This is a genomic window from Gordonia sp. WA4-43 (assembly GCF_020520305.1).
Lineage (GTDB): Bacteria > Actinomycetota > Actinomycetes > Mycobacteriales > Mycobacteriaceae > Gordonia > Gordonia hongkongensis.
The window spans coordinates 1,951,430-2,009,100 of the sequence record NZ_CP084736.1 but is presented as its reverse complement, the minus strand read 5'-3'; the positions used below and the strand labels follow the sequence as shown (position 1 = coordinate 2,009,100).

The following is a 57,671-nucleotide window of genomic DNA, read 5'->3' as shown; positions in this document are numbered from 1 at the left end:
GTGACGTCGTCGGCCGGCATGAGGTGTTGCGGACAACGTTCCCTGCAATCGCGGGCGAGCCGTATCAGTTGGTCGGTGATATCGCCGAGCTCGAAGGCCGAGGGGTGTGGCAGATCGTCGCCTCGGCGGAGCAGCTGAGCGCGTCGGCGATGGCCGGCTTCGACGTGACCGTTGATTGGCCGTTGCGGGTGCGGTTGTTCAGTGAGAACGAGCGTGAGCATGTGTTGGCTGTGGTGGTGCATCATATTGCGGCTGATGGTGAGTCGATGGGGCCGTTGGTTTCTGATGTGGTGACGGCGTATGCGGCGCGGGTTGCTGGTCGGGTGCCGGTGTTTGTGCCGCTTGAGGTGCAGTTTGCTGATTTCGCGTTGTGGCAGCATGCGGTGCTTGGTTCTCCGCGGGATGCGGAGTCGGTGGTTGGTCGTCAGTTGGGTTATTGGGTTGAGCAGTTGGCGGGTGCTCCGGATGTGTTGGAGTTGCCGGCTGATCGGCCGCGGCCTGCGGTGGCCAGCCATCGTGGTCGTAGTTTTGGGTTTGAGGTTCCGGCGCAGCTTGGTGAGCGGGTTGATCGGGTGGCGCAGGCTGCTGGGGTGACGCCGTTCATGGTGGTTCATGCGGCGTTGGCGGTGTTGCTGGGTCGGTTGGGTGCTACTGGGGATGTGTCGGTGGCCACGCCTATTGCTGGTCGTGGTCAGCGGGTGCTGGATCCGTTGGTCGGCATGTTTGTCAACACGTTGGTGTTGCGTACGCGGTTTTCGTCGGCGGAGTCGTTTGCGGAACTACTTGACCAGGTTCGCCGGGTTGATCTGGATGCGTTTGCGCATGCGGATGCGCCGTTCGAGACGGTGGTCGAGGCGGTTGATCCGGTTCGTAGTGAGTCGTTTGGTCCGTTGGCGCAGGTGGTGTTGGCGGTGACGCAGGGTGCGGTGGCGGTGCCGTCGGTGCAGGTGGGTGATCTGCAGTTGGAGCCTGTTGTCTCTCAGGAGGTTCCGGCGCAGTACGACCTGCATGTGAATGTGGCGATGGCGTCGGGTTCGGTGTGGCAGTCCTCGATTGTGTATGCGACGGATTTGTTTGATGAGTCCTCGATTGCGGTGTTGGTACAGCGGTTGTTGGCGGTGTTGGATGCGGTGACTGCTGATCCGGGTGTGGCGGTCGGTGATGTGGCGTTGTTGACCGGGGCTGAGCGGGAGCGGTTGGCTGGTTTGCCGGTTCCGGTGGCTGTTGGTGGTCGGTCTTTGGTTGATCTGTTTGCTGGTTCGGTTGCTGTTCATGGTGGTTCGGTGGCGGTGTCGGCGTTGGGTCGGTCGTTGTCGTATGCCGAGTTGGATGTGCGGTCTTCGGCGGTGGCTGCTGGTTTGGTGGCTGTGGGTGTGCGGCCGGGTGATTTGGTGGGGTTGGCCACGGCGCGGTCGGTGGATGTGGTGTGCGCGATTGTGGGTGTGCTCAAGGCTGGTGCGGGGTATTTGCCGTTGGATGTGACCAATCCGGTGGACCGGCTTGAGTACATCGTTGGTGATGCGGGTGTGTCGGTGGTGGTGACTGATTCGTCGACGGCTGGTCATGGTTTGTGGTCGGTGGTCGGCGGCGGTGTGCGGGTTCTTGATGTTGATGAACTTGTCGCCGGGAATGCTGATGTGGCAGCCGATTTCGTGCCTGTTGTGGTGTCGTCTTCGGCGCGGGCGTATGTGATTTATACGTCGGGGTCGACGGGTCTGCCCAAGGGTGTGGAAGTCACTCATGGTGATGTGTCGGAGTTGATGGCGGCGTGTGCGCAGGATTTCGAGTTCCGCGGCGATGATGTGTGGACGTTGTTCCATTCGTATGCGTTCGACTTCTCGGTGTGGGAGTTGTGGGGGCCGTTGCTTTCTGGTGCGCGGGTGGTGATCGTTGATCGGGACCTGGCGCGCGATATTGATGGTTTTGTCGATGTGCTTGCTGCCGAGCGGGTGTCGGTGTTGAGTCTGACGCCGTCGGCGTTCTACCAGTTGATCGATGCTCGGCGTCGTCGTGCGCCGGAGTTGGCGTTGCGGTATGTGGTGTTCGGTGGTGAGGAGCTCTCGTTCGAGCAGGTTGCGCGTTGGTTCGAGTTCTTCCCGGCCGATGCTGCGCAGTTGGTGAACATGTATGGCATCACCGAGACGACGGTGCATGTGTCGTTTAGGCCGATTGATCGGTCGGTGGTGTCGGCGGCTGATCCTTCGTTTATCGGTCGGGCGTTGTCGTCGTTGGCGATTCACATTTTGGATGACCGGTTGCGGCCGGTGCCGGCGGGTGTGGTCGGTGAGATGTATGTGGCCGGTCACCAGTTGGCGCAGAGCTATTTGGGTCGTGCTGGGTTGTCGGCGACTCGGTTTGTGGCCAACCCGTTCGCGGGTGTTGGTGGCGGTTCGCGGTTGTATCGCACCGGTGATCTGGCGCGGTGGGTTGGCGCTGATATCGAGTATTTGGGTCGTGCTGATGGTCAGGTGCAGTTGCGTGGTTTCCGTGTCGAGTACGGGGAGGTCGAGGCGGCACTGTTGACGGTGGCCGGGGTGGCTGGTGCTGCGGCGCGGATTGTTGCTGATGCCCATCGTGGTGATGTGTTGGTCGGCTATGTGGTGGCCGATGCCGATGTGGTGCTCGATGTGCAGGTGGTGCGTGAGGCCGCGGGTGCGAAGGTGCCGCGTTATATGGTGCCCGATCTGGTGACGGTGGTGGATCGGTTGCCGTTGACGGCGAATGGCAAGCTTGATCGGAAGGCGTTGCCGGAGCCTGATTTTGAGGGCAGTGGCGGTGAGTTGGTGGCTCCGGTGGGTGCAGCCGAGGAGGCTGTGGCGGCGGTGTTTGCCGAGATCCTGGGTGTGGAGCGGGTGTCGGTGACCGAGTCGTTCTTTGATGCGGGTGGTAACTCGTTGTCGGCGATGCGGGTGATCGCGCGTGCGGGTGAGGTACTCGACGCCGATCTGAGCGTGCGGGACTTCTTTGACGCGTCCACCGTGCGCGACCTGGTGACCCTTGCTGCCGGAAAGAGCCCGGCGCTGGCGCCGATCACCGCGGTCACGCCGCGCCCGGAGCGGGTGCCGCTCTCGTTCGCGCAGCAGCGACTGTGGTTCCTGAACCGGCTGAATCCGTCGAATGCGACCTACAACATCCCGATCGTGTTGCGGCTGACCGGTCGCCTGGATGAAGCAGCGATGCGTGCGGCGATCGTCGATGTCGTCGCACGGCAGGAGATCTTGCGGACAACGTTCCCCGAGATCGATGGCGAGCCGTACCAGCTGGTGCATCCGATCTCCGAGATCGAGTCGAGTGTGCCGTGGGCGACGGTGTCATCCCAGGAGGAGATTGCCGCAGCTGCCGGTCGTGGCTTCGATCTGACCAGCGAATGGCCGCTGCGCGTTCTGTTGTGGCCGGTCGCCGAGGACGAACACGTCCTCGCCGTGATCGGGCAGCACATCGCCATGGACGGCGAGTCTCTCCGACCGCTGGTGACCGAGGTCGTCACCGCGTATGTCGAACGGTCCGCGGGTCGCGCGCCGGAGTGGGAGCCACTTGCGGTGCAGTTCGCTGATTTCGCGATCTGGCAGCACGAGGTGTTGGGGTCGCCGGAGGATTCCGATTCGGTGGTGTCGGGTCAGTTGTCGTATTGGACTGAGCGGTTGGCTGGCCTGCCGGGTCTGTTGGAGTTCCCGACGGATCGGCCTCGTCCTCTGGTGGCGTCGAATCGTGGGGCGCGGGTGACGGTGACGTTGCCGGCGCAGACGGGCATGGCGTTGCGGGCTTTGGCGTCTGAGCACCGGGCGACGGCGTTCATGGTTGTTCATGCGGCGTGGGCTGCGGTGATGGGTCGGGTGTCGAATGCGGTGGATGTGGCGATTTCGACGCCGGTGGGTGGTCGTGGGTCTGCGGTGTTGGATCCGTTGGTGGGGATGTTTGTCAACACGTTGGTGTTGCGGGCTTCGGTTGATGGTGGTCAGAGTTTTGCGGAGTTGCTTGATCAGGTGAGTGCCTCGGATGTGGAGGCGTTTGCGCATGGGGATGTGCCGTTTGAGGCGGTGGTGGATGCGGTCAAGCCGGTGCGGAGCGAGGCGTTTGCGCCGTTGGCGCAGGTGGCGTTGAACTTCGATCCCGGTGCCGGTGCGGGCGAGGGTGTTTCGGTGGCGGGCCTGGAGATCGCCCCGGTCGACCCAGGTGTTGTTGCTGCCCAGTTGGACCTGTACCTGTCGGTGCTGTCCGGCGGAGAGGGCCAAGACTGGCAGCTCGAATTGACTTATGCCGCTGATCTTTTCGACGAGCCACGAGTACGTCGCCTGCTGGATGGACTGGTCGGCGTCCTGGAGTTGGTGACCGCTGATCCGTCGATGTTGATTGGTGATTTGCCGATTCTGGATGCGGATGAGCAGAGGGTTCTCGAGGGTTTTGAGCGTGGTCCGGTGGTTGGGGTGGATCAGCGTTTGGTGAGTGAGGTGATTGCTGAGCAGGTTGGGGCCACTCCGGATGCGGTGGCGTTGGTGTGTGGTGAGCGTGAGGTGTCGTATCGGGAGTTCGGTGCGCGGGTTGGGGTGTTGGCGCGGGAGTTGATTTCGGCTGGGGTGGGGCCGGAGGTGACGGTGGCGTTGTGTATGCCGCGGTCGGTGGAGATGGTGGTGGCTGTGCATGCGGTGGTGGCTGCTGGTGGGCAGTTCATGCCGATTGCGGTGGATGCGCCGGATGAGCGGGCCGGTTACATGCTCGAAGTGACCGATTCCCGGTTGTTGTTGGTGTCGGATCGGTCGGTGGGTGCCCATGTGGCGGCGTTGGCGCAGGAGCAGGGTTTGCCGGTGATCGGGGTTGATGCTTGCGGTGAGGTGGATGTGGATACGCCGGCGGTCACTGATGTGGATCGGTTGTCGCCGTTGGGTCTTGATCATCCGATGTACACGTTGTTCACGTCGGGGTCGACGGGTCGGCCGAAGGGTGTGACGACGGCGCATCGGGGTATCAACAACCGCCTGTGGTGGGGTGTGTCGGCGATGCCGATCGATGAGGCCGATCGGGTGGTGCTCAAGAGTCCGTACACCTTTGATGTGGTGTTGGCGGAGTTGTTCGCACCGTTTCTGGTGGGTGCGCGTCTGGTGATTCTGGCGCCGGATGTGCATTTGGCGCCGGTGGCGTTGGCCGATGAGTTTGAGCGGGCCGGGGTGACGACGGCGCATTTCGTGCCGTCGATGCTGTCGGTGTTCTTGGATGTGTGTGGTCGGGAACGGGTGTCGTCGTTGAGTTCGTTGCGGATCATTTCGACCACGGGTGAGGCGTTGGCGCCGTCGATGGCGGCGACGGTGCGTGAGTGGTTGCCGCAGACGCGTTTGGTGAATCTGTATGGGCCGACGGAGGCGTCGGTGGAGATTTCCGGGCAGCAGGTTGTCGAGGTGTCGGCGGCGGATGCGACTGTGCCGATCGGTTCGGTGGTGTGGAACGGGCAGGTCGCGGTGTTGGATCGGCGGTTGAAGCGGGTGCCGGTGGGTACTGCTGGTGAGTTGTATATCGGTGGGGTGCAGGTGGGTCGCGGTTATGCCGGTCGCCCGGATCTGACGGCGGATCGTTATGTGGCTGATCCGTTCGGTGAGCCGGGGGCCCGGATGTATCGCACGGGTGATCTGGTGCGGTGGAATGCCCGCGGGGAGCTGGAGTATTTGGGTCGTACCGATTTCCAGGTGAAGTTGCGGGGTCAGCGGGTTGAGTTGGGTGAGATCGAGACGGTGATCGCGTCGGTGCCGGGGGTGCGGCATGTGGCGGCGACGGTGTTGCCGAGTGCGACTGGTGATCAGTTGGTGGCGTGGGTTGCTCCGGCGGCGTCGATCGATATGGAGGCGATCGAGGCGGCGTTGGTGCATGCGGTGCCGGTGTATATGCGGCCGACGGCGTGGGTGGTGTTGGATGAGATGCCGCTCAATCCGTCGGGGAAGGTCAACCGGGGGGTGTTGCCGGCTCCGGAATTCACGCAGGCTGAGTATGTGGCGCCGGCGTCTGAGTCCGAGGAGCTTGTCGAAGCGGTGTTTGCCGAGGTGCTCGGTACTGATCGTGTATCGGTGGCGGAGTCGTTCTTTGATCTCGGTGGTAACTCACTTTCGGCCACGCGGGTGGCTGCTCGGGTGGGCCAGGTTCTCGGTGTGGCGTTGTCGGTGCGGGATGTGTTTGATGCGCCGAGTGTGCGTGAGCTTGCTGCGGTGGCGGCCACGCATGAGGCTTCACTTCCGCCGATCGCTGCGGTTTCGCATCGGCCCGAACGTATTCCGCTGTCGTTTGCTCAGCAACGCATGTGGTTCATCAACCAGCTCGACTCCGGATCTGCGGCTTACAACATCCCGGTCGTCTTGCGTCTGACGGGCGAGTTGGAGGTCTCCGCACTGCGAGCTGCGGTGGCCGATGTTGTTGTGCGGCACGAGGTGTTGCGGACGACGTTCCTGGCGGTCGATGGTGTGCCGTTCCAACTCGTTGCCTCGGTCGACGAGGTCGAGGACGGTCTGGACTGGCAGATCGTGGATTCGCAAGCTGATGTCGAGACGGCGGTGACAGCCGGCTTCGATGTGACGTCGCAGTGGCCGCTGCGGGTGCGGCTGTGGCCGGTTGGTGCCGACGAGCACGTGCTGGCCGTGGTGGTCCATCACATTGCCGCCGACGGTGAGTCGATGACTCCGCTGGTTGTCGACATGGTGACCGCATATGCGGCGCGTGTCGCCGGGCACGCGCCCGAGTTCGAGCCGCTGCCGGTGCAAATCGCTGACTTCGCGATCTGGCAGCACGAGGTACTCGGAAGTCCGCAGGATCCGGAATCGGTGGTGGGCCGACAACTGGACTACTGGACCGAGCAACTGGCAGGCGCCCCGGATGTCCTGGAATTGCCTGGTGACCGGCCGCGGCCGGCAGTAGCTTCCCAAAGCGGTGGGCGCATCTCGTTCGAGATCCCAGGCGCCGTTGCCGGGCGGGTGGTGGAACTGGCGCGTGAGTCGAGCGCGACTCCGTTCATGGTGGTGCACGCAGCCCTCGCGGCATTGCTGGCACGCATGTCCGGGACCGACGACATCTCGATCGGGACTCCGCTGGCCGGGCGTGGTCAAGATGTGCTGGATCGGCTCGTCGGTATGTTCGTCAACACCCTGGTGTTGCGGACGAAGGTGGACAGCGGTGCCTCGTTCGGCGATCTCGTCGAGGTCGTCCGCGGCGTCGATCTCGGTGCTTTCGAGCATGGGGTCGCACCCTTTGAATCCGTTGTCGACGCGGTGAATCCGGTGCGGAGCGAGGCGTTCGCACCGTTGACACAGGTGTGGCTGAGCGTGAGCCAGGCAAGCGCCGACGCAAACCTCGGCGACGACGCAGATGTCGGCGGCTTGCGTGTGGCCCCGATCGAGGACCTGTCACCTCGGGCGAATGTGGACCTGTTCGTCGCCATCGACATCCGGGACGAGGGTGAATGGTTCGGGTCGGTGGTGTACGCGACCGACCTCTTCGAGAGTGAGACTGTTGACGCCCTGCTCGGTCGGTTCGTGCGCCTGCTCGATGCACTGACCGCCGACCCGGGGGCTCTGGTTGGCAGCATTGATCTGTTGGCAGCGCAGGAGCGTGACCAACTCGTGGCGTGGTCGGGTCCCGCGGATGTGTTGGCGCTGACCGGTTCCGGTGCATCGAACCTGGCTGATCTGACAGCGTCGTCCGGTGAGCGATTCACGGATGCTCCCGCGGTGATCTTCGACGGCCGCACGGTGAGCCACGCAGATTTCGCCGGCCGGGTCAATGCGTTTGCGCGGCAGTTGATTGCGGAAGGTGCGCGACCGGGCTCGGTCGTCGCGGTGTGTGCATCCCAGTCGTTCGAGCAGGTGCTTGCGGTGCAGGCAGTCATAGCTACCGGCGCCGCCTACGTCCCGCTCGCGACAGATACCCCGATCGAACGGGCGCGCCACATCATAGAGCTTTCCGCCGCGCAGATCGTGGTCACGACCGTGGCCGATACGGATTCGGCGGTGATCGAGGCGGCCCGCGAGGAAGAACTACTCATCGTGGTTGCCGACTTCGACGCCACGTCGATCGATAATCGACCGGTCACGAACGCTGACCGGAGGTCTCCGGTTCGTCCTGACCACACCGCCTACATCATCTTCACATCTGGATCGACAGGTCTGCCCAAGGGCGTCGCGGTGTCACACGGGTCGGTTTGGGCGCTGCTGGCCTTCGACCAGCAGAATTACCGGTTCACGCCAGACGATAGGCAACTGCAGGTTCTCAGCTATACCTTCGACCCCTCGGTCCTGGAATTCTTCCGCGGCGTCGTCAGCGGTGCCGCTCTGGTGATACCCGGCGACGAGCTCCGGACGGAGCCGAAGGCGATCAGCGCCCTGGTCGAACGGCATGGGGTGACGGTGGTCACCCTGGTTCCGTCGATGCTCGCGGTGATGCTCGACGTCGTCGGCGAGGACAACGGGGACTGGGCACGTTCGTTGCGCTATGTGCCGACCGGTGGTGAGGCTTTGTCGCCGGCGCTGGCTGATCGCCTGTACCGTGCGTGGCCGAGCATGAAGCTGTACAACCAGTATGGTCCTACCGAGACCACCATCTATTCGACGATCGCGGAACTGGACGATGGTGCACCGATTATTCCGATCGGTGTGCCTGTTGCCGGAAGCTCCGCATACGTCTTGGATGCACGGCTACAGATGGTGCCGGCAGGCGTGGTGGGTGAACTCTACGTCGGAGGAGCTCAGGTTTCGCTCGGGTACGTCGGCCGCACGGATCTGACTGCCGAACGTTTTGTCGCTGATCCATTCGGACCTGCGGGTTCGCGGTTGTACCGCACCGGCGACCTGGTTCGGTGGAATTATGACGGCCGGCTCCAGTATCTGGGGCGCACCGATTTCCAGGTGAAGCTGCGTGGTCAGCGCGTCGAGCTGGGTGAGATCGAGGCGGTGCTGGCCGGCGGGCCGGGCGTGGTCAAGGCTGCGGTGACAGTTGCCTCGGCTCCGGGTGGCGGTGAGCAGTTGGTGGCGTTCGTGTCGCCGGCCACGGTGAACGTGGATGAGCTGCGTACTCATGTAACTGCGGCACTGCCGGGTTACATGGTGCCGACGGCGTGGACGCTCGTGGAAGATCTGGCTCTCAACAGCGCGGGCAAGATCGACCGGCGAGCGCTGCCCGAACCCGATTTCGGGGGAGCGCAGGCGGAGTACGTATCTCCTGTGGGTGAGCGCGAAGCCGCTGTCGCGCAGGTGTTCGCCGAGATCCTCGGTGTGGACCGGGTATCGGTGATTGAGTCGTTCTTTGATCTCGGTGGTAACTCGCTCTCGGCGATGCGAGTGGTCGCGCGTGCCGGTGAAGTGCTCGATGCCGAGTTGTCGGTGCGTGACTTCTTCGACGCCTCCACGGTTCGCTCGCTGGTGACGCTGGCTGCGGGCAAGAGTCCGGCAGCGGCGCCGATCACCGCGGTGTCCCCGCGGCCGGAGCGCATTCCGCTGTCCTTTGCGCAGCAACGCATCTGGGTTCTGAACCGGATCGACCCAGAGTCGGCAGCCTACAACGTGCCGACCGTTCTTCGGCTCACCGGCACCCTCGACGAGGTCGCGTTGCGCGCCGCATTCGTCGACGTGGTGACCCGTCACGAGGTTCTGCGCACCACCTTCCCGGAGGCTGCGGGCGGCGCACGACAGCTCATCGCAGCCGCGGAAACCGTTGCCGAGCATATCGACTGGGGCATCGTTGACTCGCTCGAGGACATCGTCGGTGCCGTCGACTCGGGATTCGACCTGACCGTGCAAACACCGGTGCGCGTGCGGCTGTGGCGCCAAGACGAGGACACTGCGGTTCTGGCGGTGATCCTGCATCACATCGCCGCCGACGGTGAGTCGACCGGGCCGCTGCTCAACGATCTGCTCAGTGCCTACGCGGCACGAGGGGACGGTCGTACACCCGAGTTCGAGCCGATGCCTGTGCAATTCGCCGACTTCGCACTGTGGCAGCATCGGACCCTGGGATCGCCCGACGATCCCGACTCGGTGGTCGGTCGCCAGCTCGACTACTGGCGGACCGCCCTGGCCGGCCTGCCGGACGTCTTGGAACTACCCGCGGACCGGCCGCGGCCGCAGGTGGCATCCAGCCGCGGCGGAATCATCGAGTTCACCGTCCCGGCGTCGGTCGCCGGCCAGACCGTCCTGACCGCGACCGCCTTCGACATGACGCCGTTCATGGTCGTCCACGCCGCACTGTCGGTGTTGCTGGCTCGACTGTCGGGCACCGACGACATCGCCGTCGCCACACCCATTGCCGGCCGCGGTCAACGCGTCCTCGATCCGGTGGTCGGCATGTTCGTCAACTCGCTGGTGCTGCGTGCTCAGGTGAATCCGGCGATGCCCTTCGCCGAACTGCTCGAACAGGTTCGCGCCGTCGACATGGACGCATACGCCCATGCGGACGTGCCGTTCGAGACCCTGGTCGACGCACTCGCACCCGAGCGTTCACAGGCCTTCGAGCCGCTGGCCCAGGTGCTGCTCTCGTTCAACCCCGCCGCTTCTCTCGAGGGAGTGTCGGTGCAGATCGAGGGGCTGGAGATCGAGGGTGTCGAGCGGCCCGAGGTGGCAGCTCAGCGCGACCTCACCATCACCCTCAGTCAGACGGCCGGCGGTGAGGGTGACTGGACCGGCACCATCACCTACGCTGCCGATCTTTTCGACGAGCGCACCGTGGTCGGCATGGCGCAGACCTTCGTGCGGTTGCTCGACGATCTCACCGCCGAACCCGACTCGGCTGTCGGTGACCCGACCCTGCTGACCGACGAGCAGCGGGCGCAGGTGCTCGCCACATCGTTCGGCGAAGCGTGTCCGGTTTCGGTAAACACCGTGCCGGCGGCCATCGCCGCCCAGGTGCAGCGCTCCCCGAAGCGGGTCGCGGTGCGCCTCGACAATCGTGAGGTCTCCTACGCGGAGTTCGCGGCCCGGGTGAGCACCCTGGCCCGCACGCTCATCGCCTCCGGCGTCGGCCCCGACGTCGCGGTCGGTGTGTGTATCGACCGCAGCATCGAGATGATGGTCGCCATTCACTCAGTGTCGGCCGCGGGTGGTCAGTACGTGCCGATCGACACGGCTGCGCCCGGCGATCGGGTGCGGTACATGCTGGAGACCGCGGCGGTGCAGACGGTGCTGGTTGCTGCCGGCTCGCTGCCGACTGCCGTTGCCGAACTACCCGACGGCGTGAGACTGCATGCCGTGGATGCCTCGGGCGAGGTAGATCTGACCGTGGCCGCTGTGACCGACGCCGAGCGTCGTGCGCCGCTGTCGGACGATCACGCCGCCTACACGCTGTTCACCTCGGGATCGACGGGACGTCCCAAGGGCGTGACGGTCTCTCATCGTGCTGTACTCAACCGGTTGGCCTGGGGCTTTGCCACCTTCGGCTGGTCCCGCGGCGACCGGATCGTTCAAAAGACCCCGTACACCTTCGATGTCTCGGTGCCGGAGATCTTCGGTCCGCTGATGTCCGGTGCCACCGTTGTGCTGGCCCGCCCGGGCGGACACGCCGATCCGGAGTATCTGATCGGTCTGTTGGAGGAGTCGGCGGCAACCTCGGTGCACTTCGTGCCCTCGATGCTGTCGGTCTTCCTCGACGTCGTCGACCCGACGCGCATCGCTGCGCTCGACAGCCTCAAGTGGGTGTTCGCCTCCGGTGAGGCGCTCCCGCCGGCGCTCGTCGCCAAGGCGCGATCGGTGCTTCCCGACGAGGTGGGAATCCACAACCTGTTCGGTCCGACCGAGGCTGCCGTGGAGGTTTCCTGGGCCGACGTGTCTGCGGCCCCCGATGTGGTGAGCATCGGTGCGCCGGTGTGGAATACCTCCACCCTCGTCCTCGATGCCCGGTTGCGTCCGGTGCCGGTGGGGGTGCCCGGCGAGCTGTACCTCGGCGGTGTCCAGGTGGCCCGCGGGTACGCGTCGCAACCGGCCCTGACCGCCGAACGATTTGTGGCCGATCCCTATGGTGAACCGGGTTCGCGCCTGTACCGCACCGGCGACCGGGTGCGCTGGAACGCGGCCGGTGAGGTGGAATACCTGGGCCGCACCGACTTCCAGGTCAAACTGCGAGGTCAGCGCATCGAGCTCGGTGAAATCGAGGCCGTCCTTGCCGGTGCGCCCGGCGTGGTCAAGGCCGCAGTGTCGGTGTCCAAGGCGCCGACCGGAGCCGATCATCTGGTGGCATTCTTGTCGCCGGGGTCGGTGGATCTCGACGCGGTCGCAACACATGTGGCTGCGGCGCTGCCGGGGTACATGGTGCCCACGGTCTGGACGGTCGTCGACGACCTCGCGCTCAACAGTGCGGGCAAGATCGATCGTCGTGCTCTGCCCGATCCCGATTTCGGCTCCCTCGGAACGCACTACGAAGCGCCGGTGGGTGAGCTCGAAGAGCAGCTCGCCGTCACCGTGGCAGCCCTGCTGGGCCTGCCGAAGGTCTCGGTGACCGAGTCTTTCTTCGCTCTCGGCGGCGACTCGATCATGTCCATCCAGCTCGCCTCGGCGATGCGCGCGGCCGGTCATGCGTTGAGTCCCAGGCAGATCTTCGAGCACCGCACGGTGCGTGCGATTGCCGCCGCCCTGGGTGATGCGCATACTGCGCTGCCCGAGCTCGCCGAGCTCCCCGGCGGTGCGGTCGGTCAGGTCGAGCTCTCCCCGGTGGTGTCCTGGATGCTCGAATACTCGGACACTGCAAGCGATTTCGCGGACTATTCGCAGTCGATGGTGCTCGCGGCGCCAGCTGCCCTGACGGCCGGCGATCTCGCCGAAGTTCTGGACGTGGTGGTGACGGCACATCCGATGCTGCGCGCCACCCTGTCGGCCGAGGGCACCGGTGAGTACAGGATGTATGCCGGCGGTGAGTTCGATGCCGCCGCGGCGATCTCGGTCCACGAGTCCTCGGCAATGGTTGGCACAGCCGAATTCGACGGCGACCTCGCCGCCGCCCACGCGGTGGCTGCGGGCCGTCTCGATCCGGCCAGGGGTGCGCTCGTGCAGACCGCGCTGGTCACCGATGCCAACGGTGTCGGCCGGATCGTGGTGGTGATCCACCACCTCGGCGTCGATGCGGTGTCCTGGCAGATCCTCGTCGAGGACCTGATCACCGTGTGGGCCCAGCGGTCCGCCGGACATCGGCTGCATGTGCGTGCGACGACCGCCTCGCAGCGTGCGTGGAACCACGAGCTGGTCGAACGGGTAGGGGACTTCCGCGACGAAGTCGCGTTTTGGTCGGCACGAGTTCGGCCCCAGCCAACCGATCTCGGTGCGCAACTCGACCGGGACCGCGACCGCATGCGCACCGCACGCAGTCGCGGCAACCTCGTGGATCCGGTGGTGACCGAACAGATTCTCACCACCGTGCCGGAAGCTTTCGGCGGCAACGTGAACGACGTGCTTCTCGCCGGTCTGGCCCGGGCGGTGCGCTCCTGGCAGCAGGACCGCGGCATCGACGACGACGCACCGGTCTCGGTGCTCCTCGAAGGACACGGACGCTACGAAGAGGTTCTCGAGCAGGGGCCGACGCCGGTTCGCGCCGATCTGTCCCGTTCGGTAGGGTGGTTCACGACGATCACGCCGATGAATCTCGACCCGGCCGACGATGCTGTGCACGCGGTCAAGGCCGCGAAGGAAGAGCGTCTCGCGCAGCCGACCTCGGGCCTCGGTTTCGGATGGCTGCGTTATCGGGGAGACACCGAACTCTCGGACCGACCGTTGCCGTCGATCGTGTTCAACTACTTCGGTGCGGGCGGGGCCGGGGAGTCCGAGACCGGCGCGGCGTCGCTGCCGTTCGGACCGGCCGGTGGACCGGGCCTCGGGGCGTCGCCCAACGGTGGCATGGCGATACAGGCACTGCTGACCGCGACCGTCAGCGGAGTGCTGATCGACGGTCGTCGTCAACTGTCGACGTCGGTCACGTTCGGCGAGAACGTATTCGACGATGCTGCTATCGACGACCTGCTGATGCGGTGGGCACGAGAGCTGACGGTGATCGCGGGAATCGGCACAGAGGTGGGCCTCTCGCCGTCCGACGTGCCCGGCGTCGACCTGCGTCAGGTCGATCTCGACCGGCTTGCGCAGCAGTATCCGGGCGCGGCGATCTGGCCGTTGTCACCGCTACAGGGCGGGTTGTACTTCCAGTCGCAGCTGGCCGCCGGTCTCGACGACGCGGTGGATGTCTACATCACGCAGGTGCAGGTTGCCCTCGGCGCCGACGTCGACGTCGAACGCCTGCACGAGGCGGGTCAGCGGTTGCTGAGCCATCACGAGGTGCTGCGTTCGGGTTTTGTGGCGACCGAGAACGGTGCGATCGTGACGGTGGTGCCGGCGACGGTTTGCCTGCCGTGGTCGGTGATCGATCTCGGCGATGTCGATGACGAGACCGCTGCGGCGCGGCTGGCCGAGATCGCGCAGGGGGAGCGGTTGACGCCGTTCGATCTCGCGGTGCCGCCGCTGCTGCGGTTCGTGTTGGTGCGTCAGGCCGCCTCTGCGACGCTGGTGGTGACCAATCACCACATCATCTTGGATGGTTGGTCGGGTCCGCTGATGCTGGCCGATCTGATGGCCATCTACGCCACGGGTGAGCCGTACACTCCGCGCGCCGATTTCGCGGCGTATCTTCGTCGGATTGCCGGTGTCGACAGGGAGGCGGGGCTGGCGGTCTGGGGTGAGGTGCTCTCGCCCGTGTCGGAGCCGAGTCTGGTGGCAGCGGCTCATGGTGGGGCGATCGAGGTGCTCTCGCGTGACGAGTCGCTGCTTCTCGATGCCGAGCTGACCGCCGAATTGCAAGCGGTTGCACGCTCGCTGGGTGTCACGGTTGCGACGGTGAGTCAGTTCGTGTGGGCTGTGCTGATCTCCCGGCTGACCGGTAACCGGGTCGTGGCCTTTGGCGAGACGGTGTCGGGTCGACCGGCTGATCTCGACGGCGTCGAGGCGATGGTGGGTCTGTTCATCAACACTCTGCCGGTGGTTGTCGATGTTGATCCGGACGCGACGGTGGGTCAGGTCCTGCGCGGGTTGCAGGCCGACAAGGTGAGGGTGCTCGATCATCAGCACCTCACATTGCCGGAAATCCTTTCGGGCACCGGGAATCCGATGTTGTTCGACACGTTGACCGTGCACGAGTCCTACCCGGTGGACGCCGATTCGTTTGCACAGGCCGACACCGCAGCGCTCGGCCTGGACGTCCGCGGCGTCGACGGCGACGACTTCACCCACTATCCGCTCAACCTGGGTACCTCACTGGCCGGTGACCGGCTGAGCGTGAAGATCAAGTACCTGCCAGAGGTCTTCGACCAGGCGCAGGTGCAGGTGTTCTTGTCGGTGATCCTGCAGGTCCTGCAGCAGGTTGCGGCATCCGCCGACCGCCGTATCGGCGAACTCGAGCTCTTCGACGACGCGACCGCCGCCGACGTCCGGCGCTGGTCGGTACCACCGGTGCCCGTGCCGGGCCCGGCGACTGCGGCCGATCTGCTGATCGATCGGGCCTCGGAGACACCCCACTCGACGGCACTGATCCTGGGTGAGCGAGAGGTCAGCTACCGCGAACTCGGCGCGCGCACGGCACTGCTGGCCCGCGAACTCATCGCGGCCGGCGTGGGCCCGGACGTGGCCGTGGCGCTCGCGATGCCCAGGTCGGTGGAGATGCTGGTCGCGATCCACGCTGTGCTCGCCGCCGGCGGACAGTACGTACCGATCGAGGTGGCGGTACCCGGCGAACGCGCCGAGTACATGCTGAGAATGTCCGGAGCGGTGGCGCTGCTGGTGTCGGCGGACTCGTCGGCGACGGCCGTCGCCGACACGGCCCGTGCGCAGGATCTGCCGGTGATCCTGGTGTCGGCGGACCGGCCGCTCGACACCGATGCCGTGCCCGCTCTCGACCCGGCGGAACGACTCTCGCCGGTGCACGGCGAGAATGCTGCCTACACGATCTTCACCTCAGGATCGACGGGCCGGCCCAAGGGCGTCACGGTGCCGCACCGGGCGCTGATGGCCGAGGTGATGGCTGACGTGGCGTATTACTCGTTCCACGCGGACGACGTCTTCTTGCAGGTGCTGGAGTACACCTTCGATCCGTCGGTGCTCGAATTCATCCGCCCGCCGATGTGCGGCGGCTCGCTGGTGCTGCTGGAACCGGGCACTCACCGCGATCCCTTCGTCATCCGGGACACGGTCGCCCGCCGCGGCGTCACCTCGGCGATCATCGTGCCGTCGATGCTCGCGGTCATGGCTGAGGTGCTCGCCGAGGAAGACCCCGCATGGAGTGACTCCATCCGGCATCTGCACACCGGCGGCGAGGCGCTGCCGCCGGCGGTGGCCGAGGCGGTCACCAGGCTCTGGCCGGGTCTGACCCTGCACAACCAGTACGGCCCCACCGAGACCACGATCTTCGCCACCGTCCAGACCTACGACCCGGAGGGCCGCGGTGTGACCATCGGCCGTCCGATCGACGGCGCCGAAGGGTACGTGCTCGACTCCCGGTTGCGGTTGCTGCCGCCCGGAATGCCCGGCGAGCTGTACGTCGGCGGTCTCCAGGTTGCCCGCGGCTACTCCCGCCAGTCGGCACTGACGGCCGAGCGCTTCGTCGCCGATCCATACGGACCGGCGGGGTCACGGTTGTACCGCACAGGAGACCTGGTCCGGTGGACCACTCGCGGTGAGATCGAGTACCTGGGCCGCACCGACTTCCAGGTCAAGCTCCGCGGCCAGCGCCTCGAACTCGGGGAAGTGGAGGCGGTGCTGACCCGAGCGCCCAGTGTGGTGCACGCCGCCGCGCGCGTGGTGTCCTCACCGGCCGGGGTCGAGCACCTGGCCGCCTACCTCGCGCCGGCCCCGATCGACGTGGAGGCGGTCAAGATCGTCGCCGCCGAATCGCTACCGGGCTTCATGGTGCCCACCGTGTGGACCGTGCTCGACGACATAGCGCTGAACACGGCCGGCAAGATCGACCGGCAGGCGCTGCCGGCGCCGGACTTCACCGGCAGCGAAGCCGACTACGTGGCACCGGAAGGAGACCGCGAGGTCACCATGGCGGCGCTGTTCGCCGAGTTGCTCGGCGTGGAGCGGGTCTCGGCCACCGAGAGCTTCTTCGACCTGGGCGGCAACTCGCTGTCGGCGATGCGGCTGGCTGCGCGTGCCGCTGCGGCGATGGAAACCGACATCGGCGTGCGGGACGTGTTCCTGGCGCCGTCGGTACGGTCCCTGGTCGAGCTCGTCGGTGATCGGGGTGCCGGACTCGAGCGCGTCACCGCGGCTCGACCGCGGCCCGACCGGCTTCCGCTCTCGTTCGCGCAGCAGCGCATGTGGTTCATCAACCAGTTCGACGCGGTCTCACCTGCCTACAACATTCCGGCGGTGCTGCGTCTGCACGGCCGGCTCGACGTGGACGCGTTGCGCGCAGCCGTCGTGGACGTGGTCATCCGGCACGAGGTGCTGCGCACCGTCTTCCCGGCGGTCGACGGTGAGGCCGTCGCCGTGATCGCCCCGGCCGACGCCGTGGAGACACGTCTGGACTGGCGCCTCGTGGACAGTGACGACGCCGTGATCGACGCGGTGCAGACCGGTTTCGACGTGACGACGGACTGGCCGCTGCGCGTGCGGCTGTGGCCGGTCGCTGACGACGAATACGTGCTGGCCGTCGTCACGCATCACATCGCGTCCGACGGCGAATCCTTGCGGCCGTTGGTCACCGATCTCGTCCAGGCGTATTCGGCGCGCGCCGCCGGGGCCGCACCGGAGTTCGCACCGCTGGCGGTGCAGTTCGCCGACTACGCGCTGTGGCAGCATCGTGTCCTCGGTGCCGCCGACGATGCGTCGTCGGTCCTCGGTGGTCAGCTCCGCTACTGGGCCGAGCGCCTGGCCGGACTGCCCGAGGTGTCGGCGTTGCCGACCGACCGTCCACGTCCGCCGGTGGCCTCGCAGCGTGGGGCCCGGACCTCGTTCACAGTGCCGTCCGCACTGGTCGACGCGGTGCACCAGCTGGCAGCCGCACACTCGGTGACCCCGTTCATGGTCTTCCACGCGGCGCTGGCCGCAGTCCTCGCCCGGCTCTCGGGCAGCGACGACATCGCGGTCGGAACCTCCGTCGCAGGCCGGGGACAGGCCGAACTCGACCCGCTGGTGGGCATGTTCGTCAACACCTTGGTGTTGCGCACCAGGGTGGACGGGGACGAGTCCTTCGTCGACCTGCTCGGCGAGGTCCGTGCCACCGACCTGGACGCTTTCGCCAACGCCGACCTCCCGTTCGAGGTCCTCGTGGACACCGTCAACCCGGTGCGCTCGGAGGCTTTCGCACCGCTGACGCAGGTGCTGGTCTTCTTCAACGAGCGCACCGCCGGCGCCGCGCTGACTCCGGTGCTCGGGGATCTGAGCGTGGAACCGTTGCCGGCGCCGACCGGAACCGCTCGGGTGGACCTGACCTTCGAGGTTTCCGTCGGGTCACACGACGAACCGTGGGAGGTCTCCGTCGAGTACGCGACGGATCTGTTCGACGGGAGTTCGGTGGACACCCTCGGCGCCCGACTGGTCACCATCCTGCACGCCGTCACCGTCCAGCCGAGCCTGCCGGTCGGTGACATCGACCTGCGGTTGGCGACTGACGTCGCCGCGGATGACGACGAGACGGGCCCGCTGGTGGCGATCGCCGAGCGCACCGTTGCTGACGCGGTTGCCGCCCAGGTGGCCCGCACACCGCGGGCTGTGGCGCTGCGCTACGAGGGCCGTGAGGTGACGTACGGGGAGTTCGGTGCTCGGGTGAACACCCTGGCACGACAGCTGATCGCCGCCGGGGTGGGCCCCGAGGTGGCGGTCGCGGTCTGGATCGACCGATCGGTCGAGATGATGGTCGGCATCCATGCAGTCGTCGCGGCGGGCGGGCAGTACGTGCCCATCGACACGACGGCACCGACCGACCGTGTGGAGTACATGATCGACACCGCCGATGTGCGGGTTGTGCTCGTCGCCGCGGGCGAGGTGCCGGCCGGGATCGGCGGGGTGCCGGTCGTGGAGGTGGATGCTTCGGCGGACATCGGGGAGCATGCCGCACCGGTGACCGACGCGGAGCGACTCGCGCCGCTACGCGTCGAACATGCCATCTACACCTTGTTCACCTCGGGTTCGACCGGCCGCCCCAAGGGTGTCACGCTGACCCACGAGGCCGTCGTCAATCGCCTGGACTGGGGTCTGGACGAGTTGCCGATCGATCACACCGACGCGGTACTGCAGAAGACCCCGTACACCTTCGACTGTTCGGTGCCCGAGCTGTTCGCGCCGCTGATGGTGGGTGCCCAGCTGGTGGTGCTCAAGGCCGGTGGCCATGTGGATCCGCTGTATGTCGCCGACGTCATCGAGTCCTCGCGAGCCACGATGGTGCATTTCGTGCCGTCGATGCTGTCGGTGTTCTGCGAGCTCGTGGGCCGGGAGCGGATCGCGGCGATGTCGTCGGTGCGGATCATCTCGACGACCGGTGAGGCGCTGCCGCCGGCGGTGGCCACCGACCTGCGGCGAGCCCTGCCCGGCATCTTGTTCTACAACCTCTATGGACCCACCGAGGCCGCCGTGGAGATCACCTACGAGCGGATCGAGGAGGTCGATCCGGCTGCCGCCTCGGTCGCGATCGGGTTGCCGGTGTGGAACAGCTCGGCCCTGGTGCTCGACCGTCGTTTGCACCGGGTCCCCGACGGGGTGGCCGGCGAACTCTACCTGGGTGGCGTGCAGCTGGCTCGCGGTTACGCGGCGCGCGCCGACCTGACCGCCGAACGCTTCGTCGCCGATCCGTACGGGCCGGCCGGAGCACGGCTCTACCGGACCGGAGATCTGGTACGTCGCCTCGGTGGCCGTCTGGAGTATCTCGGCCGCACCGACTTCCAGGTGAAGCTGCGCGGTCAGCGCATCGAACTCGGTGAGATCGAATCGGTGCTCGCCGCCGCGCCCGGTGTGGTGCACGCGGCCGCCACCGTCGTCGAGGGCCCTGGCGGGTCACAGCACCTGGTCGGCTATCTGGCCGGTGGGCGTACCGCCCTTGATCTGGACGCCGTGATGGCGGCCGCGGGTCAGGCGTTGCCGGGTTACATGGTGCCCACGGTGTGGACGGTGCTCGACGACATCGCCCTCAACTCGGCGGGCAAACTCGACCGCAAGGCCCTACCGGCGCCGGATTTCTCTTCGGTCACCGCCGAGTACGTGGCACCTCAGACCCCGCCCGAGGAGGCCCTGGCCGAGGTCTTCGCCGACATCCTCGGCGTCGAGCAGGTCGGTGTCACCGAGTCGTTCTTCGATCTGGGCGGCAATTCGCTCTCGGCGATGCGGCTCGCCGCACGCGCCGGCGAGGCCCTGGGAGTGGACGTGACGGTGCGGGACGTCTTCGACGCCCCGACCATCCGAGGGCTGGCGGCCGTGGCGGCGAACCGAGAGGCGTTGCTCCCGCCGATCGTCGCCGCCCGACCGCGGCCTGCGACCATCCCCCTCTCGTTCGCGCAACAGCGGATGTGGTTCATCAACCGCTTCGATGCGACCTCGGCCGCCTACAACCTGCCGGCGGTCCTGCGCCTGTCCGGCGGGCTGGATGTGAACGCCTTGCGCGCGGCGTTCGTCGACCTGGTCCGACGTCACGAGATCCTGCGGACGACGTTCCCTCTCGTCGACGGCGAGCCGGTACAGATCGTCGCCGACGCGGATCGGGTCGAGGACGACCTCGATTGGGCCGAGGTCGACTCGCAGCAAGCCATCGAAGCCGCGGTCTCCGGCGGCTTCGTCCTCGCCGAGGAATGGCCGCTCCGGGTCCGGCTGTGGCCCGTCGCGACCGGCGAAGCGGTGCTCGCTGTGGTGGTCCATCACATCGCCGCCGACGGGGAGTCGCTCGATGTGCTGCTGACGGACCTGGTCACCGCGTACGCCGCCCGATCTGCCGGTGCCGCTCCGCGCTACCGGCCGCTGCCGCTGCAGTTCGCCGACTACGCGATCTGGCAGCACCGGGCGCTCGGCGCTCCGGACGACCCGCAGTCGGTGGTCGGGGCTCAACTGGCTTACTGGCGCGAACACCTCGCCGGACTGCCGGATGTTCTGGAGCTGCCCAGCGACCGGCCGCGACCGGCCGTCGCCTCGGAGGCGGGCGCACAGGTGCGTTTCGAGATCGACGCCGACCTGGCCGAGCGGATCGCCCAGCGGGCCGCGAGTTCGGGTACCACTCCGTTCATGGTGGTCCACGCCGCCCTCGCGGTGCTGCTGTACCGGCTGGCCGGCACCGACGATGTGGCGATCGGCACCCCGGTGGCCGGCCGCGGGCAGGAGGCGATCGATCCGCTGATCGGCATGTTCGTCAACACTCTGGTGCTGCGCACGGCGGTGCGGGCAGACGAGACCTTCGACGACCTGCTCGCGCGGGTACGCGAGGTGGATCTGACCGCCTTCACGCACAGCTCAACGCCTTTCGAGGCGGTCGTCGATGCGGTGAATCCGGTTCGCTCGCAGGCATTTGCGCCGCTGGTGCAGGTCTGGCTCTCGGTTCGTCAGCACGGTGGGGCGACCGGTCGCGACGCAGTGCCGGTGGTCGGTGATCTGCGGGTCGAGTTGCTCGGCGAGGAACATCAGCCGATCGAGGTGGACCTGGTGGTCGATCTGACGGTCGCCGCTCCGGGGGAGTCCTGGCAGGGCACGGTCCGCTATGCCGTCGACCTGTTCGAGGCATCGACGGTCGAGACGATGATGGACCGACTGCAGGTGCTGCTCGCCGCCTCGGTCGACGAGCCGCGCGCTCTCGTCGGTGACGTGTCCTGGCTACCGGAGGTCGAGAGATGCCGGATCGAGGACTGGTCGCACGGCCTGGCGTTGACGGAGGCGCCGAACGAACAGACCCTGGCCGATCTGGTCCGCAGGCGGGTGGCTGCGGCGCCGGAGGCGACAGCCGTGCTCACCTCACACGGCGAACTGAGTTACGCCGGATTCGATCGGGCGATCGCTGCGGTGTCAGATCAATTGGTCGCGCTCGGTGTCGGCACCGACGTCCCGGTCGCGATCGCGCTGCCGCGTTCGGCGGCTCTGGTGACAGCGGTGCACGCCACGGTCGTCGCCGGCGGCCAATTCGTCCCGGTGGATCCGCAGGCCCCCCTCGACCGGCTCAGCTATGTGCTCACCACAGCCGGGGTTCAGGTGATGGTGGTGGACGGCTCGCGGCCGGAACTGCGGGCGCTGGCCGCGGAACTGGGAGTGGAAGTGCGCGAGCTTTCGGAGGACGAGGTGTTCGCCGCGGCACGATCCACCGGCCCGGGTCTGGCGGTTTCCTCGGCGGCCGGACCGGGATGTGCCGATGCTGCCGCTTACACGCTGTTCACCTCGGGCTCCACCGGGCAGCCGAAGGGTGTCACCGTCTCCCATCGATCGGTTGTGACACAGCTGCGGCATGACGCGGTGGTGCACGGATACACCTCGCGAGACGTGTACGCGCAGGTGGTCTCGTCCACCTTCGATCCGTCGGTACTCGAGTTCTACCGGCCGATCGTGTCCGGCGGAGTGCTCCTCATGCTCGATGAGAACGTCTACCGCGACCCGCGGGCGCTGGCCGACGAACTCGGTCGGCGTGGGGTGACCTCGGCGATCATCGTGCCGTCCATGCTTTCGACGATGCTCGACGTGCTCAGCGACGCGGAGCTCGCCGAGATGGCCTCCATGCGGGCGCTCGACGTCGGCGGCGAAGCGTTCCCCGCGCCGCTGGTCGACCGCATTCTGCGACTGTGGCCGGATTCGGCGCCGCACAACTTGTACGGACCGACCGAGTCGGCGATCGTCGCGAGCTACAAGCCGGTCGAAGCCGGTAAGCCGGTGACCATCGGCCGACCGGTGTCTCATCTGACCACCTGGGTGCTCGACGCGCGTCTGCGGCCGGTGCCGCCGGGTGTTCCCGGTGAGCTGTACCTCGGTGGGGTTCAGCTGGCCCGGGGCTATGTGTCCCGGCCGGATCTGACTGCCGAGCGCTTCGTCGCCGATCCGTTCAGCTCGGGTGGCCGTCTCTACCGCACCGGCGATCTGGTGCGGTGGACCACCGACGGTGAGATCGACTATCTGGGCCGCACCGACTTCCAGGTCAAGCTGCGTGGTCAGCGCATCGAACTCGGCGAGATCGAGGCGGCCATCACTCGGGCCCCTGGTGTGGTCAGCTCGGCGGTGACCCTGGCGACGGGTCCAGGAGGCGCGCAGTACCTGGCCGCCTATCTGACGCCGGACTCGGTGGACGTGCCGGCCGTACAGGCGGCGGTGGCCGGGGAACTGGCCTCCTACATGGTGCCGTCGGTCTGGATGACGTTGTCGGAGATGCCACTGAACACTGCTCGCAAGATCGACCGGGCCGCGCTGCCGGCACCGGACCCGCTGGCGACCGGTGTCGAGTATTCCGCTCCTGAGGGTGTGCGCGAGACCGTGATCGCCCGCGCCTTCGCCGATGTTCTCGGGGTGGCCGAGGTGTCGGCGACGGCGTCGTTCTTCGCGCTGGGCGGCAACTCGCTGTCCGCGGTGCGGATCGTCGAGCGGCTGCGTCGCGAGCTGGGGACCGAACTGGATCTGGCGGCGCTGTTCGCGGATCCGACGGTCCGCGGGCTCGCCGAACACCTCACCGCCGAGACGGAGGCAGCCAACGGGGTGCTGCTGACCCTGCGGGCGCAGGGGACCCGGCCGCCCTTGTTCTGCGTGCACCCGGCCGGCGGTCTTGCCTGGTTCTACGGGGGCTTCGCCCCATACCTGCCGGATCGACCGATCTACGGTCTGCAGGATCCGCACGTCACCGTCGGCGAAGAGGTTCGCAGGGATGTCGGTGAACTGGCCGAGCGTTATCTCGAAGAGATCCGTCGGGTGCAGCCGGACGGTCCGTACCACCTCCTGGGCTGGTCGGTGGGCGGCATCATCGCGCAGGCGATGGCCACCCGGTTGCAGGCCTCGGGTGCGCAGGTGGCCTATCTGGGCATCATGGATGCCGCACCGGTGCCACCGGACGACGTCGGGGCGCAGGCTCCGTCGTCGGAGGCCGGCGACCACATCGAGGTCGACGGGGCGGATGCCGACGGAGCCGATGTCGACGAGGCGGGCGGCGACGTCGTCGCCGATCTGCTCGGCGGCTGGCGTGAACTGTTCGACCTGGGTGATGATCTGCAGGCGTCGACGCCGGAGGAAGTGGTCGCGGTGGTCCGCGAGCAGATCGCCGGCATGGGTCTGTTCACCGCCGACCAGGTGGAGCGGATCATGGAGAGCTTCGCCTCGGCCGAGGATGTGGTGATCGGTCACCGGCCGGATCGCTTCGACGGCGACGTGCAGGTCTTCGTGGCTACCGCCGACAAGGACGAGCCGGAGCTGGTCGCCGAGGCGTGGGCGCCGTACGTGACCGGCACGGTGTCGACGACTCGAGTGGACACGCACCATCTAGGCATGGCGAATCCGGAGGCGCTGGCCGTGATCGGCCCGGTGCTGTTCGATACGCTCGACGAAGGATTCGCCGGGCGGTCACACGACTGATCGAGACTCGGTGGCCGAGCATGTTCGCCGAGGTGTCAATTCAACATCGGGGACGAGAATCGTCGCCGCTAGGAAAGGAACGTTAGAGATGACCAATCCGTTCGACGATGAAAACGGCCGCTTCTTCGTGCTGGTGAACGACGAGAACCAGCACTCGCTGTGGCCGACGTTCGCCGACATCCCGGCCGGCTGGAACAAGGTCTTCGGTGAGGACAGCCGCGAGGCGTGCCTCAAGTACGTCGAGGAGAACTGGACCGACCTGCGCCCCAAGAGCCTGATCGAGGCCATGGAAGCCGACAAGAACTCCGCTTCCTGAGTTCGACCCCGCCGAGCGAGACGACGGTGGGACTGTTGCACATGGGTAACAGAACACCAGCTGCCACGCTCGACACCTTCGCACCTGCGGCCTCAGCTGTAACATGGCAGACGGGAATCCGGCGCGGATTCGGGTGTGGGGTCGGCCACATAAAAGTAGACTCGGAAGGGTCACAGTTGTGTGGAGTGAGGCACACTGGACGAAAGGATCGCAGCGCACAGTGGCCGGGGAGGCCGTGTCGTCGCGTTCGACGCCATCTTCGGCGGGGGAGGAAGGCACACCATGGAACGCTTACTGGATGACATCGAGAACCGAGGGGCGATAACGCCCCACCTGACCGCGGTTCGCCTGGGTGAGGAGGCCCTCACCTACGGCGTTCTCGCCGATCGGGTCGGGGACTACGAGACGGTCCTGGCCGACTACGGGATGTCGCATGCATCGGCGTTTTACGCCGCCCTCATGCACTGCATTCCGTCGTTGGCGGACATCGAACCGATCGATGTGCGCATGCAGGTCATCGGCGAGATCCACGCCTGGCTCGATCGCCACCGCGACGAGGCCGCGCCGGCGCGGCGTCTACGCGCAGTCAGCTGACCTGCCCGTACACGGACAGACCCGTCGAGCGGCGGATCGGTCTACGGAGCTGACTCGGAGTCTCAGAGTCCCGCGAGTAGCAACACCACAAGCAGGATCGGCCCACCGACGAGCACGCTCCCGGTACCGGTGATGATGCCCGCGACTGCTCGTCCGGTTCCGTAACGGGTGGTCGGAGCGCGGTTGATCTGTCGGAGCGCGACGGCGCCTGAGACGACCGCGATCATGCCGAGGAGTGCTCCGAGTCCGAAAACGAGGATGCCCGGCACCGACAGAAGTCCGGTGGTCAGCGCCAGCGAAGCGGCCGGCGCGACAGTCCGTCCGGTGGGTATGGGCATGGCATACGCGCGCGGAGGAAGCGCGAAGGGCTGTGGCGCCGAGGCGGGATACACCGCACTCGAGACGAATCGATCAGGGTTCTGCAGGTCCCAGAAATCGCCCACCGGGGGCAGGGCGGCGTGCTCGGAGGCGATGACGCGCATCCGCGTCTCGACTCGCGTCGCAGGCCGGACGGGTGCCGGCTCGACGGTCTGGCTCGGCTCGTCGAGATCGTTGACCGCCGGCCAGCGCACGTGACGATCGGTCACCGCGGGTGTGATCTCGTGGGTGGGATTGTCGACGCGCACGGCACCTCCTGGCTGTCGGCCTCCGCCATCGGGCCGCACGTGCGCGAGTCTACCGGCGACCGCCGACCACGCCCTGAGATGACGTCACCGGAGACCGCTCAGGGCGGTCACCCGCAATCTGCAGATGACCGCCCTGTGAGTTTGTATCTCGGCGACGCTTCTCGAAGTCGCGGCGTCGGGACCTCAGTTGCCCTGACTCTGGCCCTGACTCATGCTGACCAACTGGGTGACGGCGTCACCGCTGAGCTTCCATCCGTCGGTGTCGACGAAGGAGAGAGTGATGTCGACCGGTTGGGGAGCATTCGGGCTCTTGACGGCCACGGTCGCGGTGGCCTTCTTGTCGCCGTCCTCCTTGACGTCGGTGACCGTGAACGCGTCCGGTCCGTAACCGGCGGCAGATGCCCCCTTGGCGAAGGCGATGATCGCCGGCTTGGTGGCGGGGTTGGTGACGTCGACCACCGAGTCGATCTCGTTCTCGGGGGTGTCGGGGTCGATCGCCTTGCGGAGGATCGACTGCGCCTCGTCCTTACCGAGCCCGGTGACCTCGTCGACGGCGTCCGTCGCGGCGGACTCGACTTCGCTGACGCCACTCTCGACCGCGGTCGAGACCTTGCTGGTGACCTCGTCGACGGTGTCGGAGGACTCCGAGCAGCCGGTGGCGACGAGTAGTGCGGCGCCCGTGAGAGCGATGGCAGCGGCGGATTTCCGGATCTTCATGCGTTTCTCCTCATCCCAACTGCCACGGTTCGGCTCCGTGGCGGATGTAAGCCACCCTAACTCACCCTGTTACGGAATTAATCGGACCGCGGTCCGGTTAGCAAGGTGAGACCACGACAAGGGAGGCGCGACATGCAACTGGGAATCTTCAGCGTCAGCGACATCACCACCGATCCGACGACCGGTAAGACGCCGACCGAACACGAGCGGATCAAGGCGATCGTCGAGATCGCCAAGAAGGCCGAGGACATCGGCCTCGACGTGTTCGCCATCGGTGAGCACCACAACGAGCCGTTCTTCTCGTCGTCACCGACGACCACCCTGGCCTACATCGCGGCGCAGACACAGCGCCTGCAGCTGAGCACCGCGACCACGCTGATCACCACCAACGACCCGGTGAAGATCGCCGAGGACTTCGCCATGTTGCAGCATCTGGCCGACGGGCGCGTCGACCTGATGCTCGGACGTGGCAACACCGGCCCGGTCTATCCGTGGTTCGGTCAGGACATCCGCCAGGGCATCCCGCTGGCCATCGAGAACTACCACCTGCTGCACCGCCTGTGGACCGAGCACGTCGTGGACTGGGAGGGCCGGTTCCGGACGCCGCTCACCTCGTTCACCTCCACGCCGCGTCCGCTCGACGACGTCGCGCCGTTCGTGTGGCACGGGTCCATCCGCAGCCCCGAGATCGCCGAGCAGGCCGCCTACTACGGGGACGGCTTCTTCGCGAACAACATCTTCTGGCCCAACGAGCACTTCCAGCGGCTGATCAACTTCTACCGCGAACGCTACGAGCACTACGGACACGGCAAGGCCCGCCAGGCCATCGTCGGACTCGGCGGACAGTTCTTCATCCGGCGCAACTCGCAGGACGCGGTTCGTGAATTCCGCCCCTACTTCGACAACGCGCCGGTCTACGGGCACGGCCCGTCGCTGGAGGAGTTCACCTCGCAGACGCCGCTCACCGTGGGCAGCCCGGCCGAATTCGTCGACAAGACGCTGAGGTTCCGCGAGACCTACGGCGACTACCAGCGTCAGCTGTTCCTCGTCGACCATGCGGGTCTGCCGCTCAAGACCGTGCTGGAGCAGCTCGACCTGCTGGGCGAGGTGCTACCGGACCTGCGCGCCGGGTTTGCGGAGGGACGTCCCGACGACGTTCCCGACGCGCCGACGCACGCCTCGCTCGTCGCCGCCCGCCAGGAAGCCGATCAGGATGTGGAGGTGTCCTCGTGACCGCCCTGCGGATCGTCGCGGTGAATGCCGGTCTCTCTGAACCGTCGTCGACGCGACTGCTCGTCGACCGGATGGTCGCCGCCGTCACCGAAGGACTCGGGGCGGGCCGCTCGGACGTCGAGATCGTCGACCTGCGTGACCTCGCCGCCGACCTGGGACAGGCGATGACGGTCGGCTTCGCCTCGGGCCGGGCACGCGCGGCACTCGACGCGGTCGAGGGGGCCGATGCCCTGATCGTGGCGACCCCGGTCTTCAACGCGTCGTACAGCGGCCTGTTCAAGATGTTTTTCGATCTCGTCGACATCGACGCCATGTCGGGCAAACCGGTGCTGATCGGGGCGACCGGCGGCAGCCCGCGCCACTCGATGGTGCTCGACCACGCGCTGCGACCGTTGTTCGCCTACCTACGTGCCGTCGTCCTGCCGACCGGCGTCTACGCCGCGTCGGCGGACTGGGCGGGCGCCGGTGGGGACACCGCGTCGTTGAACGACCGGATCGGCCGTGCCGCAGCCGAACTCGTCTCGCTCCTCGGACCGAGGGGTGGCACAGGGCCGGGGAATGCCGCCGACGGGGAACCGCCGCGCGCGGCCGTGGCCGACGGCAGGCAGCAGGCGGTCGAGGCCGCGGGGATCGCGAACTTCGCGAGGTTGCTCGGAACGGCGTGATGCGCCCTCACCCGGGGGCGGCGCGCCCCGGGGTGTTGGCCCGGGCGCGCAGCCGTGAGTGCGGCAGCGGCGGCGCGGGCAGGTGCTGCGTCGAACCGACGTAACCCTGCACCTGCCCGAAGCGTTCGCTGCGCGCCTCCCACTGGTCCCGGTAGCCGACGATGTCGTCGTGTGTGCGCCCGATGAAGTTCCACCACATGACGATGTCCTCCGCCAGCGGTGCGCCGCCGAGGAAGATCACCCGGGCGTCGGTCTCGGCGACGTTGGTGAGCGTGATCCGCCCTGCGCCCAACCCGATGTAGCCCAGCTCGGTGCGGGCCAGCGGTGCGGCGTCGGCGCCGGCGACCTCGACGCTTCCGGTGTCGACGAGAATGCCGTGCTCGTGTTCGGGGTCGACGTCGATGTCGACGGCCGCGCCGGGTGCGAAGTCGAGCTGGGCGCCGGTCAACGGCGTGAACGTGTGCACCGGCGAGCGGGTGCCGAACAGTTCGCCGAGAAAGACCCTGGCGGTGACCCCGCCGAGGTCGAAAGCATCGGGCCGGTGGTGTGCGAAGTCGCGTGCGGTGTCGGCATTCTCGGCCGGCAACGCGACCCACAGCTGTACCCCGTGCAGGGTGGTGGTGTCAGGTGTCGAGACCTCGGTGTGCGCGATGCCGTGCCCGGCGGTCATGAGGTTGATCTCGCCGGGGCGGACCATCGCGTGGTTGCCCATCGTGTCCCGGTGCTCGACCTCGCCGGTGAACAGCCAGCTGACCGTCTGGAGTCCGGTGTGCGGGTGTGGAGGCACGTCCATCCCGCCGCTGCTCGCGACGTCATCGGGGCCGTAGTGGTCGATGAAACACCAGGCTCCGATCAGCGAACGTGACCGCTGCGGGAGGGTCCGGTGCACCGTCATCGCGCGCGGGCCGCCGAGCGGTACGTCGCGCGCGGTCAGGACGTCCATGTGGAGGAGGCCCGAGCCCGCGGCGACGCCGGCGTAGGCATGGCACTCGACCTCGACCGGGTCCGTCTCGAGATTGCTCATGGAACCATTGTCCGCGACCGCGGCCCGGACGTCCGCGAGCCCGAGAGATCCCCGGTCGGACCAGCGTGGGGTCCTCGAAACGCATCGTGATCCGATCGACCGAGCTCGACATCAGGGCGTGCCGCCCCAGCTGCAGGGATCGGAGTTCGTCGGCGATGGGGTGATCGCCGAGGGTCAGGTGCGCGCCGCCGATGCGGGTGCGGGTCCCGGTGGTCGAGGTGAGCCGCCACGGTGTCATCCGCGTGATCCCGTCGAGCTGCGAATAGGCGTGCAGCACGGTGTCGGCGGTCGAGTCCGGGACCTTGAGTCCCGGCTTCACACTCAGGTCGGCGACGAGTGCGCCGTCGGACACGAGGCGACCGCGTCTGGTGGCGGAGGAGTGGTCGACCTCGAACTCGGCGAGTGTCTTCGGGAACCCCCAGATGCCGCGCCCGGCGGCCAGGGTGAAGTCGCCGTCGACGGGGAGTCGGTGCACCAGCGCACGCGCGTCCCCTCTCAGCAGGGAGCGCATTGCCCGGATCGGTGAGGCGGGTGGGGTGGTCGGGTCCTCGACGAGGAAGCACACGCCGAACTCGTTGTACGGTCCGAGGTCGCCGTCGACGTAGTCGACGAACACGAGCATGCACATGGTGCGACCCGGTCGAATGCGCAACGGGCGAAGCGTCCCGGGCTGTGCCGATTCGGCGTCGATGGCCCGTGTCACGGCCCGGGTGTCGGCGGTGAAACCGGCGACGAAGCACCGTGCGTGCCGGATCTCGACCGGCATGGTCACCGGGGTGCCGAGTACATCGTGCGTCGAAGGTGCGCTCACCTGTTCTGCTCCTGCGTGTCGGGTCGGGTCTGGTCGGGGGGGCTGGTCGGTTTGTCGCCGGCTGGCGCCGGCACGATCACCCTTTTAGAACATGTTCTAGTCTTGCATGCCTTCGCTCCCGGCGGCACCCATCCGGGTGGTGTCCCCAAGAATGTGGACACGCCAGCTGTCAGATCGGGACCAGTTGGTGCAGTTTCGCACTCCGACGGGTGATATGTCCGACTCGGCACGTAGCTTTGGTCGAGGTTTCAGTAACGTGAAGCTGAGTAAAGGCTGAGAGTCTCGCATGTGCCTCGTGGGGGTGTTGGTGAACGACGAGCAGACGACCTTGATCGACGAGGATTCGTCGGAGGGTCATGCAGCGATCCGGGTTGGAATGGTCGACGACCATCGGTCCCCGATCTGGGGAATCGAACGAGTGTTGGACCCGGTTTCGGACATCTCGTTGGTCTGCTCGGCGACGACGGTTGCCGGCGTGCTCAGTGTCATGCAGCTCGACGTGGTCCTGCTGGACCTCCGTCTCGACGACGGCACCACGCCCCGCGAGAACGTCAACGCATTGTCGGCGGCCGGAGTGGCCACCGTCGTGTACACCTCTGGAGAGCATCCGGCGCTGTTGAGATCGGCGGCGCGCGCCGGAGCGCTCGGCGTGGTGCTCAAGTCGGCGGACGAGTCGGTCATCATCGACGCCATCCGGGCGGCCGCCGACGGCCGGGCGGTCCTCACCACAGAATGGGCTGCCGCTATAGACGGCGACCCCGAACTGGCGACTGTCGACCTGTCGCCTCAGTTGCAGAAAGTGTTGGCGCTGTACGCGTCCGGCGAGACGTCGGCCCGAGTCGGGGCTGCTCTCGGGGTCTCCGCGGAGACGGTCAACGAGTACCTCAAGCGGATTCGCCAGAAGTATGCGGACGCCGGGCGGCCGACGCGCACCAAGGTGGATCTCTTCAAGCGTGCCGTCGAAGACGGATGGCTCCCGGTGCCGCAGCGGTACCGGCACGAGGGACGGTCAACACCCGACGGGGCCTGGGGGCGAACGAGACATGGCTGACGGCATGGCCGCGGGAGTCGAGTCCCCATTTCTGGGTCTACCGACAGTTACTACGCCGTCTTAACGTTGAAACAGATTGATTTGGGGCGTCGGGGACACACGAGATAGCGCCGGTCTGAACAGGGGATGGGAACAATGACGGTCACTTCAGATATCTTCCGAGCCGGGACGGCGGCCGCACCGCGGCACGGAGTCGTGCCACGGCAACGTTCTAAGCCGGTTGATTACTTGGTTCCCGTCGAACGCTCAGCGGCGGTGACACGTCCGAGTCTGTCGGACCGGGAGGTCGAGGTTCTGCTCGCCTGGCTAGCCGCCGAGTCCAAAGAAGATGCCGCCGCACGACTCTTCATCTCGGCGTCCACGGTGAGCACGCACCTTGCGCGCATCCGGGCGAAGTACACCGCGGTCGGGCGAAGTGCGCCGACGAAAACCCACCTTTTTGCGCGAGCACTCCAGGACGGTTACACCGGTCTCGACCAGTGGTGAGGCCTGGCCCTCGAATAGTGAGCGCTCAGCGCAGGTCGCGTTCGATACGCGGCCAGGTCCGGTACAGGTCGTCCTGCCAGTAACCCCATGAGTGGGTGCCGGTCGGGCGGAAGTTCACCTCGACCGGGAGGTCGAGCGCACGCATACGCTCGACCATCTGCCGCGTGCAGATGTCGATGGCGACCTCGATCCCGCCGCCCACGATCGCCTGGTTCGCCAGCGTGAAACCGTCGCCCGCGATACTCGGGTCGGTCAGCTGCTCGTGGACACCCGGTGCTCCCGTCCCGGTCGTCATGTAGACCTTGCTGCCGCGCAGCTTCGCCGCGTTCAGGTACGGATCGTTGGCTCGCCAGCCGGGACCGTCGAGCGGGCCCCACATGTTGGTCATGTCCGCTTGACCGCGGTCCTCGACGACCAATCGGATGTACTGCTGGCCGGCCGGGTCGCTGGTCCGAGCGCACCCGCTGAAGGCGGCGACGGATCGGTACAACCCGGGGGCGGCGATGGCGAGATTGAGCACCGAGGTCCCCGCCATCGAGATCCCCGCGATCGCGTTGACGCCGGTGGTGTCGAACTCGTCGTCGATCAGGGGCGGCAGTTCCTTCGTGAGGAAGGTCTGCCATTTGTTGCGGCCGAGAGCGGGATCGTCGCGCTGCCAGTCGGTGTAGTACGAGTAGGCGCCACCGATCGGGGTGACGACATAAGCGTGCCGGTCGGCGAAGTACCGCTTGTAGGTGGTCCGTGCGTCCCAGGTCGCGGAGTCCTCCCCGCCACCGGCGCCGTTGAGTAGGTACAGGGTGGGTGCCGGCCGGGTCCGATCCCGTGGCGTGAGCACCGTGACCGGGACCGTGCGGTTCATCGAGGCGGAGTGGACGAGCAGCGTCACCTGCTGCGGGTCATCGGTGTAGGAGTCGACGACGCGGGAACCGTCGGGGGACGACGGGGTGGCGGCCGCCGGCGCCCCGGGAGCGGTCGCGAGGCCGGCGATGACCGCACCCACCGTCAGCAACCCGGCGAGGACTCGCCACCCGCCGAGATGTCGCTGCCGCTGTTCCCGACGACCGATTCCGTTCACATCGCACCTACTCGTTCTCGAGATCCCGTCGGATCGGACGCGCCGACGTGCCGGCCCCACAGTCTATGGATCGCCCGCACACAGAAGAACGATACGAGCGGAGATCGCCAGGGCTGTCACCCGAAGGATCGAATTCTCGCCGCCCTAGAGGGCGACCTGGGCGAGGATCGGTGTCGTCGGCTGCGGCGAACCGCCGGCCGGTTCGATGGTGACCGCGAGCACGCTCGACCCGCGCACGTCGTCCACCACCACCGGGGCGGTGTCGTCTCCGGGGATCAGCCCGGCCGGCACCGGCTGCGGTGCACCGCCCACCAGCCACAACTGATACGTGCTGTCGGCCGGGATGGGCGTGCGCAGGTCCCGCAGGAGCGCGACCGCCTGGTCGGCCGATTCGGACGTCACCACCGCGATGGTGCCCCGGTCGTCGGCCAATGGCTCGACGCTCACGGACGCGTCTGCGGCGGTGAGTACCCCGAGCACCTCACGCTGGGAGTCGCTGAGCGCCGTCGACGAGGTGGACGACTCGGGGGCGGTGGTGCGACCGATGAGCACGCCTGCCCCCAGCGCCACGGCCACGGTCACCGCCGCGGCCGCCAGGATCGCCGTTGCGCGTGCCGGGCGCCGCGCGGTTCCACCCGATCGATGCTGTCCGTGGCGCGAGTCGCGGGGCCGCAATTCGACCGGCGGCGGCGGCGCGAGGTCGCTCTCGCCGGATCGGCCCGTTCCCGCGGGTGCGACCGGCGGGACGGGATCGACCGCGGCGGCCGGGTTCTGCGGGCCCGGATCGATGCCTGAGGGTACGTAGGCCTCCGGGGTCAGCGCCGCACCCTCGAAGACGTGCTGCAGCACCCGGTCCCGGAGTTCGGGCGGTGCGTCGAGCGCATACGTCGTCGCGAAACCCGCCATGGCCGCCTGGATGTCGGCGATCTGGGCGTCGTGTTCGGCCCGCTCGTGGGGTGGAAGTGCGGCGAGTTCTGACTCGACGCGTCTGGTCTCGTCGGGGGTCAGCGCGCCGACGGCGAACAATTCGACGTGGTCGTCGAGCCAGGTGGCCCCGCGGTCCCCGGTCGTATCGGATGTGGTCATTGTGGGATCAGGCGTCCTCGTGCGTCCTCAGGCAGGTTCTCAACCGACGCAGGCCATCTCGAATCCGAGATTTGATGGTGGGCAAGGGGGTATCGGTGTGCCGGGCGACCTCGGGATAGGTCAGGCCCCCGAAATACGACATCTCGATGCAGCTCCGTTGCAGTTCCGTGAGCGTGCCGAGACATGTTCGTAGCGTACGCGCCTCGTCGGTCTGCACAACGACCTCGAGCGGTATGTTGCGCGGGGTCTCCACCGACACCGCGCCGTACTGCGACATCCGCTGTTGCTGCAGTTCTTCGGATCGCACGCGGTCGACGGCCCGCCGGTGGGCGATGGTCATCATCCAGGTGATGACCGAACCGCGCCCGGGCTGGTACTCGCCGGCCTTCTGCCAGTACTGCAGGTACGCCTCCTGGACGATCTCCTCCGCGTACTGACGGTCCCGCACGACGCGAAACGCGAGTCCGTAGATCCGTGAACTCGTGCGGTCGTACAGCGTGGAGAACGCGGTCCGATCGCCTGTCGCGGCTGCGGCCAGCAACTCCCGCAGCATCTGTGCTTCGCCCCCGCGTCCGTGGTGCGCGTCGGCGGCCGCGCTGCCATCGTCCGGTGTCACGGTTCCACGGTAACGAAGACGTAGGGATTTCTCGGGTGATCGTCGATCCCGGGGCTACCGATCGCGAATCCATGGATCACTGACCTGCAGATCACCGGTTGGCGGCGCGGCGGTACAGGATGAGCGAGGCGGGTATGCACACCGCCAGTATGACCAGTGCCGATCCCACCGAGTATCCGACCGCGTGGTCGGCGACCCATCCGGTGGCCTCGGGGAAGGTCGGCGGTGCCTCGTTGCCGAAGAGCTGCCGGGACGCGGTCGCCACTGCCGTCACCGGATTCCACTCGGCGATCGCGCGCAGCGGACCCGGCAGGCTCTGGGCGGAGATGAACGCGCTCGACAGGAACGTGACCGGGAACATCCACAAGAACCCGATGCTCTGTGCGGCTTCGACATTCGGCGCGGCGAGACCGGTCACCGCACCCACCCACGCCATGGCGAGCGCGAACAGTCCGATGATGCCGAAGGCGAGGGCGGCGTCGCCGGCACTGCCCTGGACCCGCCAGCCGATCGCGAGCCCGCACGCGACCATCACCGCGAGGCCGACGACGCCCAGGAGCATGTCCGAGGTGACACGGCCGCTGATGACGCCCAACCGGGACATCGGTAGCGACCGCAGCCGGTCGACGATGCCGTCGGAGGTGTCGTTGGCCAGGCCGACCGTGGTGAAGGCGGCGTTGAAGACGACGGTCTGCGTGAAGATGCCGGCCATCAGGAATTCCCGGTAGGAACCCCCGCCGAAGGTCGCGCCGAAGACGTAGGCGAACAGGAACACGAACATCAGCGGCTGGATGGTGGCACTGATCAGCAGGGTGGGAATTCGCTTGACGGTGAGCAGGTTCCGCTCGACCAGCACTGCGGTGTCAGTGAGCATGGAGTCGATCCGTTCGGGTCGTCGGGGCGTGGGAGAGATCGGGATCGGCGTCGGCCACCGTCGGGATGACGGTGGTCTCGGCATCGGCCGTGGCCGATGTCTCGCCGCCGTGGTCACTGCCGCCATCGTTGTCCGGCGTGTCCCGCTCCGTGAGGGCCAGGAACACATCGTCGAGGGTCGGCGTCGCGACGGTGGCGTCGACGACGACGATTCCGACGGCGTCGAGCGCCCGGACGGCGGCGACCGCGCTGCGGCTCCCGTCGCTGACCGGCAGGGACCACCGTGAGTTGTCGGTGTGTGCCGGGTCGGGGCGATCCGACTCGTCGAGTCGTTCGGGCATGCCGAGTCCGACCTCGGCGAGGGTCGTGGCGACCAGCTCGTCGTGAGCGGTCCCGTCCGAACGCACCTCGATGGTGAGGATCGACGCACCGGTGGAGGCCTTGAGGTCGGCGGCACTGCCCTGGGCCCGGATCGTCCCGTGGTCGATGACGGTGATCTCGTCGGCCAGGGCGTCGGCCTCTTCCAGGTACTGCGTCGTGAGCAGGACCGTCGCGCCGTTCGCGACCTGTTCGGTGATGACCTCCCACATCTGGCGTCGCCCACGGGGATCCAGCCCGGTCGTCGGTTCGTCGAGGATGACCAGGGACGGTCGGTTGATCAGGGCGCCGGCGAGATCGAGCCGCCGGCGCATGCCGCCGGAGTAGGTACGCATCGGGCGGTCGGCGGCGTCCTGCAGGGCGAGGTCGGCGATGAGTTCGCGCGCCCGTGCCGAGGCCTCGCCCCGGGAGAGGCCGTACAGCTGACCGACCATCCGCAGGTTCTCGAAGCCGGTCAGGTTCCCATCGACGGCGGCGTACTGCCCGGACACGCCGATGATCTTGCGGGCTGCGCCGGGATCGGCGAGCGCGTCGACACCGTCGACCACGACGCTGCCCTCGTCGGGCTTCATCAGCGTCGCCACCGCGCGGACGGTGGTGGTCTTGCCGGCTCCGTTGGGGCCGAGCAGCGCGTGCACGGTGCCGGCGGGCACGGTCAGGTCCAGGCCGTTGAGGGCATGGACGCGGCGACCCCGGCCGAACAGCCCGGTGCGGAACGTCTTTCGCAGGCCGCGCAACTCGAGGGCGTTGCGGGCGGGGGAGACGCCATCGGTGGATGTCGCGCCGGGAGTCGTGACCGGACCGGACGGCGACGCCGTGGTCCCCGGAGTGGTTTCGGCCGACGTGGTGTCAGCCATACTGTGCCGCCCCATGTGTGACCTCCCTTTCACTGTTCTGCGAACGTTCCATCGCGCGGATCAGGCTGGCGGGCCGCATGTCTCGCCAGTTCTCCTCGACGTACTCGAGGCACTCGTCGTGACCCGACGGACCGAACACGACGGTCCAACCGTCGGGGACGGGGGCGAAGTCCGGCCACAAGGAATGCTGGTTCTCGTGATTGACGAGGACGCGGAAGGTCCCCGCGGTGTCGTCGAACGGGTTCGTCATGATTCCTCCTCCTGTGCTGCGATTCCCGGTGTGCCCGAGTCTGATTCGATCGGTCCTGATTCGATTGCGGTCAGCCACTCGGAGACGTTCTCCGGCAGCAACATGCGTGCGTGGGTGCTGGTCGCCTGGACCTCGACGACGCGACCGGTGACCTTGCTGCGCCAGTCGGTGACCGCCGGCGGGCCGTCGTGCGCGTCCACGGTCGCGGTGACGAAGGTGAGGTCGCCGTCGAAGACCCGGGGTCGCCAGTTCCGGGCGAGTGGGGACGCGTGGCGGAACACCTCGTGCACGGTCGTGAGCGTCTCCTCGGACAAGCCACCGAGCGCGCCGCCCGCCGCGGAGATGACGCGGAACGCGTCCGCGACCGAGGGCTCGGTGCCCTCCTCGCCACCGTCGGGGACGTCGAGTCCGAACTCGCGCATGAGTTCTGCGATCGACGCCTCGGTGTCGAGGTCGGGCCGTTCGGCGACGACGTAACTGTCGAGCACGACGAGTTGCTCGACGGTCTCGCCGGCCTCCTGGAGTTGCACGGCCATCTCGTGGGCGATCAACCCGCCCAGCGACCACCCGAGCAGGTGGTACGGCCCCTCCGGTGACACCGTGCGCAGCTTCGCCACGTACACCTGGGCGAGGTCGGCGATCGTCTGCGGGCACGGATCACCGGCGAACGCCGGGTGCTGTAGGCCGTAGACCGCGCGGTCGGCAGGCAGGTGGGGCAGCAGGGAGGTGAAGCTCCAGGACAGTCCGATCGCCGGGTGGACCACGAAGAGCGGTGCGGGAGCATCGCTTCCGGCGTCGCTGCTGGTGCGGCGCAACGGCAGGAGGGTGTCGAGACCGGAGGCCGACGGTCCGGTGTCCCCGTCGGAGTGCGCCCCGCCGTCGAGCAGCTCGGCGAGTTCGGCGGGACTCGGGGCCCCGAACAGCGATTGCGCCGCCAGGTGCTGTCCGGTGAGCTCGCTCAGCTTGCCGGTCACGGCGGTGGCCATCAGGGAGTTGCCACCCAGGTCGAAGAATCCGTCGTCGGCACCGATGGCATCGAGGTCGACCTCGAGCACCTCCGCGAAGACGCGGGCGATGGTCGTCTCGGTCCCGGGGGCCGGCGCTCGGCCCGAGGCGGAGGCGGCCGGGGTCGGCAGCGCCGCGCGGTCGAGTTTGCCGGTGGGGGTCAGCGGAATGTTCTCGAGCACGGAGACCGACACCGGCACCATGTGCCGCGGCAGCCGTCGTCCCACCCGGCGCCGCAGGTCGGCGGGATCGGGTTCGTGCCCGCGCGTCGCTGTCACGTAGCTGCGCAGGACCGCCTGGGCCCCGGTGCCGTCCACGAGTGTCACGGCGAAGTCGACGTCGGGTTCGGCGGCGAGCGCGTCGTCGATCTCACCCAGTTCGATGCGGAATCCGCGGACCTGCACCTGGGAATCGCTGCGGCCGACGTAGAGGAGCTGCCCGTCGCCGGTCCAGCGGACCAGGTCGCCGGTGCGGTACATCCGTTGGCCGGCGAACCGGGGCCCGGTGACCATCGGAGCCGGGACGAACCGGACCGCGGTGAGGCCGGGTCGACGGTGATAACCGCGCGTGAGCTGCACGCCGGTCAGGTACAGGTCGCCGGTGACGCCGGGCGGCACCGGGTGCAGCCGATCGTCGAGGACGAGCGCGCCGACGCCGTTGTTCGGCGTGCCGATCGTCAGCGGCGTGTTCGGGGTCAGCGACCGGCTGCCGGTCGTGATGATCGTCGTCTCGGTGGGTCCGTAGACGTTGATCATCGTGCGACCGGGCGACCAGCGCCGCACGAGGTCGGTTCCGTAGGCCTCGCCACCGACCGCGAGTGCGCGCAGTGACGGCACGGCGGCGGGATCCATGCTGGCCACCGCGGCGGGGGTGATGAACGCATGCGTCGCCTGGCGCGTCCTGATCACATCGCTGAGCGCGGTGCCGCCGTAGACGTGGGGTTCGACGATGGTCAGTGCCGACGAACCGGCCAGCGCGAGCAGCATCTCCAGCACCGAGGCGTCGAAACTCGGTGAGGCGAAGTGCAACACGCGGGACGTGGGTCCGGGATTCATCCGTTCCGCGAGTTCGTCGTGCACCGCGCGCAACCCGCTGTGCGGGACCAGGACGCCCTTGGGCTTACCGGTCGATCCCGACGTGTAGATGATGTACGCCAACTGATCCGGGCGGATCGTCGACGCCCGCTCGGCGTCGGTGATCGGCGCCGGCGAGGAGTGCTTCATGCGGGTCCGGGTCGACGCGGCGTCCAGGACGAGGGTCGGTACCTCGCTCCCGGCCGAGCTCTCCGCGATGCGTTCCCACGACGACGAGGTCGTCACGACCAGCTGCGCGCCGCTGTCGTCGAGCATGTGCGCGATGCGGTCGGCGGGATACTCGGGGTCGATGGGAACGTATGCGGCGCCGGCCTTCACGATCGCCCAGATCGCCACCAGGGAGTCGATGGAACGGCTGATCGCCATCGCGACCACCGGTTCGCGGGACGACCGGACGTCGGGACCCTCGGTCCCCGGCTCGTCGGCCGAGCGCGAGTAGGCCCCCACCCCGCGGCCCAGGAGGACCCGGGCCAGCCGGTTCGAGCGTGCGTCGAGTTCGGCGTAGGTGAGCGTCTCAGGGCCCTCGCCGTCCGCGGTGCGCTGCCCGATCGCGGCGAGCCCGTCGGGGTGCCGCCGCACCGCATCGGCGATCAGCACGTCCAGCGTCGTCGGTGCGTTGCCGCGCGGTCCGAGAGCGGGGGTGCGCTCGGCCACCTCGAGGGGGTCGGTGATGCGGATGTCGCCGATCGCGCGTCCGGGGTCGCCGAGCATGCCGCGCAACACGCGCATGAGTCGCGTTCCCAGCATCTGGGCGTCGTCATGTCCGTATCGCGCCGCGTCGTAGGTGATCTGGACGGCGGCGTCGGTGTCGGAGTCGGTCGCGCCCAGGCCGGTGACGGTGAATTGCAGGTCGAACTTGGCGGCGAGGGACTCGAATTCGGCCACCTCGGCCATCAGGTCGTCGTCCATCGGAACGGCGGTCCCGGCGAGGGAATCCGCACCGCCCACCGGGGTCGGCGCGCCACCGGCGAAGTCGTGCACCGACAACGCCACCTGGAAGAGCGGGTGTCGACCGTGCGCGCGTTCGGGATTGAGCGCGGTCACGATGTCGTCGAAGGGCACCCCGCGGTGATCGAGGGCGTCGATGTCGGTGTCGCGGGTCCGGCGGACCAGTGCGGCGACGGTCTCCGCGCTGCGCAGGTGGCTGCGCAGCGGCACCATGTTGACGAACATGCCGACCACGCCGCTGTAGTCGCGGTCGACGCCGGTCATCCCGGTGCGGTTGTCGACCGGACTGCCGATGACCAGGTCATCGCCGACGCCCAGACGGTGCAGCAGGATCGCCAGTGCGGTGTGCAGGACGGAGAACGGCGTCGTCGACTGTTCACGGGCGAAGGCGGTGAGGCCCGCCCGGGTGTGTGCCGGGAGCGGCAGACTCACCGACCGGGCACCCGAACCACGTCTGCCGCCGCCGACCGGTTCCACCGTGCTCTCGGCGGGCGCACCTGCCAGGTGATCGGTCCAGAATCCCAGCTCGTCGGTCGTCGCGGGCGCCGTCGCACTCTCGACGGCGTGGTCGCGATAGTCGAGAGCGGCCGCATCCCAGGTCTCGGCGCGGCCGGCGCGTCGTTCTCGGTAGGCCTGCGCCAGGTCGCCGACGAGGGTCGGCAACGACGCGCCGTCGGCGGCGATGTGATGCACGACGAGCAGGAGGATGTGCGTCGCGGTCTCGCCACGCGCACCGGGGTCGGCGACGACCGTGGCACGCAAGGGCGCCTCGGTGGTCGGGTCGATGGGCGTCGACGCGAGGCGCGCGATCTCGCTCATCAGCGCGTCGGGGTCCGCGGGGACGACGGGGGTCAGCGAGCCGACGACGGCCGCGGGATCGTCGAGCACCCGGCCCGTCGGTGTCCCGTCGACCGCCTCGAAGACCGTCCGCAGGCTGGTGTGCCGGGCGACGACATCGGTGAGTGCACCGCGGAGGGCCGCGAGATCGATGTCCCCGGTCAGTCGCAGGACGAAGGGCATCAGGTACTCGGTCGACGCGGGGTCGGCCGCCGCCAGCGACCACAGGCGGCGCTGGACCGGCGCGAGCGGGAAGGTCTCCCGTCGGACCGGGCGACCCGACGACTCGTCGGACTCCGCGGTCGGTGCCCAGTCGGCCGGCAGGCTGATCAGGTCCGCGAGGGCTTCGGCGGTCGGGTGGTCGAAGACGTCCCGGACGCGGAGGCGGCCGTCGGCCGACACCCGGTTGATCCGACTGACCAGGGTGGTCGCCTGCAGCGAGGTGCCACCCAGCAGGAAGAAGTCGTCGGTGGCACCGATCTCCTCGCGAGCGAGGCCGAGGACGTCGGCGACGATGCCGACCAGCGCGGTCTCGGCATCACCGCGCGGTGCGCGACCGACGGACGACATGCTGCTCGCCGACGGCTCCGGCAGTGCCCGATGGTCGAGCTTGCCGTTGCCGGTCAGCGGGATCTCGTCCAGCACGACGATCGCGGACGGGACCATGTGGCGCGGCAGGCGGCTGCGGACCGACTCCAACACCTTTGCGGTGTCCACTGTTTCCGGGGCGTCTGCGGACTCGGGGTCGCCGGCCGCCCCGGCGGAGCGCGTCACGTAACCGACCAGGGTGGCCGATGCGCTCTCGCCGCGGACGACGGTGGTGGCGAAGTCGATTCCGTCCACGGCCGCCAGTGCCGCACTCACCTCGTCGAGTTCGATGCGGAAACCGCGGACCTTCACCTGGTTGTCACTGCGACCGTGGTAGGTCAGCGCGCCGTCGGCGTCGCGGTGCACGATGTCACCGGTGCGGTACATGACGGCGCCGTTTCCGTCGGGGGAGGCCACGAACCGGCCGGCGGTCAGACTGCGGCGCCCCAGGTAGCCCCGTGCCACTCCCGGCCCGCTGAGGTAGAGCTCGCCGGGGACGTGGTCGGGCAGTCGCCGCAACCGGTGGTCGAGGACGAGTGCGGTGCACTCGTGGACCGGCGTGCCGATGGTGATCGGCTCACCCGGGTGCAGCGGCGCCGACATCGTCGCGACGATGGTCGTCTCGGTCGGCCCGTAGGAGTTGATGTAGCGACGGCCGGTTCCCCAGCGCGCCACGAGTTCCGGAGTGCTGGCCTCGCCGCCCACGCCGAGGGTCTTCAGGTGGGGGAGCGGATGGGGTGCCGCGGCGGCGAGGGCCGACGGCGTGATGAACGCGTGGGTGACCTCGCGCTCGTCGAGGAACTCGACGAGTTCGTCGCCGCCGTAGATCGTCGTCGGTGCCACCACCATCGTCGCGCCGGACTCGACCGCGAGGAGGAACTCCAGCATCGATGCGTCGAACGAGGGGGAGGCGAACAGCAGGGTGCGATCGCCGGGGCCGACCTCGTACCGCTCCCGCTGCGTCTGGGCGAACGCGGCCAGGCCGCGATGGGACACGCTGACGCCCTTCGGTTTTCCGGTGGAGCCGGAGGTGTAGACGATGTAGGCGATCGAATCCGGGTGCCGGGCCGGGGGCCGGAAGCCCGCGCGCTCTCCGGTGCGCAGATCCTCCGGGGTCAGCCACCAGATGTCGTGCGGCACATCGCGACGGTGGTCGGCGCTGCTGATGCCGAGGATGGCGCCCGAATCGGCGATCATGTGGGCGATCCGCTCGGCCGGGTAACGCATGTCGACCGGGAGTGCGGCCGCGCCCGCCTTCGTCACGGCCCATGTGGCGACCACCGATTCCAGGCTGCGATCGACGGCGATCGCGACCACGTCCTCGGTGCCGACCCCGAGTTCGCGCAGGGTGAGCGCCCAGCGCGCGGAGAGCCGATCGATCTCGGCGTAGGTGAGCGTGCGGTCTCCGTCCTCGACCGCCACGCGATCGGAGTGGTCGATGACGGTGTCGGCGAGGATGTCGGCAAGATGCCTCGGCTCGATCGAGCCGTGGTCGCGGACCTTGGGTTCGGCGGCGTCCGCGAGATCGGCCGCCCCGGTGAGGTCGTCGAGAGGTGTCGACGGATCCGCGGCGACCGCGCGTGCGAGATCGACGAACATCCGGGCCAGTTCGCTGACGCGGTCATGCGTGTGGACATCGGTCGCATAGGTGAACCGCGCGCGCCCGTCGCGGATTCGCAGTTCGAGGTCGAACCGGGCGGCCCCGGTCTCGATCTCCTCGGCGACGACCTGCAGGCCGGGCAGATCCACCCTGGTGTGGTCGGGTTCGAGGGTGTCAGAGACCCCGGCGTCGAACGCCAGCGCGATCTGGAATATCGGATGCCGGTCCGTGCGAGGCGGATTGAGCATCGAGACGATCTGCTCGAACGGCATGTCGGCGCCCGCCAGCGCGTCCAGATCGCGGCTGCGGACGGAGTCGAGCAGGGCCGCGAACCCCTGGCTCCCGTCGACCGGGGTCCGGAGGACGACCGAGTTCACGAACATACCGACGATGTCGGCGAGCCGGGGATCGGCGCGTCCGGCGACGGGGGTGCCGATCACGATGTCCGCCGCCGAACCGGCGACATGAACCTGCGGGTCGGCGTTGAGCCGGTGCAGCAGCGCGGCGAACACCGCATGCACGCACATGAATTCGGTCGCCCGGCCGCCGCCCAGTGCGGAGAGGCGGCTGCGCAGTTCGGCGTCGAAGTCGACCTCGACCACGCCCGCGGTGCGGGCGGACCCGCTCGGCGCGTCGGGCACGAGGATCGGACCGACATCGATCCCTTCCAGGTCCTGTCGCCACCGGTCGGCCAGATCGGTCCGGGTCTCGAGGTGATCCGCCTGCCAGCGCAGGTAGTCGCGATAGTCCAGGGCCGGCGGAGTGGCGGTGACCGCGGCTTCGGTACCGTTCTCGGCCGCCGTCCGCAGTTCGGCGTAGGCGGTGGTGATGTCGCGGTGCAGCGGCACCATGGACCAACCGTCGGCAGCGATGTGGTGGATGACAAGGGTCAGCTTGTGATGCGCGGTGTCACTGTCGATCCGGTGCAGTGCGACGCGCAGCGGTACGTCGACGGTCAGGTCGAACGGGCGACGCGCCAGCGCCTGCGCCTGGGCCGGCCACTCCGCCGAAGTCGTCTCGACGACGGTGAGTTCGGTCTGCACCTCGTCGGTGGAACGTACGTCCAGGTCGGGGCGCCCGTCGTGCTCGGGGTAGACGGTGCGCAGCATCTCGTGTCGGTCGACGGCGTATCGGAGCGCGCCGGAGAGGGCGTCCACGTCGAGATCGCCACGGAGATCCAGCGCGAAGGCGATGGCGTAATCGGCTGTCGACGAACCGTTGTCGTTGTCGGCTCGACCCGGATCGGCGTCGGCACCGCCCGCGAGCTGGTTGAGGAACCAGAGCTGCTGCTGCGCGGGTCCCGGTTGCGCGGGGCTGTCCGGATCGTGCCGGAGGTCGGCGAGCGTCCGCGCCTCGACGAGGGCGGTGTCACCCTCGTCGGCGCCGCCGAGCCGGGCGATGCCGGCGACGGTCGAGTGGTCGAAGACCTCGCGGACGGGGACTCGTCGCCCGGTGAGATTCTCGAGTGCGCCGACGATCTGGGTCGCCAGCAACGAGTTGCCGCCGAGGTCGAAGAAGTCGTGATCGCGGCCGATGGTGCCGCGTTCCAGCTCGAGACGCTCGGCGATCAGGTCGGCGACCGCCTGCTCCAGGGGGTTGCGCGGCGCGACGAAGGCCACGTCGCCGTCCACCGATCCCGGCTCCGGCGCGGGCAGTGCCCGGAGGTCGACCTTGCCGATCGGGGTCGTGGGGATCTCGTCGAGCTCGATGATCGTCGACGGGATCATGTGCCGGGGCAGGCGCTGCGCCAATCGGTCTCGCACCGCGGCGGCCTGCCCGTGGGCGCCCGCGGTCACGGTCACGTAGGACACGAGATGGGCGCGGTCGCCCTCGCCGTGCGTGGTGGTGACCGCCGCCCGCACCGACTCGTCGGCGACCAGGGCGGCGTCGATCTCACCGAGTTCGATGCGATGCCCGCGGATCTTGGTCTGATGGTCGGCCCGCCCGCGGAACTCGAGTTCGTGATCGGAGGTCCATCGGACGAGGTCGCCGGTTCGGTACATGCGCTCGCCGGGATCGCGGTAGGGGTTGGCGATGAAGCGTTTGGATGTCAGCGGTCGGACGCCGTGGTACCCGCGGGCGAGATGCTCACCGGCGATGTACAACTCGCCGATCGCGCCGGGGGCGACCGGGCGCAGGCGCTCGTCCAGGACCAGCGCGGAGATGCCGCGGATGGGCCGGCCGATGGTCAGCGTCGTGTAGTCGGGGCTGATCGGCGCCGACACCGCGGCCACCACGGTGGTCTCGGTGGGACCGTAGGCGTTGAACAGCTTCGGGCCGGTCGACCAGGTGCGGACCACCTCGGAGTTCGGGTGCTCGCCGCCGATGACGAGAACCTCGAGATCGGGGACGTCGTCCGGCGTCATGGTGGTCAGTACCGACGGGGTGAGGAAGGCATGCGTGATCCGCGCATCGCGCATCAGCTCGGCGAGCTCGGTGCCGCCGACGATGCCCGGCGGCACGATGTGCATGGTCGACCCGGCGGAGATCGCCATCAGGATCTCGAGTACCGACGCATCGAAACTCGGCGACGCCATGTGCATCGTCCGACTGGTGGTCGTGATCCCGTACTGCGTGACCTGTTGCGCGCCGAAGTCGGCGAGTCCGCGGTGGCTGACGACGACGCCCTTGGGCGTGCCGGTGGTCCCCGATGTGTAGATCAGGTAGGCGGGCTGGTCGACGTCGAGGACGCCTCGGCGCTCCGAGTCCGCGATGGGCTCCGTTGATTCGGCTTCGATCCATTCGCGGATCGCGGGGTCGTCGAGGACGACTGTGCTCAGAGCGGGCCCGGCGCCGGGATCGGACGACCGATCGGTGACGAGCAGTCGTGCGCCCGAGTCGGTCAGCATGTGTTCGATGCGGCCGGACGGATACGCGGGATCGACCGGGAGCCAGGCGGCTCCGGTGCGGGCGATCGCCCACATCGCGACAATCCACTCGACACTGCGCGGAAGTGCCACGGCCACATGGTTTTCAGGCCCGCCGCCACCGTCGATGAGCGCCCGCGCCAGCTGGTTCGACGCCGCGTCGAGTTCGCGGTAGGTCAGCGACCGGGTGCCGTCGGTGACCGCGACGCGGTGTGGCGAGGACTCCGCGGCCGCCGACAGCAGCCGGGTGAGGTGTTCGACCGGACGGCGGCCTTCGCCGACTGCCGGGACGAGATCGAGACGCTCGTGCAGGTCGAGCACCGGCAGGTCGCCGATCGGGGCGCTCGGGTCCGCGGTCGCCGCCTCCAGCATGCGGACCAGGCGCGAACCCAGTCCGGCCACCGTGTCCCGGTCGAAGAGAGCGGTGGCGTAACCGATCTCGAGGGTGAGGCCGGCGGGCTCGCCGGTCGCCCCGCGCACCTCGGTGAACGTGAACTGCAGATCGAAGGTGGTGCGACCGGTGTCCACGCGGGATGCGGTCGCCGAGAGCCCGGCGAAGTCGAGCCGGATGGCGGAACGGTCCTCCAGGGCCATCGACACCTGGAAGTACGGGTGGACATTGCCCGAACGGGCCGGGTTCAGTTCGGTCACCAGTCGGTCGAACGGCATGTCGGCGTTGTCGAACGCGTTCAGATCGGTGTCCCGGACATGTGCCACCAGGTCGGCGAACGGCAGGTCCTTGTCGACGACGGTGCGCAACGCCAGCGTGTTGACGAACATGCCCACGAGGTCGTCGAGGTCGGCGTCGCCGCGTCCGGACACCGGTGTGCCGATGATGACGTCCGAGGACTGCGCGAGGGAACGGAGCAGGAGCGCCACCGAGGCGTGGAGCACCATGAAGACCGTGGCGTCGGCCTCGGTCGCGATGGTCCGGATCGCGCCGTAGGTGTCGGGGTCGATGGTCGAGGTCACCGACGATCCGGACCGACCGGTCACCTCCGAATCCCGGCCTCGGGGACGGTCCAGGGGCAGCTCGGTCTCGCCCGGCGCCCCGTCGAGGGTGTCCCGCCAGAACTCGAGTTCGGCCGCGGCATGCGGACTCTCGTCGAGCCATGCGTGACGTGCGGCGCTGGTCTGCGAGTAGGAGACCGGCAGCTGCGACCATTCGGGCTCGATGCCGTCGCGGCGGGCGCGGTAGGCCGTGGCCAGGTCGCCGGCGAGGGGGGCCAGCGACCAGCCGTCGGCCGCGATGTGATGGACGACCATCGTGAGTCGATGATCGTCGTCGGCGGTACGGACGAGGCGCGCACGGACGGGGATCTCGGCGGCCAGATCGAAGGGGAGCGAGGCGAAGTCGCGGTCCGGGCACTGGGCGACGTCACCGGTCGCGAGGACCGGCAGGTCGACGTCGACCGCGTCCGGGTCGATCGCGGAGATGCATGCCACACCGTCGATCTCGGCGACGACGCTGCGCAGCGGCTCGTGTCGGCGGACGACGTCGACCAGGGCCGTCCGGAGTGCGTCGGTGTCGAGTGCGCCGACGAAGCGGACGGTGAACGGCATGTTGTAGGTCGCCGAGGACGCGGAGTCCAACCGTGTCGCGAGCCACAGCCGATGCTGGGCCGGGGACAGCGGCACGGCTCCGGAGACGGTCCGCCCGGCGGTGTCGTCGGAGGGGACCGAGGCGGAGCCGACGGCCGGCTCATCAGTGTCGACGCCCAGGTCGGAGAGGGCCGCTACTAGGCCGGCGAGGTCGTCGGCGTCGAACACCGTACGGATCCCGATCCGATGGCCGGTGGCGCGGGACAGCCGCGAGGCCATCCGTGTCGCCGACAGTGACGTCCCGCCGATCTCGAAGAAGTTGTCGCTCAGCGACACCGACGCCGGAGCCGTGGCGGGAGCCTCGTTCGCCACCTCGTCGGACATGCCGTCGCGCAGGTCGAGCACATCGGCGACGGTCGCCACGACGAAGCGCTCGAGCGCGGTACGCGCGGGGACGAACTCGCGGTGGGTCCGCAGGTCGGGCCGCGGCAGCGCACGGCGGTCGAGCTTGCCGTTGGCGGTGGTGGGCAGTGCGTCGAGGACCATGATCGCGGTGGGGATCATGTGATCCGGTAGCGCGGTTCGGAGTTCGGCCCGCAGGTCCTTGTCGGTGAGTCCGGTGCCGGTGACGTAACCGACGATCGTGGGCTCACCGGCGACCAGATCGTCCCGGATGACCACGCCGGCGGCGGTCACGCCGTCCAGCCGGCTGAGGGTCGACTCGATCTCGCCGAGTTCGACCCGCTGGCCGCGGATCTTGACCTGTGAGTCGGTGCGACCGAGGTATTCCAGCTCGCCGGCGGCGTTCTGACGGACGAGATCGCCGGTGCGGTAGAGCCGTTCGCCCGGCGCCGCGGGCGAGGCGACGAATCGCGATGCCGTCAGGTCCGCGCGCGACCGGTAGCCGCGGGCCAGCTGGACGCCGCCGAGATAGAGTTCGCCGATCGCGCCGGGCGGTTGCGGCCGCAGGCGGTGGTCGAGCACGTGGACACCGGTGTTCCACACCGGGGAGCCGATCGGGATCACCGGGACGTCGGCGCGGCAGTGGTCGTGGTGGGTGACGTCGATCGCGGCCTCGGTGGGGCCGTAGAGGTTGTGGATCGGAGCGGACGTCAGCATCGCGGCGGCACCGACCGTCGCGGGAGTCAGAGCCTCACCGCTGGTGAAGATGCGGCGCAGGCTCGTCAGCTCCGATGCATCGTCGGCGTCGAGTGCCGCGGTGAAGGCGGCGAGCATCGAGGGCACGAAATGCAGTGTCGTGACGCGGTGTTCGGCGATCACGTCACGCAGATACCAGGGGTCGCGATGACCGTCGGCAGTCGGTACGACCAGTGCCGCGCCGGTGGTGAACGGCCAGAAGAACTCCCAGACCGACACGTCGAAGGTGGACGGGGTCTTCTGCAGCACCCGGTCGTCCGGTGCGAGCTCGTAGCGGGCCTGCATCCACGCGAGGCGGTTGACGATGGCGCGGTGGGTGATGACCACGCCCTTCGGCTTGCCGGTGGAACCGGAGGTGAACAGCACGTACGCGGCCGTGTCGGGGCCCGGGGGCGTTGTCGCCGCGGCGACCCCTTTGTCGGCACGCAGTTCGGCCAGCACCGTGTCGGTGATGACGAGGTCGGGGGCGGCCACCTCGAGGATGTGCCCGAGCCGGTCGGCCGGCTCGGCCGGGTCGATCGGCAGGAATGCGCCGCCGGCACGGATCACCGCGTGCAGCGCCAGGATCTGGTCCGTGCTGCGGGGCAGCTGAACGCCGACGACGCTCTCCGGACCGATCCCGCGCCGGGTGAGTGCCGCCGCGAGCTGCGTTGCCGCGTCGGTGAATTCGCGATGGGTGAGCGAACGCCCGTCCCGCGCGTCGGTGAGCGCGGTCTCGTCGGGGTGGGCCCGGGCCGCGTCGTCGAGCAGGTCGACGAGGGTGGTGGCGCCGTGGTCGACCCGTTCCCCGGTCATGCGCTCGGGCAGCGCTTCGCGTTCGGCGTCGGTCAGGAGGTGCAGGTCCGACATCCTCGTGTCGCCGGGCGCACCGACGAAGGCGGTCACGAAGTCGACGAGACGACGGTGGTGGGTGGTGATGTCGTCGTCCGGGTAGATGTTCGGATTCGCCTCGAGGTCCAGGGTCATCCCGCCGTCGAGGCTGTCGTACACGTTGACCGACAGGTCCTCGATCGGTCCGGTGGACAGGACGTGCAATTCGCCCTTGAGCGGGCCGAAGTCGATGTGCTGGAAGAACAGCATGACGTTGACGAGCGGGCCGAAGAAGCCACGCCGCGCCCCCGCTGCCCCGAGGATCTGGGAGGTGATGTCCTCGTGCCGGAACTTCTGGTGCCGGACGGCGGACTTGATCTCCGCGTTGACCGATTTCAGCAGATCGGTCACGGTGGCGGAATCGTCGTGGAGCGCGATACGCAACGGGACGACGTTGGAGGTCAGACCCGCCGAGGTGCGCAGCACGTCGCGGTCGCGGGCCGCGACCGGCAGGCTCAGCATGGCCTCGTCGCGGTCGGTGTAGCGCGCGACGTAGGCGGCCACCGCAGCGGTGATGACCGACGCCGGCCGGACCCGGTGGCTGTGTCCGAGCTCGCGGATCCGGGCGACGAGGGTGTCGTCGAGGACCGCCGATCGGACGACCGACAACGGCGCGGCCGGAGCGGAAAGGCTGGTGAGAGTGGTCATCTCGGGCATATCGGCCAGATGGGACGCCCAGTGCTCGCGGTCCTCGGCGAACTTGGCGGAGGCACGGTACTCGCGGTCGAACTCGGCGATGTCGACCATCGACGCGGTGTCCGCGATCGGCGGCGGCGTTCCGTTCACGATCGCCGTGTAATGCGAGGCGACACGAAGCATCATGTACATCGCGGCATAGCCGTCGAAGCCGATGTGGTGACCGTGGCAATACCAGATCGAGTGTCCGGGACCCACTTTGAGCAGGTGTGTCTCGAGGATGTTGTCGGCGAAGACGTCTGAGCTGGCACTTCGCCGGCGGTCGATCCAGGCCAGTGCGGCCGCGCGCGGGTCCTCGGCGTCTGAGAAGTCCTGTCGACCCAGCACCACGTGCTGCGACCGGTCGAGAACCATCATCGGTTCGCCGTCGTCGGTCGGGATCAGCCGCAGCAGCGGGGCCTCGGTCTCACTCTCGGTGAGGGTGACAGCACGCTGCATGATGTCCGGATCGACGTCGACGAGTGGGTCGTCACCGCTCTCGCCCTGCGGACCCGATGTGTCGCCGCGGAATTCGACGAACGCGTCGATGGTCATCGGCACGTCCGGCTCGAGCTGCTGGGCGTAGAAGATGCCGCGCTGAGCGGCGGTCATCGGGATCGTCAGGTCGGTGTCGATGTCGGTAGCAACGGTGTTCCGGACCGCGTCGTCTGTGGTCACGCGTGCCTCCCCTGTGAGTGCGTGCCCGCACGGCAGCGTCGAACCCGGCTCGGACTGGGGGATTCGAACTCCGGTCATCGCTCACGGGGCTGGTGGCCCCGAGTCGAGGACTTGCCGTCAGGCCGCAGTTGTCGGACTGAACTGCGGAGCCCGGGGAGCATGGTGACCGTTCGGCTCACGATCGGCAGCCGAGAATTACCCCCGGCGCTGACACGCCCCCCGTGTTTCGCTCCCTTCCGGCTCGCACTGATTGCTCGCCGGACGGGCTTGTGTCTGGTCGATCTCGTCTCATGGGTGCTTCGCGTGGCGGTGCACCCCAGATGGGTCAGTGCGCGGAAAACTTTGCCGGCCCGGCGTCATCCGAAACCCCCGCGCGGTCGCCGGGACCATCGATTTGGCCGGGACCTGGGCATTCCCCTACACTTGTGGGGTTGCCTGCGGCGCCGCTGTGTCGCGAATCGGCTCACGAACCCACTGGGGCGGACGGCCCGGGTGTCACAACCTGGTCAAAACCCCAGGCAGGCGTGTGTTCGATGGCAACAGACCGTGTGCGTCGGGTCGGAAATCCGCCGTACATAAGAAGCCAGGTCAAGGAGACTAACGAGTGATTCAGCAGGAATCCCGCCTGCGAGTCGCCGACAACACCGGTGCCAAGGAGATCTTGTGCATCCGCGTGCTCGGCGGTTCCTCGCGGCGCTACGCCGGCATTGGCGACGTCATCGTCGCCACTGTCAAGGACGCCATCCCGGGCGGCAACGTCAAGAAGGGTGAGGTCGTCAAGGCCGTCATCGTGCGCACCACCAAGGAGCGCCGTCGTGCGGACGGAAGCTACATCCGCTTCGACGAGAACGCCGCCGTCATCCTCAAGGGTGAGAGCGACCCCCGCGGAACCCGCATCTTCGGCCCGGTCGGCCGTGAGCTGCGTGAGAAGAAGTTCATGAAGATCGTATCGCTGGCACCGGAGGTGATCTGACATGAAGGTCCACAAGGGTGACACCGTGATCGTCATCTCGGGCAAGGACAAGGGCGCCAAGGGCAAGGTCATCCAGGCCTTCCCGAAGACCCAGCGTGTCCTCGTCGAGGGCGTCAACCGAATCAAGAAGCACACCGCCGCGTCGGCCAACGAGCGCGGTGCCTCCTCCGGCGGCATCGTGACCCAGGAAGCCTCGATCCACGTCTCGAACGTGATGGTCGTGGACTCCGACGGCAACCCGACTCGCGTCGGCTACCGCGTCGACGAGGAAACGGGCAAGAAGGTCCGGATCTCGCGCAAGAGCGGGAAGGACATCTGACATGACCTCTACTGAACCCAAGATCCAGCCGCGCCTGAAGACTCGCTACCGCGAGGAGATCAAGGACACGCTGAACAAAGAGTTCGAATACCCCAACGTGATGCTGATCCCGGGCGTCGTGAAGGTCGTCGTGAACATGGGCGTCGGCGACGCCGCCCGTGACGCGAAGCTGATCAACGGCGCCGTCGAGGATCTGGCCAAGATCACCGGCCAGAAGCCGGAGATCCGTCGCGCTCGCAAGTCCATCGCACAGTTCAAGCTGCGCGAGGGCATGCCGATCGGTGCGCGCGTCACCCTCCGTGGCGACCGCATGTGGGAGTTCCTGGACCGTCTCGTGTCCATCGCCCTCCCGCGTATCCGCGACTTCCGCGGCCTGTCGGACCGTCAGTTCGACGGCAACGGCAACTACACGTTCGGCCTGAACGAGCAGTCGATGTTCCACGAGATCAACATCGACAACATCGACCGGCCCCGCGGTATGGACATCACCGTCGTGACGTCGGCCACCACGGACGACGAAGGCCGGGCGCTGCTGCGTGCCCTGGGCTTCCCGTTCAAGGACAACAACGTTAAGGACAACTGACATGGCAAAGAAGGCTCTGGTCAACAAGGCCAACAAGAAGCCCAAGTTCGCCGTGCGGGCCTACACCCGGTGCAACAAGTGCGGCCGCCCGCACTCGGTGTTCCGCAAGTTCGGCCTGTGCCGTATCTGCCTGCGCGACATGGCGCACGCCGGCGAGCTGCCGGGCGTGCAGAAGTCCAGCTGGTGATTTTCACCCGACGGATTTCGTAGCAGGAATGCGCTCATGGAGCGCATTCGTGCTACCGATTCCCCAGCGGCCCCATCTCGCTTCGGCGAGGTGGGGCCGTTGTCGTGTCACTGCTGAGTCGTGTCACTGCTGAGCGAGCCACTCCTCGATGAGGTCGGGGACGCTCTCGATCGACGCGGTGAGCGACCGCTGGTAGATGCGGTTGACGATGGGGTCGGCCATCTTGCCGAACACCCCGCCGAACCCGGTCGAGGACGTGATCCGACAGGTCACCTGGACGCCGTCGGAGGTCTCCTCCAGCGAGATGTGCGTGGTGAACGGGAACGGCGCCTCGACGGACTGGAACTCCGTCTCCTTGCATGTGTCGACGCGGGTGAACTCCCCGCGTCATTCCATGGTCCGCCCGAGGACTGCCGTCTTACCCTTCCATTGCGAGCCGACGGCGAGCGGCCCATCGGACAGCGGGATGATCTCGACGGATCCCGGAAGGTGTGCTCGGGAGCGGACATGTACTCCCAGACGGTTTCGAGTGGTTGCTTGACGGTGACGGATGCGCTGGATTCGGGCATGACGAAATCCCTTGTGTGCGGACGATTGTAGGACGGCAGGGCCGGGCCCACGCCGCACGCCATCTCGGGGCGGGTGGGGATCACGGTCCGGACGAGATGCATCCGCCGGTCAGAGTACTCCCCGTCGACCGCGAAGGCTACGTCCGAATTGTCCCCGATTCGTATGTCTAACAAGGACTTTCGTGACCGCCGTCCTCATGGATTTCTCCGTCGGAGATCGTTGCTCGTGGACTGATGCCGACATCGCACTCCTCGTATCGCGTCGTCGTCAGCGGGTGGCGGTCCATTCGTCGACGAGGCGCGGCAGCTTCTTCGCGTTCGCGGCGAGCGACCGCTGATACGCGCGGATCGCCAGCGCGTCGGTAAGCTTCCCGACCGCCCCGCCGACGCCGGCGTTGCGGATGCGGTAGGTGAGTTCGACGCCGCGACCAACCTCCGCGAACGTGGCCGAGATGGCGAACTCGAGCGGTGACTCTGTGGAGGAGAACTCGGTGGCGGTGTGCGCATCCACCCGCGTGAACTCGCCGGTCCAGTCGACGGCGCGGCCGAGCCCCTTCATCTGGCCGCGCCAGACGGTCCCGACCGAGACCGGCCCGTCGGTGACGGTCTCGACGCCGATCACGCCGGGCGTCAGCGCCGCGACGTGCTCCGGGATGAGGCAGTACTCCCACACCGTGGTGAGGGGTTGTCGGACGAGGACGGTCGCACTTGCTTCGGGCATGACGTCGACGTTACCCGCCCGCCGGACTGCATGGCGAAAAGCGAACTATGGCAGCGTTTCTCGCTACGAGATCCCGTTGGGGCTCAGCGCCCACGGATGCCACCCAATTGCGACGTCGACTTGCCGGTGTGCCAGAAGTCGAGCTGGTGACTTCGCACTGGCCTGACAGTCGCGCTGTAAGGCCCCACCCCCCACCAGGGAGGTGGGGCCTTACGCAGTTCACCCGCACCACAGGTCGGGCGTGAACACTATGAAGTTCTCAAAGGGCATGCGCGCTCCGACGGATCGGTGCGAAAAGGTGCTACGCGGGGCGTCGTCTCTCGACGGATTCGCCTTCAGAAGTATCAGGCGCTCGGGCTCTCCGGCCGTTCGCCGATGCGAGTCGGTCATCGACCACCGAGGTGGATCAGGCTGCGGCCCGGTCATCGAGAGTCATGGTGCGGCGGTTGTATGCCGGCAATGGCGTTCGGATCGGATCGATCGATGCGGGTGGGACCAGCCACGGGTGGCGGTCGCGCCCCATGATGATCTCCCACTGGCCGGCATGGATGTGGGCGTGGCAGGACGGGCAGAGCAAGCACCCGTTGTCGATGTCGGTGGAACCGCCGTTGCTCCAGAACTGGATGTGGTGGACGTGGGTGCGGCCCGCAGGCGCACCGCATTTGATGCAGCACCGGTCGCGGATGATGATCGCTCTACGCAGATGCGTCGGGAACAGTCGTCTGGAAGTGCCCATCTCCAGGGGGACGGTGTCGCCGTCGATGACCACGTCGGTGACAGAGGAGTCGCACGCAAGCAAGGACGCGGTGGTGGGGCTGATCGAACCCAGCCACAACAGGCTGGCCTTGTCGGGAGCAGCCGCCGGCAGGAGCACGCTGACGTGGGTCTTTGGTGGGGTTGCAAGGGTGGTGTCGGCCACCGCCGCGGCATCGAGGATGAGTTCCAGAGCATCCGCGTTGCGGGCCCCGGTGGTCCGTGAGTCGTCGGTGCCGTCGGGCTCAGGCCTCGGAGTGTTTAGAGATTCGATTGCCGCGGTCAGCTTTTCGCCGATGACTGTGTCGAGATCGCCGCGTACGCGGACCCGGCCTTCCCCGGTCGGGGAGACGGTGAACTCGTTGATGGTGCGGTCCTCGCCAGCATGCAGGCCGCCGGACTCGACCGCATACTCGTTGCCCAGTTCGCGCGCCTTCTGGGCGATTTCGGCAGGGGTGGCGCCGGACATCGCCTGCGCGATAAGGGTCTGCTCGACCTCTGCTCGTTCCTCGGCGCAGACACCCTCGGGTGCTCGACGCGCGACATGAACTATGCCGTTCACGACGGCATCGGCGTGTTCCCCGGGGATCGCGCCGTCGGCAGTGTAACCGGGCAACCGAGAGAGCCATGCGTGTGCGTTGCCGATCCGCAACCAGCGGTGCGCGATTGCGGGTGCTGCGCCCATTGTGATCAGCAGGGCGGACGTCTTGCCGGTCGACTGTCGGGCCACACCGAGACGGTCGAGGGTGGCAGCTCCGACGGCGGCGTGATGGTCCAGGATGGAGCGCAGTTCGATCAGCAGAGACATCGCGGTGCTCGCTTGACGGCCGGTCGGCTCCGCGCCGCCAGGGGGCAGATCCCACAGCGCCTCGCGAATCGCAGTCAACACGGCGAGATAACCCTCACCGCCGGAGTGTTCGACACTTTCGGTCTCTGGGCGCAGCATGGTGGCGAGTGTTGTTGGCATGACGGACCTTCCACATCACAGGACGGAACTGGAGGCAGGGCTTCTCGTCATCGTTGGTTCGACACCGGCGTAACCGTCTGCCGATATGCGTCTTTCATCTGTGGCCTGTAGAAATCACTGTATCCGGGGGCACCGACAAGAACCGAACGGTTGAGGCCCCCGCAACTCAGGCTGATCACCTGGCCGCTCGCCTGCTCAGCGTCGGCGTCGGCGTCGGGCCGCCTTGCGCCGCTGGGCCCGGTTCATTCCGGGGTGCGGGTAGATGACGCGCGGACTGTCGCCACCGGTCGCTCGCGGGTCGTGCACGCCCATCACGAATTGGTGTTCCGGTGCAAGGGTGTAACCCTCTTCCCACGGATAGCTGCCCAGATCGTCAGGCCACACCGCCTGCAAGACCGGAGCGTCGGGGTAGAGGACGTTGGTGACGATGAGATCGGATTTGTCCACCAGTTCGATGACGGTGACCGGAACCTCAAGCGAATCCAGTTGTATGGGAACCGAATTCGACACGATCGAGTGCCAGTCATAGGTGTGAAACACGCTGCCCAGCTCGTTGAGAACCGATGCACTCGTTCGTGCATCCAGTCCGTACACCGCCAACTCGGGGAGGTCGTGTAAGCGCAGGCCGGTGGTGTACGCGAAAGAGCAGTCAGGTGCTTCGCATTCGGGAGAGTGACACGTGCACTCGTCACTGACGGCCGTCACCGCCCAACCGTAGCGCCGGATGCGGTCGAGCGTCTCGCGTACCAGCGGGTCGGGGTGCCAGCGGGGCAGACCCCGCAGATCGGAGAAGTGGTGGGTCATGCTCGCTCCTGTTGTTCGAAGGTGGAGCGTAGTAGAGCAGTCGGCACCGACAGATTCGGGCGACGTCCGAGTTCCGCCTCGTCAGCGCCCGAGGATGCCACCCAACACGCCGCCGGCCCCTGACCCGGCCGACCCGCCGCCACCGGTCCCGCCGACGAACCCGCCGGGCGGGAGTTCGGACGGCTGCACGACGACGAACCCGCGCCCGGAGAACTCGAGGGTGAACCGTTCGCCGGTGCTGCGTCCCATCAGGGTGCCGAGGTTGAACGAGTCATTGGACTTCACCGAGGTGCGCAGGCTCGACGACCACGCGACCGCGGCCTGCGGGTCGGCATAGGTCGCGGCGTCGACGTTGAGGACGACCGGGGTGCCGTCGGTGGTGATGGCGATCCGGCCGCGCCCGGTGAAGACGCAGTTGAACAGTCCGGCGTTGCTCATCGCGCCGGCACCCTGCACACGGGCGATGTCGTAGGACAGCGAGGAGTCGAAGGCGAGGACGTTGGCGCCGTTGATGGTGAGGCCGTCGGAACCGTCGAGGTCGATGAGGTGCACGTCCGACGCCGCATCGGCCAGGAACAGGTCGCCCTGTCCGGTGACCTTCATCAGCGGAACGCCCTCGCCGGTCATCGCCTGACGCATCATCCGTCCGAGGCCGCCCGAGCCGAGCGCCTCGAACTTCAGGTTGCCCTGGTAGGCCACCATCGAGCCGGTGCGGGCCATGACCTCACCGGCGAGGCCGACCCGGCACATCTTGCTTCCCTGCTTCTGGATCCCCTGCCCG

General features: G+C 67.7%; 26 protein-coding genes and 1 pseudogene (2 of these 27 running past the window's edge). 11 read left to right on the top strand and 16 right to left on the bottom strand.

Annotated elements, in window-relative coordinates; genetic code table 11:
* The 3 genes from LEL84_RS09075 to LEL84_RS09065 form a co-directional block, all read left to right on the top strand.
* Positions 1–24,494 carry the 3' portion of a non-ribosomal peptide synthase/polyketide synthase gene (locus tag LEL84_RS09075; protein WP_226513850.1) on the top strand. The gene continues 16,282 nt to the left of window position 1, outside the view, so 24,494 of the gene's 40,776 nt are visible here — the last part of the coding sequence; its start codon lies off the left edge, out of view; the stop codon is at positions 24,492–24,494.
* An 88-nt stretch (positions 24,495–24,582) separates the two neighbouring features.
* Positions 24,583–24,810, top strand: coding sequence for an MbtH family protein (locus LEL84_RS09070; protein ID WP_226513849.1), 228 nt, complete (start codon positions 24,583–24,585; stop codon positions 24,808–24,810).
* A gap of 282 nt (positions 24,811–25,092) precedes the next feature.
* Positions 25,093–25,404 carry a hypothetical protein gene (locus LEL84_RS09065; protein WP_226513848.1) on the top strand — a complete coding sequence of 104 codons (312 nt, stop codon included), beginning with the start codon at positions 25,093–25,095 and terminating at the stop codon, positions 25,402–25,404.
* 62 nt (positions 25,405–25,466) lie between these two features.
* Here the strand turns inward: LEL84_RS09065 and LEL84_RS09060 are convergent, their stop codons facing one another.
* Both LEL84_RS09060 and LEL84_RS09055 read right to left on the bottom strand, forming a co-directional pair.
* Positions 25,467–26,030, bottom strand: coding sequence for a DUF4190 domain-containing protein (locus tag LEL84_RS09060; RefSeq protein ID WP_226513847.1), 564 nt, complete (start codon positions 26,028–26,030; stop codon positions 25,467–25,469).
* A 183-nt stretch (positions 26,031–26,213) separates the two neighbouring features.
* Positions 26,214–26,747, bottom strand: coding sequence for a DUF4878 domain-containing protein (locus LEL84_RS09055; RefSeq protein WP_226513846.1), 534 nt, complete (start codon positions 26,745–26,747; stop codon positions 26,214–26,216).
* 132 nt (positions 26,748–26,879) lie between these two features.
* Here LEL84_RS09055 and LEL84_RS09050 point away from each other — a divergent pair, with 132 nt between their 5' ends.
* Positions 26,880–27,980 (top strand): LLM class flavin-dependent oxidoreductase, encoded by a 1,101-nt coding sequence (locus LEL84_RS09050; protein ID WP_226513845.1) that lies wholly within the window; start codon positions 26,880–26,882, stop codon positions 27,978–27,980.
* Positions 27,977–28,645, top strand: a complete 669-nt coding sequence (locus LEL84_RS09045; RefSeq protein ID WP_226513844.1) for a CE1759 family FMN reductase — start codon at positions 27,977–27,979, stop codon at positions 28,643–28,645. Before LEL84_RS09050 ends, LEL84_RS09045 begins: the two co-directional genes overlap by 4 nt.
* Before the next feature lie 7 nt (positions 28,646–28,652).
* On the opposite strand, the gene LEL84_RS09040 is transcribed toward LEL84_RS09045, so the two are convergent.
* Together LEL84_RS09040 and LEL84_RS09035 are read right to left on the bottom strand one after the other, a co-directional pair.
* Positions 28,653–29,669 carry a pirin family protein gene (locus LEL84_RS09040; protein WP_226513843.1) on the bottom strand — a complete coding sequence of 339 codons (1,017 nt, stop codon included), beginning with the start codon at positions 29,667–29,669 and terminating at the stop codon, positions 28,653–28,655.
* A 58-nt stretch (positions 29,670–29,727) separates the two neighbouring features.
* A pseudogene (locus LEL84_RS09035) lies at positions 29,728–30,480 on the bottom strand (acetoacetate decarboxylase family protein); the annotation flags it as partial.
* Positions 30,481–30,856: 376 nt separating this feature from the next.
* Between LEL84_RS09035 and LEL84_RS09030 the strand changes: the two are divergent.
* Positions 30,857–31,531 carry a helix-turn-helix transcriptional regulator gene (locus LEL84_RS09030; RefSeq protein WP_226514275.1) on the top strand — a complete coding sequence of 225 codons (675 nt, stop codon included), beginning with the start codon at positions 30,857–30,859 and terminating at the stop codon, positions 31,529–31,531.
* A 135-nt stretch (positions 31,532–31,666) separates the two neighbouring features.
* Positions 31,667–32,017, top strand: coding sequence for a response regulator transcription factor (locus LEL84_RS09025; protein WP_388028343.1), 351 nt, complete (start codon positions 31,667–31,669; stop codon positions 32,015–32,017).
* 25 nt (positions 32,018–32,042) lie between these two features.
* Here LEL84_RS09025 and LEL84_RS09020 read toward each other — a convergent pair whose 3' ends face one another.
* The 7 genes from LEL84_RS09020 to LEL84_RS08990 all read right to left on the bottom strand — a co-directional run bounded on the left by LEL84_RS09020 (position 32,043) and on the right by LEL84_RS08990 (position 51,014).
* Positions 32,043–33,092, bottom strand: coding sequence for an alpha/beta hydrolase (locus LEL84_RS09020; RefSeq protein ID WP_413466954.1), 1,050 nt, complete (start codon positions 33,090–33,092; stop codon positions 32,043–32,045).
* Between the two features lie 144 nt (positions 33,093–33,236).
* Positions 33,237–34,178, bottom strand: a complete 942-nt coding sequence (locus tag LEL84_RS09015; RefSeq protein WP_137809559.1) for an anti-sigma factor — start codon at positions 34,176–34,178, stop codon at positions 33,237–33,239.
* A gap of 7 nt (positions 34,179–34,185) precedes the next feature.
* The gene (gene sigK, locus LEL84_RS09010; protein ID WP_226513841.1) at positions 34,186–34,794 is read right to left on the bottom strand and encodes an ECF RNA polymerase sigma factor SigK; all 609 of its coding nucleotides are present in this window, start codon (positions 34,792–34,794) and stop codon (positions 34,186–34,188) included.
* Positions 34,795–34,885: 91 nt separating this feature from the next.
* Positions 34,886–35,668 (bottom strand): ABC transporter permease, encoded by a 783-nt coding sequence (locus LEL84_RS09005; RefSeq protein ID WP_058252001.1) that lies wholly within the window; start codon positions 35,666–35,668, stop codon positions 34,886–34,888.
* Complete coding sequence (locus LEL84_RS09000; RefSeq protein ID WP_413466953.1) at positions 35,658–36,917, bottom strand: ABC transporter ATP-binding protein; 1,260 nt, start codon at positions 36,915–36,917, stop codon at positions 35,658–35,660. The genes LEL84_RS09005 and LEL84_RS09000 overlap by 11 nt, the downstream gene beginning before the upstream one ends.
* The gene (locus tag LEL84_RS08995; RefSeq protein ID WP_068972014.1) at positions 36,895–37,152 is read right to left on the bottom strand and encodes an MbtH family protein; all 258 of its coding nucleotides are present in this window, start codon (positions 37,150–37,152) and stop codon (positions 36,895–36,897) included. The genes LEL84_RS09000 and LEL84_RS08995 overlap by 23 nt, the downstream gene beginning before the upstream one ends.
* Positions 37,149–51,014 carry a non-ribosomal peptide synthetase gene (locus LEL84_RS08990; protein ID WP_226513839.1) on the bottom strand — a complete coding sequence of 4,622 codons (13,866 nt, stop codon included), beginning with the start codon at positions 51,012–51,014 and terminating at the stop codon, positions 37,149–37,151. The genes LEL84_RS08995 and LEL84_RS08990 overlap by 4 nt, the downstream gene beginning before the upstream one ends.
* Before the next feature lie 604 nt (positions 51,015–51,618).
* Between LEL84_RS08990 and rplN the strand changes: the two genes are divergently transcribed.
* Genes rplN through LEL84_RS08970 form a run of 4 tightly spaced genes read left to right on the top strand, consistent with a single transcriptional unit; the run spans position 51,619 to position 53,076 of the window.
* The gene (gene rplN, locus LEL84_RS08985) at positions 51,619–51,987 is read left to right on the top strand and encodes a 50S ribosomal protein L14 (RefSeq protein ID WP_004019493.1); all 369 of its coding nucleotides are present in this window, start codon (positions 51,619–51,621) and stop codon (positions 51,985–51,987) included.
* A 1-nt stretch (position 51,988) separates the two neighbouring features.
* Positions 51,989–52,306: a 50S ribosomal protein L24 gene (gene rplX / locus LEL84_RS08980; RefSeq protein WP_005197643.1), complete on the top strand. Its 318-nt coding sequence runs from the start codon at positions 51,989–51,991 to the stop codon at positions 52,304–52,306.
* 1 nt (position 52,307) lies between these two features.
* Positions 52,308–52,889 (top strand): 50S ribosomal protein L5, encoded by a 582-nt coding sequence (rplE, locus tag LEL84_RS08975; RefSeq protein ID WP_055475154.1) that lies wholly within the window; start codon positions 52,308–52,310, stop codon positions 52,887–52,889.
* 1 nt (position 52,890) lies between these two features.
* Positions 52,891–53,076 (top strand): type Z 30S ribosomal protein S14, encoded by a 186-nt coding sequence (locus LEL84_RS08970; protein ID WP_004019490.1) that lies wholly within the window; start codon positions 52,891–52,893, stop codon positions 53,074–53,076.
* A gap of 123 nt (positions 53,077–53,199) precedes the next feature.
* On the opposite strand, the gene LEL84_RS08965 is transcribed toward LEL84_RS08970, so the two are convergent.
* The 5 genes from LEL84_RS08965 to LEL84_RS08945 all read right to left on the bottom strand — a co-directional run.
* Positions 53,200–53,349 (bottom strand): hypothetical protein, encoded by a 150-nt coding sequence (locus LEL84_RS08965; protein WP_226513838.1) that lies wholly within the window; start codon positions 53,347–53,349, stop codon positions 53,200–53,202.
* A 564-nt stretch (positions 53,350–53,913) separates the two neighbouring features.
* Positions 53,914–54,366, bottom strand: coding sequence for an SRPBCC family protein (locus LEL84_RS08960; RefSeq protein ID WP_205333230.1), 453 nt, complete (start codon positions 54,364–54,366; stop codon positions 53,914–53,916).
* Positions 54,367–54,772: 406 nt separating this feature from the next.
* On the bottom strand, positions 54,773–56,086 hold the full coding sequence (locus LEL84_RS08955; RefSeq protein WP_226513837.1) for an HNH endonuclease: 1,314 nt from the start codon (positions 56,084–56,086) through the stop codon (positions 54,773–54,775).
* A 195-nt stretch (positions 56,087–56,281) separates the two neighbouring features.
* Complete coding sequence (locus tag LEL84_RS08950; protein WP_211538351.1) at positions 56,282–56,890, bottom strand: DUF4262 domain-containing protein; 609 nt, start codon at positions 56,888–56,890, stop codon at positions 56,282–56,284.
* 81 nt (positions 56,891–56,971) lie between these two features.
* Positions 56,972–57,671 carry the end of an AIM24 family protein gene (locus LEL84_RS08945; protein ID WP_226513836.1) on the bottom strand. Its footprint extends 728 nt past the window's final position, so 700 of the gene's 1,428 nt are visible here — the last part of the coding sequence; the start codon falls outside the window, past its right edge; it ends in the stop codon at positions 56,972–56,974.

Bases quoted from the DNA above. Each gene is read 5' to 3' on its own strand.
- LEL84_RS08960 (WP_205333230.1), bottom strand. From the start codon at position 54,366: ATGCCCGAAGCAAGTGCGACCGTCCTCGTCCGACAACCCCTCACCACG.
- LEL84_RS09000 (WP_413466953.1), bottom strand. From the start codon at position 36,917: ATGGGGCGGCACAGTATGGCTGACACCACGTCGGCCGAAACCACTCCG.
- LEL84_RS09005 (WP_058252001.1), bottom strand. From the start codon at position 35,668: ATGCTCACTGACACCGCAGTGCTGGTCGAGCGGAACCTGCTCACCGTC.
- LEL84_RS08950 (WP_211538351.1), bottom strand. From the start codon at position 56,890: ATGACCCACCACTTCTCCGATCTGCGGGGTCTGCCCCGCTGGCACCCC.
- LEL84_RS09030 (WP_226514275.1), top strand. From the start codon at position 30,857: ATGGTCGACGACCATCGGTCCCCGATCTGGGGAATCGAACGAGTGTTG.
- LEL84_RS09040 (WP_226513843.1), bottom strand. From the start codon at position 29,669: ATGAGCAATCTCGAGACGGACCCGGTCGAGGTCGAGTGCCATGCCTAC.
- LEL84_RS08955 (WP_226513837.1), bottom strand. From the start codon at position 56,086: ATGCCAACAACACTCGCCACCATGCTGCGCCCAGAGACCGAAAGTGTC.
- LEL84_RS08995 (WP_068972014.1), bottom strand. From the start codon at position 37,152: ATGACGAACCCGTTCGACGACACCGCGGGGACCTTCCGCGTCCTCGTC.
- LEL84_RS09015 (WP_137809559.1), bottom strand. From the start codon at position 34,178: ATGACCACATCCGATACGACCGGGGACCGCGGGGCCACCTGGCTCGAC.
- LEL84_RS09050 (WP_226513845.1), top strand. From the start codon at position 26,880: ATGCAACTGGGAATCTTCAGCGTCAGCGACATCACCACCGATCCGACG.
- LEL84_RS09070 (WP_226513849.1), top strand. From the start codon at position 24,583: ATGACCAATCCGTTCGACGATGAAAACGGCCGCTTCTTCGTGCTGGTG.
- LEL84_RS09055 (WP_226513846.1), bottom strand. From the start codon at position 26,747: ATGAAGATCCGGAAATCCGCCGCTGCCATCGCTCTCACGGGCGCCGCA.
- rplX (WP_005197643.1), top strand. From the start codon at position 51,989: ATGAAGGTCCACAAGGGTGACACCGTGATCGTCATCTCGGGCAAGGAC.
- LEL84_RS08970 (WP_004019490.1), top strand. From the start codon at position 52,891: ATGGCAAAGAAGGCTCTGGTCAACAAGGCCAACAAGAAGCCCAAGTTC.
- LEL84_RS09065 (WP_226513848.1), top strand. From the start codon at position 25,093: ATGGAACGCTTACTGGATGACATCGAGAACCGAGGGGCGATAACGCCC.
- rplE (WP_055475154.1), top strand. From the start codon at position 52,308: ATGACCTCTACTGAACCCAAGATCCAGCCGCGCCTGAAGACTCGCTAC.
- LEL84_RS09025 (WP_388028343.1), top strand. From the start codon at position 31,667: ATGACGGTCACTTCAGATATCTTCCGAGCCGGGACGGCGGCCGCACCG.